52 protein-coding genes, 3 tRNA genes and 2 pseudogenes (1 of these 57 only partly in view) are annotated in these 56,985 nt (G+C 69.3%); 30 read left to right on the plus strand and 27 right to left on the minus strand.

Annotated features, from left to right (window positions below):
- Positions 1-269 precede the first annotated feature (269 nt).
- From NZH93_RS34860 to rpmH, 5 genes are read right to left on the minus strand one after another with little or no spacing between them, the layout of a single operon-like run.
- A complete protein-coding gene (locus tag NZH93_RS34860) occupies positions 270-815 on the minus strand; it encodes a Jag family protein (protein ID WP_259627551.1) in 546 nt (181 codons plus the stop codon).
- 29 nt (positions 816-844) lie between these two features.
- Complete coding sequence (gene yidC, locus NZH93_RS34865; protein ID WP_259627552.1) at positions 845-1,918, minus strand: membrane protein insertase YidC; 1,074 nt, start codon at positions 1,916-1,918, stop codon at positions 845-847.
- Positions 1,919-1,922: 4 nt separating this feature from the next.
- A complete protein-coding gene (gene yidD / locus NZH93_RS34870; RefSeq protein ID WP_259627553.1) occupies positions 1,923-2,204 on the minus strand; it encodes a membrane protein insertion efficiency factor YidD in 282 nt (93 codons plus the stop codon).
- On the minus strand, positions 2,201-2,575 hold the full coding sequence (gene rnpA, locus NZH93_RS34875; RefSeq protein ID WP_259627554.1) for a ribonuclease P protein component: 375 nt from the start codon (positions 2,573-2,575) through the stop codon (positions 2,201-2,203). The genes yidD and rnpA overlap by 4 nt, the downstream gene beginning before the upstream one ends.
- 13 nt (positions 2,576-2,588) lie before the next feature.
- Positions 2,589-2,732 (minus strand): 50S ribosomal protein L34, encoded by a 144-nt coding sequence (gene rpmH, locus NZH93_RS34880; RefSeq protein ID WP_106184999.1) that lies wholly within the window; start codon positions 2,730-2,732, stop codon positions 2,589-2,591.
- A 476-nt stretch (positions 2,733-3,208) separates the two neighbouring features.
- Here rpmH and dnaA point away from each other — a divergent pair, with 476 nt between their 5' ends.
- From dnaA to NZH93_RS34935, 11 genes and pseudogenes are all read left to right on the plus strand, one after another.
- Positions 3,209-4,867, plus strand: a complete 1,659-nt coding sequence (gene dnaA, locus NZH93_RS34885) for a chromosomal replication initiator protein DnaA (RefSeq protein ID WP_259627555.1) — start codon at positions 3,209-3,211, stop codon at positions 4,865-4,867.
- Between the two features lie 848 nt (positions 4,868-5,715).
- Complete coding sequence (dnaN, locus tag NZH93_RS34890; protein ID WP_259627556.1) at positions 5,716-6,855, plus strand: DNA polymerase III subunit beta; 1,140 nt, start codon at positions 5,716-5,718, stop codon at positions 6,853-6,855.
- A gap of 27 nt (positions 6,856-6,882) precedes the next feature.
- Positions 6,883-7,800: pseudogene (gnd, locus tag NZH93_RS34895) on the plus strand (phosphogluconate dehydrogenase (NAD(+)-dependent, decarboxylating)); the annotation flags it as partial.
- Between the two features lie 9 nt (positions 7,801-7,809).
- Positions 7,810-8,961 (plus strand): DNA replication/repair protein RecF, encoded by a 1,152-nt coding sequence (recF, locus tag NZH93_RS34900; RefSeq protein WP_259627558.1) that lies wholly within the window; start codon positions 7,810-7,812, stop codon positions 8,959-8,961.
- A 142-nt stretch (positions 8,962-9,103) separates the two neighbouring features.
- Positions 9,104-9,601, plus strand: coding sequence for a DciA family protein (locus NZH93_RS34905; protein WP_259627559.1), 498 nt, complete (start codon positions 9,104-9,106; stop codon positions 9,599-9,601).
- Positions 9,602-9,839: 238 nt separating this feature from the next.
- A complete protein-coding gene (gene gyrB / locus NZH93_RS34910; protein WP_259627560.1) occupies positions 9,840-11,807 on the plus strand; it encodes a DNA topoisomerase (ATP-hydrolyzing) subunit B in 1,968 nt (655 codons plus the stop codon).
- 53 nt (positions 11,808-11,860) lie between these two features.
- Positions 11,861-14,371: a DNA gyrase subunit A gene (gene gyrA, locus NZH93_RS34915; protein ID WP_259627561.1), complete on the plus strand. Its 2,511-nt coding sequence runs from the start codon at positions 11,861-11,863 to the stop codon at positions 14,369-14,371.
- 470 nt (positions 14,372-14,841) lie between these two features.
- Positions 14,842-15,531, plus strand: a complete 690-nt coding sequence (locus NZH93_RS34920; protein ID WP_276024670.1) for a DUF3566 domain-containing protein — start codon at positions 14,842-14,844, stop codon at positions 15,529-15,531.
- A gap of 66 nt (positions 15,532-15,597) precedes the next feature.
- Positions 15,598-15,671 (plus strand) — tRNA-Ile (locus NZH93_RS34925).
- 148 nt (positions 15,672-15,819) lie between these two features.
- Positions 15,820-15,936: pseudogene (locus NZH93_RS34930) on the plus strand (DLW-39 family protein); the annotation flags it as partial.
- Positions 15,937-15,977: 41 nt separating this feature from the next.
- A tRNA-Ala gene (locus NZH93_RS34935) sits at positions 15,978-16,050 on the plus strand.
- A gap of 80 nt (positions 16,051-16,130) precedes the next feature.
- On the opposite strand, the gene NZH93_RS34940 is transcribed toward NZH93_RS34935, so the two are convergent.
- Positions 16,131-16,550 carry a DoxX family protein gene (locus tag NZH93_RS34940; RefSeq protein WP_259627562.1) on the minus strand — a complete coding sequence of 140 codons (420 nt, stop codon included), beginning with the start codon at positions 16,548-16,550 and terminating at the stop codon, positions 16,131-16,133.
- Positions 16,551-16,680: 130 nt separating this feature from the next.
- Here NZH93_RS34940 and NZH93_RS34945 point away from each other — a divergent pair, with 130 nt between their 5' ends.
- Positions 16,681-17,223, plus strand: a complete 543-nt coding sequence (locus NZH93_RS34945) for a DUF2020 domain-containing protein (RefSeq protein WP_308214272.1) — start codon at positions 16,681-16,683, stop codon at positions 17,221-17,223.
- Between the two features lie 883 nt (positions 17,224-18,106).
- Here the strand turns inward: NZH93_RS34945 and NZH93_RS34950 are convergent.
- Positions 18,107-18,844 (minus strand): hypothetical protein, encoded by a 738-nt coding sequence (locus NZH93_RS34950; RefSeq protein WP_259627564.1) that lies wholly within the window; start codon positions 18,842-18,844, stop codon positions 18,107-18,109.
- Between the two features lie 63 nt (positions 18,845-18,907).
- Between NZH93_RS34950 and NZH93_RS34955 the strand changes: the two genes are divergently transcribed.
- Both NZH93_RS34955 and NZH93_RS34960 read left to right on the plus strand, forming a co-directional pair.
- Positions 18,908-19,456 carry a peptidylprolyl isomerase gene (locus NZH93_RS34955; protein WP_259627565.1) on the plus strand — a complete coding sequence of 183 codons (549 nt, stop codon included), beginning with the start codon at positions 18,908-18,910 and terminating at the stop codon, positions 19,454-19,456.
- Positions 19,457-19,534: 78 nt separating this feature from the next.
- Positions 19,535-20,353, plus strand: coding sequence for a rhomboid family intramembrane serine protease (locus tag NZH93_RS34960; protein ID WP_259627566.1), 819 nt, complete (start codon positions 19,535-19,537; stop codon positions 20,351-20,353).
- Here the strand turns inward: NZH93_RS34960 and NZH93_RS34965 are convergent.
- Both NZH93_RS34965 and crgA read right to left on the minus strand, forming a co-directional pair.
- Positions 20,350-20,784, minus strand: coding sequence for a PH domain-containing protein (locus tag NZH93_RS34965; RefSeq protein WP_259627567.1), 435 nt, complete (start codon positions 20,782-20,784; stop codon positions 20,350-20,352). The two genes, NZH93_RS34960 and NZH93_RS34965, sit on opposite strands and share 4 nt — an antisense overlap.
- A gap of 237 nt (positions 20,785-21,021) precedes the next feature.
- Entirely contained in the window at positions 21,022-21,288 is a 267-nt protein-coding gene (gene crgA / locus NZH93_RS34970; protein WP_259627568.1) for a cell division protein CrgA, read from the minus strand.
- A gap of 359 nt (positions 21,289-21,647) precedes the next feature.
- Here crgA and NZH93_RS34975 point away from each other — a divergent pair, with 359 nt between their 5' ends.
- Both NZH93_RS34975 and NZH93_RS34980 read left to right on the plus strand, forming a co-directional pair.
- Positions 21,648-22,535: a class E sortase gene (locus NZH93_RS34975; RefSeq protein WP_372506964.1), complete on the plus strand. Its 888-nt coding sequence runs from the start codon at positions 21,648-21,650 to the stop codon at positions 22,533-22,535.
- Entirely contained in the window at positions 22,535-22,693 is a 159-nt protein-coding gene (locus tag NZH93_RS34980; protein ID WP_259627569.1) for a hypothetical protein, read from the plus strand. The genes NZH93_RS34975 and NZH93_RS34980 overlap by 1 nt, the downstream gene beginning before the upstream one ends.
- A 55-nt stretch (positions 22,694-22,748) precedes the next feature.
- Here the strand turns inward: NZH93_RS34980 and NZH93_RS34985 are convergent, their stop codons facing one another.
- Positions 22,749-24,092 carry an FAD-dependent oxidoreductase gene (locus NZH93_RS34985; protein ID WP_259627570.1) on the minus strand — a complete coding sequence of 448 codons (1,344 nt, stop codon included), beginning with the start codon at positions 24,090-24,092 and terminating at the stop codon, positions 22,749-22,751.
- 65 nt (positions 24,093-24,157) lie between these two features.
- Here NZH93_RS34985 and NZH93_RS34990 point away from each other — a divergent pair, with 65 nt between their 5' ends.
- Positions 24,158-24,802, plus strand: a complete 645-nt coding sequence (locus NZH93_RS34990) for an aminodeoxychorismate/anthranilate synthase component II (protein WP_259627571.1) — start codon at positions 24,158-24,160, stop codon at positions 24,800-24,802.
- A 108-nt stretch (positions 24,803-24,910) separates the two neighbouring features.
- Here the strand turns inward: NZH93_RS34990 and pknB are convergent, their stop codons facing one another.
- From pknB to NZH93_RS35025, 7 genes are all read right to left on the minus strand, one after another.
- Positions 24,911-26,899, minus strand: a complete 1,989-nt coding sequence (gene pknB / locus NZH93_RS34995; RefSeq protein WP_259627572.1) for a Stk1 family PASTA domain-containing Ser/Thr kinase — start codon at positions 26,897-26,899, stop codon at positions 24,911-24,913.
- 86 nt (positions 26,900-26,985) lie between these two features.
- Complete coding sequence (locus tag NZH93_RS35000) at positions 26,986-28,431, minus strand: protein kinase domain-containing protein (RefSeq protein WP_259627573.1); 1,446 nt, start codon at positions 28,429-28,431, stop codon at positions 26,986-26,988.
- The gene (locus NZH93_RS35005) at positions 28,431-29,906 is read right to left on the minus strand and encodes a peptidoglycan D,D-transpeptidase FtsI family protein (protein WP_259627574.1); all 1,476 of its coding nucleotides are present in this window, start codon (positions 29,904-29,906) and stop codon (positions 28,431-28,433) included. The genes NZH93_RS35000 and NZH93_RS35005 overlap by 1 nt, the downstream gene beginning before the upstream one ends.
- Positions 29,903-31,366: an FtsW/RodA/SpoVE family cell cycle protein gene (locus tag NZH93_RS35010; RefSeq protein ID WP_259627575.1), complete on the minus strand. Its 1,464-nt coding sequence runs from the start codon at positions 31,364-31,366 to the stop codon at positions 29,903-29,905. The genes NZH93_RS35005 and NZH93_RS35010 overlap by 4 nt, the downstream gene beginning before the upstream one ends.
- A gap of 3 nt (positions 31,367-31,369) precedes the next feature.
- Positions 31,370-32,776, minus strand: coding sequence for a PP2C family protein-serine/threonine phosphatase (locus NZH93_RS35015; RefSeq protein ID WP_259627576.1), 1,407 nt, complete (start codon positions 32,774-32,776; stop codon positions 31,370-31,372).
- Positions 32,773-33,234, minus strand: coding sequence for an FHA domain-containing protein FhaB/FipA (locus NZH93_RS35020; protein ID WP_259627577.1), 462 nt, complete (start codon positions 33,232-33,234; stop codon positions 32,773-32,775). The genes NZH93_RS35015 and NZH93_RS35020 overlap by 4 nt, the downstream gene beginning before the upstream one ends.
- Positions 33,235-33,285: 51 nt before the next feature.
- Positions 33,286-34,482: an FHA domain-containing protein gene (locus NZH93_RS35025; RefSeq protein ID WP_308214273.1), complete on the minus strand. Its 1,197-nt coding sequence runs from the start codon at positions 34,480-34,482 to the stop codon at positions 33,286-33,288.
- A 117-nt stretch (positions 34,483-34,599) separates the two neighbouring features.
- On the opposite strand from NZH93_RS35025, the gene NZH93_RS35030 reads away from it, so the two are divergent.
- From NZH93_RS35030 to NZH93_RS35040, 3 genes are all read left to right on the plus strand, one after another.
- Positions 34,600-34,682: transfer RNA gene (locus NZH93_RS35030), tRNA-Leu, on the plus strand.
- A gap of 1,054 nt (positions 34,683-35,736) precedes the next feature.
- Positions 35,737-36,354 carry a hypothetical protein gene (locus tag NZH93_RS35035; protein WP_259627578.1) on the plus strand — a complete coding sequence of 206 codons (618 nt, stop codon included), beginning with the start codon at positions 35,737-35,739 and terminating at the stop codon, positions 36,352-36,354.
- A 14-nt stretch (positions 36,355-36,368) separates the two neighbouring features.
- Positions 36,369-36,998 carry an NAD(P)H-binding protein gene (locus NZH93_RS35040; protein ID WP_259627579.1) on the plus strand — a complete coding sequence of 210 codons (630 nt, stop codon included), beginning with the start codon at positions 36,369-36,371 and terminating at the stop codon, positions 36,996-36,998.
- Here the strand turns inward: NZH93_RS35040 and NZH93_RS35045 are convergent.
- Complete coding sequence (locus NZH93_RS35045; protein WP_259627580.1) at positions 36,995-38,299, minus strand: D-arabinono-1,4-lactone oxidase; 1,305 nt, start codon at positions 38,297-38,299, stop codon at positions 36,995-36,997. The two genes, NZH93_RS35040 and NZH93_RS35045, sit on opposite strands and share 4 nt — an antisense overlap.
- Positions 38,300-38,387: 88 nt before the next feature.
- Between NZH93_RS35045 and NZH93_RS35050 the strand changes: the two genes are divergently transcribed.
- Positions 38,388-39,575: an amino acid deaminase/aldolase gene (locus NZH93_RS35050; RefSeq protein WP_259627581.1), complete on the plus strand. Its 1,188-nt coding sequence runs from the start codon at positions 38,388-38,390 to the stop codon at positions 39,573-39,575.
- 535 nt (positions 39,576-40,110) lie between these two features.
- Here the strand turns inward: NZH93_RS35050 and NZH93_RS35055 are convergent.
- Positions 40,111-40,758, minus strand: coding sequence for a TetR/AcrR family transcriptional regulator (locus NZH93_RS35055; protein ID WP_259627582.1), 648 nt, complete (start codon positions 40,756-40,758; stop codon positions 40,111-40,113).
- A gap of 104 nt (positions 40,759-40,862) precedes the next feature.
- On the opposite strand from NZH93_RS35055, the gene NZH93_RS35060 reads away from it, so the two are divergent.
- From NZH93_RS35060 to NZH93_RS35070, 3 genes are read left to right on the plus strand one after another with little or no spacing between them, the layout of a single operon-like run.
- A complete protein-coding gene (locus tag NZH93_RS35060; protein WP_259627583.1) occupies positions 40,863-42,131 on the plus strand; it encodes a GH1 family beta-glucosidase in 1,269 nt (422 codons plus the stop codon).
- Positions 42,109-43,344: an MFS transporter gene (locus NZH93_RS35065; protein WP_259627584.1), complete on the plus strand. Its 1,236-nt coding sequence runs from the start codon at positions 42,109-42,111 to the stop codon at positions 43,342-43,344. The genes NZH93_RS35060 and NZH93_RS35065 overlap by 23 nt, the downstream gene beginning before the upstream one ends.
- Positions 43,345-43,360: 16 nt before the next feature.
- Positions 43,361-44,152, plus strand: coding sequence for an SDR family NAD(P)-dependent oxidoreductase (locus NZH93_RS35070; protein WP_259627585.1), 792 nt, complete (start codon positions 43,361-43,363; stop codon positions 44,150-44,152).
- A gap of 248 nt (positions 44,153-44,400) precedes the next feature.
- Here the strand turns inward: NZH93_RS35070 and NZH93_RS35075 are convergent, their stop codons facing one another.
- Complete coding sequence (locus NZH93_RS35075) at positions 44,401-44,760, minus strand: hypothetical protein (RefSeq protein WP_106185032.1); 360 nt, start codon at positions 44,758-44,760, stop codon at positions 44,401-44,403.
- A 13-nt stretch (positions 44,761-44,773) separates the two neighbouring features.
- A complete protein-coding gene (locus NZH93_RS35080; RefSeq protein ID WP_259627586.1) occupies positions 44,774-45,100 on the minus strand; it encodes a hypothetical protein in 327 nt (108 codons plus the stop codon).
- Positions 45,101-45,324: 224 nt separating this feature from the next.
- On the opposite strand from NZH93_RS35080, the gene NZH93_RS35085 reads away from it, so the two are divergent.
- The 3 genes from NZH93_RS35085 (at position 45,325) to NZH93_RS35095 (ending at position 48,059) form a co-directional block, all read left to right on the plus strand.
- Positions 45,325-46,698: an NsdA family TPR-like regulatory protein gene (locus tag NZH93_RS35085; protein ID WP_308214275.1), complete on the plus strand. Its 1,374-nt coding sequence runs from the start codon at positions 45,325-45,327 to the stop codon at positions 46,696-46,698.
- Between the two features lie 14 nt (positions 46,699-46,712).
- Positions 46,713-47,630 (plus strand): phosphotransferase enzyme family protein, encoded by a 918-nt coding sequence (locus NZH93_RS35090; protein ID WP_259627710.1) that lies wholly within the window; start codon positions 46,713-46,715, stop codon positions 47,628-47,630.
- 129 nt (positions 47,631-47,759) lie between these two features.
- Positions 47,760-48,059: a hypothetical protein gene (locus NZH93_RS35095; protein WP_259627587.1), complete on the plus strand. Its 300-nt coding sequence runs from the start codon at positions 47,760-47,762 to the stop codon at positions 48,057-48,059.
- A gap of 108 nt (positions 48,060-48,167) precedes the next feature.
- On the opposite strand, the gene NZH93_RS35100 is transcribed toward NZH93_RS35095, so the two are convergent.
- Genes NZH93_RS35100 through NZH93_RS35115 form a run of 4 tightly spaced genes read right to left on the minus strand, consistent with a single transcriptional unit; the run spans position 48,168 to position 51,095 of the window.
- Positions 48,168-49,187, minus strand: a complete 1,020-nt coding sequence (locus tag NZH93_RS35100; RefSeq protein WP_259627588.1) for a CopD family protein — start codon at positions 49,185-49,187, stop codon at positions 48,168-48,170.
- Positions 49,184-49,753, minus strand: a complete 570-nt coding sequence (locus NZH93_RS35105; RefSeq protein WP_259627589.1) for a copper resistance CopC family protein — start codon at positions 49,751-49,753, stop codon at positions 49,184-49,186. The genes NZH93_RS35100 and NZH93_RS35105 overlap by 4 nt, the downstream gene beginning before the upstream one ends.
- Positions 49,750-50,496, minus strand: a complete 747-nt coding sequence (locus NZH93_RS35110) for a YcnI family copper-binding membrane protein (protein WP_308214276.1) — start codon at positions 50,494-50,496, stop codon at positions 49,750-49,752. Before NZH93_RS35110 ends, NZH93_RS35105 begins: the two co-directional genes overlap by 4 nt.
- A 53-nt stretch (positions 50,497-50,549) precedes the next feature.
- The gene (locus NZH93_RS35115) at positions 50,550-51,095 is read right to left on the minus strand and encodes a hypothetical protein (protein WP_259627591.1); all 546 of its coding nucleotides are present in this window, start codon (positions 51,093-51,095) and stop codon (positions 50,550-50,552) included.
- A gap of 81 nt (positions 51,096-51,176) precedes the next feature.
- Here NZH93_RS35115 and NZH93_RS35120 point away from each other — a divergent pair, with 81 nt between their 5' ends.
- Entirely contained in the window at positions 51,177-52,886 is a 1,710-nt protein-coding gene (locus NZH93_RS35120) for a BCCT family transporter (protein WP_276024661.1), read from the plus strand.
- A 39-nt stretch (positions 52,887-52,925) separates the two neighbouring features.
- Here the strand turns inward: NZH93_RS35120 and NZH93_RS35125 are convergent, their stop codons facing one another.
- Positions 52,926-53,363, minus strand: coding sequence for a DUF6474 family protein (locus NZH93_RS35125; protein ID WP_259627593.1), 438 nt, complete (start codon positions 53,361-53,363; stop codon positions 52,926-52,928).
- Between the two features lie 117 nt (positions 53,364-53,480).
- Here NZH93_RS35125 and NZH93_RS35130 point away from each other — a divergent pair, with 117 nt between their 5' ends.
- Positions 53,481-55,124, plus strand: coding sequence for a TM0106 family RecB-like putative nuclease (locus NZH93_RS35130; RefSeq protein ID WP_259627594.1), 1,644 nt, complete (start codon positions 53,481-53,483; stop codon positions 55,122-55,124).
- A 19-nt stretch (positions 55,125-55,143) separates the two neighbouring features.
- On the opposite strand, the gene NZH93_RS35135 is transcribed toward NZH93_RS35130, so the two are convergent.
- Positions 55,144-55,902 (minus strand): SDR family NAD(P)-dependent oxidoreductase, encoded by a 759-nt coding sequence (locus NZH93_RS35135; protein ID WP_259627595.1) that lies wholly within the window; start codon positions 55,900-55,902, stop codon positions 55,144-55,146.
- A gap of 307 nt (positions 55,903-56,209) precedes the next feature.
- On the opposite strand from NZH93_RS35135, the gene NZH93_RS35140 reads away from it, so the two are divergent.
- On the plus strand, positions 56,210-56,985 hold the 5' portion of the coding sequence (locus tag NZH93_RS35140) for a gamma-glutamyltransferase family protein (protein WP_259627596.1). 1,015 nt of this gene lie beyond the right edge of the window; only the first 776 of its 1,791 coding nucleotides appear in the window; its start codon is at positions 56,210-56,212; its stop codon lies off the right edge, out of view.

Below are 56,985 nucleotides of genomic sequence, written 5' to 3' on the forward strand. Positions count from 1 at the left end.
CACTCGCGGGCTGCGCCCGCTTGTTCGCGTGCGTCGTCCGAACCAAGAGGCGTGTTCGAGGGAAGCGGGCGGGGGAGGAGTTCCGGAGGGTCGGCGGTGGAGGCGTGCTGGCCGTTGTCGACTGCGGAGTGGTGCACGTCGTCTGGCGGCTCAGCGTTGGGGCGGTGGTGGTGGATGGATGCGGGGGAGTTGTTCCACGTGAAACGTGGCAAACAAAAAGCGCGGCCCGCTCCACAGGGGAGCGGGCCGCGCTGGGGTCTGGCGGGGTATCAAGCCTGCGGCAGGATCACCACTCGGCGCTGGGGTTCTTCGCCCTCGCTTTCGCTGTGGACGCCTGCGACGGCGGCTACGGCGTCGTGGACGACCTTGCGCTCGAACGGCGTCATCGGGTGCAGGCGGATGCGTTCGCCCGACGACAGCACCTTCTCGGCCGTGGTGCGGCCGAGGTCCGCCAGCTCGGCACGGCGGCCCGCGCGCCAGCCCGCCACGTCCAGCATGAGCCTGCTGCGCACGCCGGTCTCCTGCTGCACCGCGAGTCGAGTCAGCTCCTGCAACGACTCGAGCACGGTGCCGCGGGTGCCGACGAGCTTCTCCAGGTCCTCGCCGCCGTCGATGCTGACGATCGCCCGACCGGCTTCGACGTCCAGGTCGATGTCGCCGTCGTAGTCGAGCAGGTCGAGCAGGCGCTCCAGGTAGTCACCCGCGATGTCGCCCTCCTGGACGAGCAGGTCTTCCGAACTGCCACGCGTCTTCGGCTCCGCCTCGACGGCGTCCTCCGCCGCGTCCACCTCGGCCGCCTGCAACGTCTCCGACACGATGTCTCCTCTCCAGGGCAAGCGCCCGGTCAACGACGCTTCTTGTTGCCCTGCTTCTTGCCAGGGGATCGGCCTGTGATCAGGCCGGGGATCTCGGTGTTGGCCGACGCGCTGCTGCCGTTGCTCTCAGGGGTCAGGTCCGCCGCGGTGGGCGGGGTGTCCTGGGCGCGGGTGGCGGGTCGTTTGCCCTTGGCGGTGCCCATGGCCCGCGCGTTGCCGGTGCGGACGCCGGGGGTGGGCTTCTGGCCTGCGCGCGGGGCGTTCGGCTTCGCGCCGGGCTTGGGCGCGAGGTCCTTGCGCTGGCTGATCGCCTCGACCTTCTTGGCTTCTTCCTCGCGGTCGATGCGCCGGTACACGAAGTGCTGCTGCGCGAGCGTCCAGCCGTTGTTGCTCAGCCAGTACAGCAGGATCGCGATGGGGAAGAAGAGGCCACCGACGAGCACGCCGAGCGGGAAGATGTAGAGCGTCAGCTTGTTCATGATCGCGGTCTGCGGGTTGTCGATCGCCGACTGCGTCTGCCTGGCGACCGAGTGGCGCGCGGTGAAGTGGGTCGCGATGCTGGCGATGATCATCAGCGGGATGGCGACGATGATGACCGCGCTGCGCTGGGTGCTGAACGCCGCGAGCTGGTCGGCGGGCATCGTGATGAACGTCGACAGGTTCGCGCCGAAGAGCTTCGCCTGGACGAAGGACTCGACGCCCTTGGCGTCGAAGAAGTAGACCTCGCCCCAGCCGGGCTTGAACGAGCGCAGCACGTGGAACAGACCGATGAACACCGGGATCTGGACCAGCATGGGGAGGCAGCCGCCGAGCGGGTTGACCCCGTGCTCGGACTGGAGCTTCTGCATCTCGGCCGCTTGGCGCTGGCGGTCGTTGGGGTACTTCTTCTTGATCTTCTGCATCTCCGGCGCGAACTCCTGCATCTTCCGCATGGAGCGCACCTGGCCGACGAACGGCTTGAAGAGCAGGGCTCGGAGGGTGAAGACGAGGAAGACCACGGACAGAGCCCACGCGAGTCCGCTGGATTCGCCGAGGACGTGGCCGAAAACCCAGTGCCAACACCAGAGGATGAAGGACACCGGGTAGTAGATGAAGTTGAGCACTGAGCTACTCCTCGGCGGATGTGTCGGGGACCTGTTCCTGGCGAGGTCTCCTCGGTGGAACGGGGTCCAGGCCTCCAGGGTGCCAGGGTCCGCAGCGGGCCAGCCGGCGAAGGGTCAGCCAGGTACCGCGCAGCGCACCGTGGACGGTCAACGCTTCGACCGCGTAGGCACTGCAACTCGGGTAGAAGCGGCAGCTCGGCGGTAGGAACGGCGAGATGAACCGCTGGTAGAGCCGCACCGGCAGGATGAGCACGCGCGCGAGGGGACTCGACTGCGTGGTGGTCATCGCAACAGCCTGCGCAGGGCGGCGTCGAAGTCGGCCGCGAGCTCGGCGCTGGACGCCTCGGCTGAGGCGGGCAGCGCGCGCACGACGAGCGAGGTGCCCGCGGGCAGCCGCGCCAGCCTGTCGCGGACGACGTGGCGCAGCTTGCGGCTCACCCGGTGGCGGACCACCGAGTTGCCCACGGCCTTGCTCACGACGAAGCCCACCTTGGACATGTCCAAGGTGGGCCGCGCCGAGGATTCAGTAGATGTCTGCTGCCCTGACGACCGCACCAGGGCGTGCACGACCAGCCGGGGCCGTCCTGCACGGCGGCCTCGGCGAACCACCAGGCCGAAGTCCTGGCTGCGGGTCAGCCGGGCGGCCGCGGGGAGCACGGCGCTGCTGTTATCAGGCGGACAGGCGGTCGCGGCCCTTGGTGCGCCGCGCTGCGAGGATGGCCCGGCCGGCGCGGGTGCGCATGCGCAGCCGGAAGCCGTGCGTCTTGGCGCGGCGGCGGTTGTTGGGCTGGAAGGTGCGCTTACCCTTGCTCACGGCTGGATCTCCCGGTGCTGACTACCAAGCAGGTCTGTGGGCGTCCCCAGCCGATCAACAATCCGGCGCCGTCCGGCACCTGGGCAGGACGGTCGCGGCAAGAGCGCGCCAAACGCACCCGTCGCTCGCGGGAGACTTCACCGAGGGTACGCAGGCGGGGGCCCTGTTCTCAAATCGGGGTGGCGCTGAACACGCCCCGCGACACACCGGCGACACGGCGGTGCTTGCCCGCCACCCCACCTTGTGGCACGGCGCGAGCCTTGTTAGCGTGCACCCTCCCGCGGATTTCGAGGCGCACCTGGATGTCGCCGAAACTGCCCCCACGGTGCGCTGAATCGCCGTCGGGATCCGCCGCGTCCCGACGCACCTTCGTGCACAGTTGTGGATAACTCTGTGGATGCCTCTATTCTCCGAGTCCACACCGTGAAGCGGGTAGCTCCACGGGGGGAGCACGTCGAGGGGAGGGGAGCGCGCAGGTGTCCAACCACCAGACCGATCTCGGTCTCGTGTGGGAGCAGGTGGTCGCGGAACTGGCCGCCAGCACCCTGTCCCCGCAGCAGCGAGCTTGGATGCGGGTGACCAGGCCGATCGGTCTGCTCGACGGGACCGCGCTGCTGGCCGCGCCGAGCGACTTCGCCAAGGAAGCCATCGAGCGCGCGCTGCGCGAACCCATCACCGCCGCCCTGTCCCGCCGCCTCGGCCGGGCCGTGTCGCTGGCCGTGAAGGTCGACTCACCCGAACCGGTGAACACCCCGACGACTCCCATCCCGGTCGCGCACGGCGTGCCCGGCGGCAACGGGATCAGCCAGCCGATCGGTCTGCTCGACCAGTCGATGCCCGGCCAGTTGCCGAACCACCTGCCCGGTCCGATGCCCGCGCAGCCGATGCCCGGCCAGCCCGTGCCGGGTCCGGGGCAGCAGTTGTCGATGCCGACCGGCGAGGACGGCGACGGCGAGTCCGACAGCGACGAGGTCGACGAGGAGCGCGAGGCCCGTGAGGCGCTCGCGACCGTCCACGAGATCTGGCCGACGTTCAGCGGCAGCGCCCCGGTCAGCGGCACGCCGTTCACCCGGCCCGCGAACCCGCCGACGTCGCAGACCCGGCTGAACGAGAAGTACAACTTCGACACGTTCGTCATCGGCGCCTCGAACCGGTTCGCCCACGCGGCCGCGGTCGCGGTGGCCGAGGCGCCCGCCCGCGCCTACAACCCGCTGTTCATCTGGGGCGAGTCCGGGCTCGGCAAGACGCACCTGCTCCACGCGGTCGGCCACTACGCGCAGCGCCTGTTCCCCGGCATGCGCGTGCGGTACGTGTCGACCGAGGAGTTCACCAACGACTTCATCAACTCCCTGCGCGACGACCGCAAGGTCGCGTTCCAGCGCCGCTACCGGGACATCGACGTGCTCCTCGTCGACGACATCCAGTTCCTGGAGGGCAAGGAGGGCACGCAGGAGGAGTTCTTCCACACCTTCAACACGCTGCACAACTCGAACAAGCAGATCGTCGTGTCCTCGGACCGGCCGCCCAAGCGGCTGGAAACCCTGGAGGACCGGCTGCGGACGCGCTTCGAGTGGGGTCTGATCACGGACATCCAGCCGCCCGAGCTGGAGACCCGGATCGCGATCCTCCGCAAGAAGGCGGCGCAGGACCGGTTGGCGGCGCCCGCCGAGGTGCTGGAGTTCATCGCGGCCCGGATCGAGCGGAACATCCGCGAGCTCGAAGGCGCGCTGATCCGGGTGACGGCGTTCGCGTCGCTCAACCGGCAGCCGGTCGACGTGCAGTTGGCCGAGATCGTCCTGCGGGACCTGATCCCGGACTCGCACGCGCCCGAGGTGACCGCGCCGACGATCATGGCGGTCACGGCGGAGTACTTCGGCGTGACGATCGACGACCTGTGCGGCAAGGGCAAGACGAAAGCGCTTGCGAACGCCCGGCAGATCTCCATGTACCTGTGCCGCGAGCTGACGGACCTGTCGCTGCCGAAGATCGGCCAGACGTTCGGCGGTCGCGACCACACGACCGTCATGCACGCGGACAAGAAGATCCGCAAGGAGATGGCCGAGCGCCGCCGGATCTACGACCAGGTCCAGGAGCTCACCTCCCGGATCAAGCAGCGCTCCCGGCACACCGTCTAGTACGGCCGACGACGAAGCGGGCGGGATCACCTCACGGAGGTGGTCCCGCCCGCTTCGTTCCGTGGGACCCTTGCCCCGCCCTCCCGGTCGCGCGCGGCGTCCTTTCCGACGACGCCCCCGACTCCCGGCGAGCACCCGATCAGAAACCCAGCGCCCGTCGAACGGCCCCCGCGCGCCCTCGTCGGACTTTTCCCAGAGCCCCCGCGCCGCGACTCCGGACCCCCGAGAACGGGTGGGTCGGGCGGCGCCCGAGGGTCGGGACGTCGCCACTTTTCTCGTTGACCGCCGGTCACGACCTGTGGACAACCTCAGAAATGTTGTCCGAACGGGGGAGTTTTGGGCTCCGAACCCTGTGCAGCACCCGGGTACAACTGCACCCACACCCGGGGATGCACCCGGGGACAAGTCGGCTTGCCTGTGGACCAAACGGAGCAGTCCCGGAGTTGTCCCCGGGGGCGCCGAGTTGTCCCCGGGTGGGACCCCCCAGTTGCCCACAGGTTGGAAGGGGCGCTGACCTGCGAGGACACGCGTTGTCCACACAATCCACAACCCTTACTGTTACTGCTGTTGTTCTCTCTTGAAGAGAAGAACAAAAGAAAAACAGGGGGTGGCGAAACCCGGGGACAAGCGGCCGGACGGCCCTCCCGCGCTCCCCGCCCCGAGATGACGTGAGGGCTCCGGACGCTCTACGGTGGAGCAACCACGCCAGGAGGTTGGAGCCCGAGCTCGACCCACCTGAGGCGAACGCGGTCCGCTTCCCAGCGGTTCACCCCCACAGCTCACAACGCATCGCCACGTTGGACCGACCGTCGCCCCGGTCGGTCGTGCCGACTTGAGGAAGGACGCTCATGAAGATCCGCGTCGAGCGCGACGGCCTGGCCGACGCCGTCGCCTGGGTCGCGCGCAGCCTGCCGTCCAGGCCGCCCGTTCCGGTGCTCGGTGGAGTCCTGCTCGACGCCGGTTCCCCGGACGGCGCGCCGGGGGACTCGCTCACCGTCTCGGGCTTCGACTACGAGGTCTCGGCGACGGTCGGCGTCCCGGCCACGATCGCGGACGGCGGCAAGACCCTCGTCTCCGGTCGTCTCCTCGCGGACATCACCAAGGCGCTGCCGAACCACCCGGTCGAGATCTCCGTCGACGGCTCCCGGATGACGATCACCTGTGGCAGCGCCAAGTTCAGCCTCCCGACGATGCCGGTCGAGGACTACCCCGCGCTGCCGAACATGCCGCAGCTCGCCGGCGAGCTGGCCGGTGAGGTCTTCAGCGAGGCCGTCGCCCAGGTCGCCGTCGCGGCGGGCAAGGACGACACGCTGCCGATGCTGACCGGTGTCCGCCTGGAGATCGGCGAGGGCAAGTTCACCCTCGTCGCCACGGACCGGTTCCGGCTGGCGATGCGCGAGTTCGCGTGGGAGCCGAACGAGACCCTGAGCGAGACCGCCGTGCTCGTCCCGGCGCGCACGCTCGCCGACGCGGCCAAGACCCTCGGCGGTTCGGGCAACAAGGTCGAGCTGTCGCTCGCGGCGAACGACGGGCTCCTCGGCCTCTCGGGCAACGGCAGGCGCACGACGACCCGGCTGCTCGACGCGGACTTCCCGAAGTACCGCCAACTCCTCCCCAGCGAGCACTCCGCCGCCGCGATCATCGAGGTGGACTCCCTCGTCCAGGCGATCAAGCGCGTCTCGCTCGTCGCGGAGCGGGGCACCCAGGTCCGGCTGGAGTTCGTCGACGGCGGCCTGCGCCTGTCGGCGGGCGGCGACGACGAGGGCAGCGCCGAGGAAGAGCTCCCGGTCGAGTACACCGGCGAGCCGGTCACGATCGCGTTCAACCCCACGTACCTCCTGGAGGGCGTGCACGCCGTGCGCACGGCCAAGGCCCACCTGTCCTTCACGACCCCCAGCAGGCCCGCCCTGTTGAAGCCGGTCGATGATGAGGGCGGCGTGGCGCCGGGCTACCTGTACCTGCTGATGCCCGTTCGCCTGCCCGGCTAAACGTCAACTCGAAACAGGGGAGTCAGCACCGTGCAGCTCGGACTTGTGGGCCTCGGCAAGATGGGCTTCAACATGCGCGAGCGGATTCGCCGCGCGGGCCACGAGGTTGTCGGTTACGACCGCAACCCCGAGGTCACCGACGCGAGTTCGCTCGCCGACCTGGTCGACAAGCTGGAAGCCCCCCGCGTCGTGTGGGTGATGGTCCCGGCGGGCGACATCACCCGGCAGACGATCGCGGACCTCGGTGAGCTGCTGGCCCCCGGCGACCTCGTGATCGACGGCGGCAACTCCCGCTACACCGACGACAAGGTGAACGCGGAACTGTTGGCGGGCAAGGAGATCGGCTACCTCGACACGGGCGTGTCCGGTGGCGTGTGGGGTCTCGACAACGGGTACGGCCTGATGGTCGGCGGCGCGGCCGAGGACGTCGAGAAGGCCATGCCGATCTTCGACGCGCTGCGCCCCGAAGGTCCCCGCGAAGAGGGTTTCGCGCACGCCGGTCAGGTCGGCGCGGGCCACTTCGCGAAGATGATCCACAACGGCATCGAGTACGGCCTGATGCAGGCGTACGCCGAGGGCTTCGAGCTGCTGGAGGCCTCCAAGCTCGTGGAGAACGTGCCCGCGACCATCAAGGCGTGGCAGCGCGGCACCGTCGTCCGGTCCTGGCTGCTCGACCTCCTGGTCCGCGCGCTCGATTCGGACCCCGAGCTGGACGACCTGCGCGGCCACGTCGAGGACTCCGGCGAGGGCCGGTGGACCGTCGAGGAGGCGATCAACCTCGCGGTGCCCGCGCCGGTGATCTCCGCCGCGCTGTTCGCCCGGTTCGCGTCGCGCCAGGACGACTCGCCCGCCATGCGCGCGGTCGCCTCGCTGCGCAACCAGTTCGGTGGTCACGCCGTGCAAGCCGCCGGACCGACGTCCGGCAGCGGTAGCACGCAGAGCTGACGCCCGCCGTTGTACGTCAGGCACCTCCAGGTCAGCGACTTCCGCTCGTGGGAGCGCGCCGACCTGGCGTTCGAGCCGGGGGTCAGCGTGCTGGTCGGGCCGAACGGCCAGGGCAAGACGAACCTGGTCGAGGCGCTCGGCTACGTGGCCACGCTCGGGTCGCACCGGGTGGCCACCGACGTGCCGCTGATCCGGCACGGCAGTCCCCGCGCGGTGGTGCGGGCCGCGGTCGTCAACGACGGCCGCGAACTGCTGGTGGAACTGGAGATCACGCCGGGCAAGGCGAACCGGGCGCGGATCAACCGCGGCCCGGTTCCCCGTCCGCGGGACGTGCTGGGGATCCTGCGCACCGTGCTGTTCGCGCCGGAGGACCTGGCGCTGGTGCGCGGCGATCCCGGTGAACGTCGCCGGTTCCTCGACGAGATGCTCGTGGCGCGCGCGCCCCGGTACGCCGGGGTGCGCAGCGACTACGAGCGGGTGCTCAAGCAGCGCGGCGCCCTGCTGAAGACGGCGGGGGCGGCGAAGCGGGCCGGGCGGTCCGGTGACCTCAGCACCCTGGACGTGTGGGACGGGCACCTGGCGAAGCACGGGGCGGAACTGCTCGCCGCGCGGCTCGACCTCGTCGCGGACATCGCGCCGCACGTGGCCGCGTCGTACGCGGAGGTCGCCCCGGAGTCGCGGCCCGCGAAGATCCGGTACCGGTCGAGCCTCGGCGAGTCGCAGCCCGAGGGCTTCGGCGTGCCGGGCGGGCCGCGGGCCGACCGGGGCCAGTTGGAGGACGCGATGCTCGTCGAGCTGTACCGCGTCCGCTCGCAGGAGGTCGACCGGGGTGTCTGCCTGGTCGGTCCGCACCGCGACGAGCTGGAGCTGGCGCTCGGCGAGCTGCCCGCGAAGGGGTACGCCAGTCACGGGGAGTCATGGTCGTTCGCACTGGCCCTGCGGCTCGGGGGGTACGAGCTGCTGCGTGTCGACGGCACCGAACCGGTGCTCGTGCTGGACGATGTGTTCGCCGAACTCGACCGCGGCCGACGGCGGCAGCTCGCGAAGGTCGCGGCGGGTGCGGAGCAGGTCCTGATCACCGCGGCCGTCGCCGAGGACGTGCCGGAGGAGCTCGCGGGCGCTCGGTTTGAGGTTCGCCATGGGGAGGTGCACAGTGTCTGACGATGTCCCTCGAACGGGTGTGACAAGTCGCACAACTGGGGACAACCCTGTGGATGGTGTGGATAACTCGCCACAAATTGCGGACATATCCACAGGCGATGTCACTCCACAGGGTGTTCTATCCCCAGCGGACGGTGAAATCTTGCGGGGCCCCGACCTCGCGCGGGCCGCGCTGGAGGCCGCGCGGGCGTCGGCGAAGAGCCGTGCCAAGCAGCCGGGCCGTCGCGGGGCGGGTGGCGCGAACCGGTCGAAGCGTCGCCGCTGGTCGGGCGCGGGCCCGGACGACCGCGACCCCCAGCCGCTGGGCAGGCTGGCCTCGCGCGTCGCCACCGAGCACGGGTGGGCCGAGCGGCTCGCGGGCGGCAACGTCTTCGGCAAGTGGGCCAAGCTGGTCGGCGAGGACGTGGCCGAGCACGCGAAGCCGATCACGCTGAGCGACGGCGAGCTGACGGTGCAGGCGGACTCCACGGCGTGGGCGACGCAGCTCAGGCTGTTGCAGCGCGAACTCATCAAGCGCATCGCCGCCGGGGTGGGTGACGGCGTGGTGAAGAAGCTGAAGGTGCAGGGTCCCCAGGCTCCCAACTGGCGATTCGGCCCCAGGCACGCTCCAGGACGCGGCCCACGTGATACCTACGGCTGACGCGCGATAATCGTTCAGCGGCGATCCTGTGGCGCACTGAGCGCTCACCAGCCGATTTGACCACCTGGGTCAGCCGATCCAACCCGACCGGGTCGACTTGAGAGCCTCTGAGGGCAAATCAGGGGTGTCCTTGGTGCATCCTGGTCGCACCCGACCGGTAGAATAATCGGTGAGCATGACCATCAGCGTCGCCGCTCGGCGACGTCCTGTCGCTTCATGTCGAGGAGACACCAGGCCCGTGGCAGACAAGAATGAGTACGGCGCGTCCTCAATCAGCGTCCTCGAGGGCCTGGAGGCGGTTCGCAAGCGCCCCGGCATGTACATCGGGTCGACCGGCGAGCGCGGTCTGCACCACCTGATCCAGGAGGTCGTGGACAACTCCGTCGACGAGGCGATGGCGGGTCACGCCACCTTCGTCGACGTGACGCTGCTGGCCAACGGCGGTGTGCGGGTGATCGACGACGGCCGTGGCATCCCGGTCGACATCCACCCGGTGGAGAAGGTCCCGACCCTCGAGGTCGTGATGACCAAGCTGCACGCGGGCGGCAAGTTCAACAGCGACTCCTACGCCGTCTCCGGTGGTCTGCACGGCGTCGGCATCTCGGTCGTGAACGCGCTGTCCACCGCCGTCGACGTCGAGGTGAAGCGCCAAGGTTTCACGTGGAACCAGCGCTACGAGGGCACCAAGCCCGCGCACCCGTTGACCAAGGGCGCTCCGGTGACGGAGACCGGCACGATCATCACGTTCTGGGCCGACCCGACGATCTTCGAGACGACCACCTACAACCTGGAGACGATCTCCCGCCGCCTCCAGGAGATGGCGTTCCTCAACAAGGGCCTCACGATCGTCCTGCGCGACGAGCGGGTCGTCGAGTCGGACGCCGAAGCCGACGCCGAGGGTCACGTCGCGCGGGTCAAGGAGCGCACGTTCCACTACCCGAACGGCCTCGAGGACTTCGTCAAGCACATCAACCACACGCGCGAAGAGGTCCACAAGAAGGTCATCGCCTTCGACGCCAAGGGTGACGGCATCGAGGTCGAGGTCGCGATGCAGTGGAACACCGGCTACACGGCGTCGGTGTACACGTTCGCCAACACGATCAACACCCACGAGGGCGGCACGCACGAGGAGGGCTTCCGCGCCGCGCTGACCCGAGTGGTCAACGAGTACGCGCGCGACAAGAAGCTGCTCAAGGAGAAGGACACCAACCTCACCGGTGACGACATCCGCGAGGGTCTCGCCGCGATCATCTCGGTGAAGTTGCAGGAGCCCCAGTTCGAGGGGCAGACGAAGACCAAGCTGGGCAACAGCGAGGCCAAGTCGTTCGTGCAGAAGTCGACCAACGAGCACCTGGCCGACTGGTTCGAGCGGCACCCCAACGAGGCGCGCACGATCGTGACGAAGGCGGTCTCGTCCGCGCAGGCCCGGATGGCGGCCCGCAAGGCGCGCGAACTGGTCCGCCGCAAGGGCGCGCTGGACATCGGCGGCCTGCCCGGCAAGCTGAAGGACTGCCGCTCCACCAACCCGGAGGAGTGCGAGCTCTACATCGTGGAGGGCGACTCCGCGGGCGGCTCGGCGAAGGAGGGCCGGGACTCCATGTTCCAGGCGATCCTGCCGATCCGCGGCAAGATCATCAACGTGGAGAAGGCCCGCATCGACCGGGTCCTCAAGAACAACGAGGTGCAGAGCCTCATCACCGCGCTCGGCACCGGCATCCACGACGAGTTCGACATCTCGAAGCTGCGCTACCACAAGGTCGTGCTGATGGCGGACGCCGACGTGGACGGCCAGCACATCCGGACGCTGCTCCTCACCCTGCTGTTCCGCTTCATGCGGCCGCTGATCGAGCACGGCCACGTGTACTTCGCGCAGCCGCCGCTGTACAAGATCAAGTGGCAGCGCATCGACCCGGAGTTCGCCTACTCCGACCGCGAGCGCGACGGGCTGATCGAAGAAGGCCTGAAGGCGGGCAAGAAGCTCGGCAAGGACGACAACATCCAGCGGTACAAGGGTCTCGGCGAGATGAACGCCTCCGAACTGTGGGAAACCACGATGGACCCGGCGCACCGCCTGCTCATGCAGGTGACCATGGACGACGCCGCGACGGCGGACGAGCTGTTCAGCGTGCTGATGGGCGAGGACGTGGAAGCGCGCCGCTCCTTCATCACCCGCAACGCGAAGGACGTCCGCTTCCTGGACGTGTGACGCCGCCCGTCCACCTGTAGACCTGCTCGCCTGGCGAAGAGGAAAGAAGAACCTTGACCGAGACGACCTTGCCTCCGGGGCCCGACCACGACCGCACCGAGATGGTCGACATCCAGCAGGAGATGCAGCGCTCCTACATCGACTACGCGATGAGCGTCATCGTCGGTCGCGCGCTGCCGGACGTCCGCGACGGGCTCAAGCCCGTGCACGTCCGGGTGCTCTACTCGATGTTCGACTCCGGTTTCCGGCCGGACCGCGGCTACAACAAGTGCGCGCGCGTCGTCGGCGACGTGATGGGCAACTACCACCCGCACGGCGACTCGTCGATCTACGACGCGCTCGTGCGGCTGGCCCAGCCGTGGGCGATGCGCTACCCGCTGATCGACCCCCAGGGCAACTTCGGCTCGCTGGGCAACGACCCCGCGGCCGCCATGCGCTACACGGAGTGCCGCCTCACGCCGTTGGCCATGCAGATGCTGGCCGACATCGAAGAGGACACGGTCGACTTCCGGCCGAACTACGACGGCCGGATCGAAGAGCCGAAGGTCCTGCCCGCGCGCATCCCCAACCTGCTGATCAACGGCAGTTCGGGCATCGCGGTCGGCATGGCGACGAACATCCCGCCGCACAACCTGCGCGAGGTCGCGTCGGGCGTGGTGTGGGCGCTGGACAACTGGGAGGCCTCCGACGAGGAGACCCTCGAAGCGATGATCGAGCGGATCAAGGGGCCGGACTTCCCGACCTACGGCCTGATCCTCGGCAACTCGGGCATCGAGGACGCGTACCGCACGGGCCGCGGCTCGGTGAAGATGCGCGCCGTCATCGAGGTCGACGAGGACGCCAAGGGCCGCACGATCCTGGTCGTCACCGAGCTGCCCTACCAGGTGAACCCGGACAACCTGGTCGAGAACATCGCGGCGCTCGTGCGCGACCAGAAGCTGACCGGCATCGCGAACATCGCGGACGAGTCGAACAACCGCCGCGGCATGCGCATCGTGATCACGATCAAGCGCGACGCCGTCGCGAAGGTCGTGCTGAACAACCTCTACAAGCACACCCAGCTCCAGTACTCGTTCGGCGTGAACATGCTGTCGCTGGTCGACCAGGTGCCGCGCACGCTGCGGCTCGACCAGATGATCCGCCAGTACGTGAAGCACCAGATCGAGGTCATCGTCCGGCGGACGCGGTTCCGCCTGCGCAAGGCCGAGGAACGCGCGCACATCCTGCGCGGCCTGGTCAAGGCGTTGGACATGCTCGACGAGGTCATCGCGTTGATCCGCCGGTCGTCGACCCCGGACATCGCGCGCACCGGCCTGATCGAGCTGCTCGCCGTGGACGAGGTCCAGGCGAACGCGATCCTGGAGATGCAGCTCCGCCGCCTGGCCGCCCTGGAGCGCCAGAAGATCATCGACCAGTTGGCCGAGATCGAGCTGGAGATCGCGGACCTCCAGGACATCCTGGCCAAGCCGGAGCGCCAGCGCGCGATCGTGCGCGACGAGCTGACGGCGATCGTCGACAAGCACGGCGACGACCGGCGCACGCAGATCATCCCGTTCGACGGCGACGTGTCGATGGAAGACCTGATCGCGGTCGAGGACGTGGTCGTCACGATCACCCGGACCGGCTACGCGAAGCGCACCAAGACCGACCTGTACCGGGCGCAGAAGCGCGGCGGCAAGGGCGTCCAGGGCGCGCAGCTCAAGCAGGACGACATCGTGGCGCACTTCTTCGTGTGCTCCACGCACGACTGGATCCTGTTCTTCACGAACAAGGGCCGGGTGTACCGGGCGAAGGCGTACGAGCTGCCCGAGGCCAACCGCAACGCCCGCGGCCAGCACGTGGCGAACCTCCTGGCGTTCCAGCCGGAGGAGGAGATCGCCCAGGTCATCCAGATCAAGAACTACGAGGTGGCGCCGTACCTGGTGCTCGCCACGAAGACCGGTCTGGTCAAGAAGTCCAAGTTGTCCGACTTCGACTCCAACCGATCGGGTGGTCTGATCGGCATCAACCTCCGCGACGACGACGAGCTGGTCGGTGCCGTCCTGTGCTCCGCGGAGGACGACCTGCTGCTGGTCTCCACCGACGGCCAGTCGATCCGCTTCCACGCGACCGACGAAGCACTGCGCCCGATGGGTCGTGCCACGTCAGGCGTGTTGGGCATGCGCTTCAACGGCGGTGACGAGCTGCTGTCGATGGGCGTGGTCGAAGAGGGCAAGTTCGTTTTGGTGGCCACCGACGGTGGGTACTCGAAGCGGACGCCCCTGGAGGACTACCCGGTCCAGGGACGTGGCGGGAAGGGTGTGCTGACCATCCAGCACGACCGCCGACGTGGGAGGCTTGTCGGAGCGCTCATCGTCGACGTCGACGACGAGCTCTACGCGATCACCTCTACCGGCGGGGTCATCAGGACCAGCGCCAAGGAGGTTCGCAAGGCGGGGCGGCAGACCAAGGGGGTCCGGCTGATGAACCTAGGCGAAGGCACCACTTTGATCGCCGTCGCAGGCAACGCCGATGAGCCTTCCGACGTCCCCATTGATGGGGACGAGGCTGAGCCCGCCAACTAACGCGGACGAGAGGTTGAGGACTGCTCGTGACTTCATCCGAGAACCCGGAGAATCGGGACGCGGACAAGACGGCGGTGATCACCAAACCTGTTTTGCAGGGTGGTGCTGACCAGGGGTCGAAGGCGAAGGGCGCCGACAAGGGCGCCCCTTCGAACGGTGCGGAGAAGTCGGCCGCCCCGAAGGTGGCCGCGCAGGCCGAGCCTTCGAAGGTCCCCGACGGTGCGACCGTCGAGATCTCGAAGTCGCAGGCCAAGGCGGCCGTGGCGGCTCCGGCGCCCGCGTCCGCCAAAGCCGCGGAGCAGTCCACGGCGGAGCCGACTGCGAAGGTGCAGTCGGCGCCCGTCGTGCCGCCGTCGAAGCCTGCCGCGCCGCCGGTGAAGCCCACCGCGCCCGCGTCGAAGCCTGCCGCGCCCGCGGTGAAGCCTGCGGCGCCCGCGTCGAAGCCCGTCGTCCCGACGAAGGCCGAACCCCTGCCGGAGGTGCCTGCCGAGCGCCCCGAGGGGCTCGACTTGGTCGCGGCGGCGCCGCCGCCCTGGCAGCGGGTGACCAGCGACGCGAAGTACGCCGAGGCGCAAACGGTTGGCTACCCGACGAGCGAGGCCGTGACCCCGGTCGAACCCGCGCCCGCCGAGCAGCCCGCCTACCCGGCGCAGGACCCGGACACGGTCGCCGTCGCGCGGCCGGTTCCGCCGGGTTCGGCGGCGGCGCAGGCCGCGGGCAGCCGCACGTCGGTGAACCTGGGCACGTCCAGCGCCCGTCCAGGAGCGGCGGCGCCCAGCGCCAGGCGTCCCGGTCGCGGTCCGCGCCGGGCGAGCCTCCAGGTGAAGCGCGTCGACCCGTGGTCGGTGCTGAAGCTCGCGCTGGTGCTCAGCGTGGCGCTGTTCTTCGTGTGGCTGGTGGCGATCGGCGTTCTCTACGGCGTGCTGAACGGCATGGGCGTCTGGGACAAGATCAACAACACGGCGCAGGACCTGCTGTCCGGCAGCGAGCAGTCGGGCGACCCGCTCATCAGCGCGGGTCGGGTGTTCGGCGTCGCGGCCATCATCGGCGCGGTGAACATCGTCCTCTTCACCGCGTTGGCCACGGTCAGCGCGTTCGTCTACAACGTTTCGGCGGATCTCGCGGGTGGCTTGGAGCTCACGCTCTCCGAGCGTGAATGATCAAGGCACCCCCGATTTGGGGCAGCGGCAGGCGGTACGGTAATCTTCCTGTCGTTGCACCAATCAGGGCCTATAGCTCAGACGGTTAGAGCACTTCGCTGATAACGAAGGGGTCGGAGGTTCGAGTCCTCCTAGGCCCACGATCGATTAGGTGAACGGTGCGGGCGTTCTTCGCCCGCCTTCACCGATTCGTTATAACATTGGGGATTGAACCCCCAAACCCCCGCCAGGGGGCACGCCCCCTGGACCCCCGGTGGTCGACCATCGGGTCATCGAACGGGAGCTTCCATGAAGAAGATCATCGCTCTGGTTGCGGTCGCAGGCGCCGTGTTGCTGTTCGTCAAGCGCAACAAGGCCGCCAAGGCTGACGCCGACCTCTGGCGCGAGGCCACCGCACCCACCGACTGAACCTTGTGAGGGCGGGCGCTCGTCTACCGCCCCCGAGAGGGGACGTAGCTCAATTGGCAGAGCACCGCCTTTGCAAGGCGGGGGTTAGGGGTTCGATTCCCCTCGTCTCCACCGAAGTAGTCCCGAACAAGCCCCTTCTCGCCGCGCTGCGAGCAGGGGCTTGTTCGTTGTCGGCGGGATCTCATCCCCGCTCAGGCGTTTTGCAGCTCCGGCGCTACTTGCCGCCGAGACGCCAGCACCTTGTCCAAAGCCCAGGCCCCAGGCCCGGTGAAGACGAGGAGCAGGAACACCCAGGAGTACATCGCCGCCAGTTCTCCGGTGTTCTCGATCGGCATCAACGCCTTCGGCTGGTGCACCGTGAAGTAGGCGTAGGCCATCGAACCCGAAGCGATCAAAGCGGCGATCCTGGTCCCGAGACCAACCATGATCAGCACCCCAGCCACGATCTCGATCACACCGCTCGGCCCGCTGGGCCACGTGGTGATCGACACCGGGGGTTTGGTGGTGAGGAACCCGAACAGCTTCTGGGCTCCGTGGCACGCGAAAAGCAGTCCCACCACGATCCTGAACAGTGCCAGTGCGTGGTCTCGACCGCGGTCGATAATGCTCATTCGTTGTCCTCACTAGCAGGGCGGCCGGCAGGGTAAGGACAAGCTAACGCCGATGACGTTGCGTGACTAGGTCCGCAACTTATCGATCATCGACAGCAAACTGATTGGATTCAGCAAGGTGAATCGTCTTGTGTCGTACGCAGTACCTTCCCTGCTGCTGATCGGAGTATTGGCTGGTTGCGGCACGGAGCAGCCGAGTGCAACATCAACTACGGGGAGCAAGACCAGCGCCGCGCAAGCTGCCACCACTGCGCCAAAAGAGGCGCCAGGGGCACCCCAGCCGGTTACTGACGGTGAATGCCCCTATCTTTCGACAGGGGAGGTCCAGGAGTCCAACGGACAGTTGGTGCGCAAGGTCCGGCTGTCGGAGGACAAGCCCAACCCGGCGTGCTTCTTCTACGCGAACTCGACGGACGTCCAACTCAGCGTCTGGGTCTACGAGGGCGACGCCAAGATCGCCAAGGCGATCGTCGACCGCGCCGCCCCGATCGCCGGGTCGAGCCCGGCGACCGCGCCGGAAGGCTGGAACGGCGGCTCGCTGACCTCGGACACCGGCGCCGTCTACGCCGTCGCGAAGGGCGCGAACGCGGTTGTTGTCACCAGCAACCAGCAGCAGACGATCAAGGCCCGCCGCATCACCGAGACCGTGGTGACGAACCTCGGGCTGGGCTGAGCGGGGAGACCGCTGGGCGCGCTGGAGCGGAGGTCCCCCGTCGGTCAGGGCCCCCGACGCACACGCTACGGCGGGGGTCCGACAGTTCTTGAAGGTCTGGGCGGGCTGTGGATAACTCGTTCGGGTGGTGTTCCAACGGGCGTACGGCGTCTCGACACGCCCGGATGGGAACGGCGTGAAGATGCCACTGATGGGTATTCGTCGTGGTGGGGCCTGACGCGTACGGCCATGTGGGCGAGCGGGGGGTTCGGGGTACCGCACGGTGGGTGGGGCGTGGCGGTTCCGGGTCGCGTTTCACGGGTGCGCGGAGCCGTAGGTGGCGGTCTGGTCGGGCACGCGGACGGTGGGAAGCGGGCAGTGGCGTTCAGGCTCCCTGGGAGGGAGTGCGCTGGAGCCCGGCCGGTCGACGTCCGCGTGCTCGTAGGACGGGGCTCGGGCGAGAGGTGGGGTCGCTGCCGTCGAACGCGCTTGACCTGGGCGTGATGGAGGTTCGACGGGTCGGGCTGGCCGGTCGTACTTCAGTTGGCGGTGCTCGGGCTTGACCTGGGCGCGGTGGAGGTTAGACGCCTCGGGCTGGCCGGGTCGTACTTCATCTTGGTGGTGCTCGCGCTTGACCTGGGCGTGGTGGGTTTCAGGACGAGCGCGCGCGGCCGTTCCCGAGCGTCCTCGCCACGCCCAGTTCCCCCGCGACCTCCGCGCGGTCGGGGCCCGTCGGTCGTCCTTCACGTCGCCACGGCGCGCGTGGTGGTGCTTGGTGCGGCGAGCCGCTGCGGATGGTGCCTGACCTGGGCGTCCGGTGGTTGCGCACGTGATCGGTACCCGGACACACCGAAGCCCCGACGCCGACTGATCGGTGTCGAGGCTGGGCGGCGTGGGTCGGGGGTCAGGCCTTGCGGTCTGCCACCTGGCCGTTGCGTGCGTGGTCCGCGTCGGTGCCGCGCGGGGTGGTGTCGGTCGGGCTTGGCGGCGGGGTCGGGACCGGGGTGGTGGTTGCCGGGGTGGGCGGTGTCGTGGTGGTCGTGGGCTCCTCGTGGAGGTGGACCTCCTCGGGGCGCTTGGTGAGCGCCACGTACCCGGCCACCGCGCCCGCGGTGAGGATGCCGAGGATCCACGGCCAGCGGCGGTGGCTCTTCGGCGTTTCGCGGGCGAAGTCCTTGCGGGCCTGCTTGGCGGCCTTGCGGACGTCCTTGGCGCGCACCTTCGCGTCCTTGCGGGCGCGGACCGCGGCCTTGGCGACGTCCTTGCGGATGACCTCGGCCTTGCCCATCAGGTCGGCGCGGGTCTGGCCGCCGCGCTTCGCGAGCTGCTTGCGCTGCTTGGCCAGCTTCTTCCTGGTCCGACGGGTCGACTTCTCGACCTCCTCGGCCTTCGTGGCCAGCACGTCCGCCGTCTCCGCGAAGATGCCGCGGAGCTGGTCGGCCGTCACGCCGCGCTCGGCGAGCTTGGTCTCGGCCTTCCCGGCAAGCTGGACCGCCGTTTCCGCTCCGACGTGCCCGGCGCGGACCGCGCCGCGGCGCGCCGCGCGCAAACCGGTTCCGACGGCCTTCCCGACCGACTCACCGGCTTTGGTCATGGCCTGCACCTCGTCCATATCGCGCTCCAGTAGCTGTCGGTCAGTCATGCACTAGGCATACCCATCCTGCCCGTTCCTGAACATCCGCGCCCGGGATGGCACGATGGTGTGGTGGCTGACAGCAACGAATCCTTCGTCGGGACCAAGGTGACGGCGACTCTGCGCACCTCGCAGGGCGACATCCGCATCAACCTCTTCCCCGACCACGCCCCCAAGACGGTGGCCAACTTCGTCGGATTGGCCGAAGGGACGAAGCAGTACTCGAAGCCCAACGCCAAGGGCGAAGCTTCGGGCCCCTTCTACGACGGCTCGATCTTCCACCGCGTCATCGCGGGCTTCATGCTCCAGGGCGGTGACCCCACCGGCACCGGCCGCGGCGGTCCCGGCTACCAGTTCGGGGACGAGTTCCACCCCGAGCTCCAGTTCACGAAGCCGTACCTGCTGGCGATGGCGAACGCCGGGCCGAACACCAACGGCTCCCAGTTCTTCATCACCGTGGGCCCGACGACGTGGCTCAACTTCAAGCACACCATCTTCGGCGAGGTGGCCGACACCGAGTCGCAGCAGGTGGTGGACAAGATCGGCGCCGCGCCGACCCTGGCGGGCGACAAGCCCGCCACCGACGTGGTGATCAACTCCGTGGCCATCGAGCGGTACTGACCCGTTCCGGTGAGCAACTCGGCAGTTCCTCCGCCGCCTGGTGAGCCGATCGGTGCGCAGCCGGAAATCCCGGTCTGCGTGAGGCATCCCGATCGGCAGACCAGGCTGCGCTGCGTGCGGTGCGAACGTCCGGCGTGCCCGGAGTGCCTCCGCGACGCGTCGGTCGGCTACCAGTGCGTCGACTGCGTCCGCGAGTCGCAGGGGTCGGTCCGCCGTCCCCGCACCTTCGTGGGCGCCGAGGTCGGTACGCGTCCGCTGGTGATGCCGGTCCTGATCGTCGTCAACGTGCTCATGTTCGTGCTCACCGCCGTCCAGGCGCAGAGCGCGCTGAACAACCAGCGCTCCGAGGTGTTCGAGGCGCTGGTGCTCTGGCCGCAGGGCGTCGCCCTGTTCGGCGAGTGGTGGAGGCTGCTCGGAGCGGGCTTCCTGCACTACGGACCGACGCACATCGTGTTCAACATGCTCGCGCTGTACGTGCTGGGCCGGGACCTGGAACCCGCGTTCGGGCGGGTCCGGTTCCTGGCGCTCTACCTGGTGTCCATGTTCGGCGGCAACGTCGCGGTGTTCCTGTTCGGCTCGCCGAACGCGTTGACCGCGGGCGCCTCGACGGCCGTGTACGGCCTGATGGGCGCGATGCTGGTCGCGGTGCTGAAGCTCAAGCTCAACCCCGGCACCGCGCTGGCCGTCATCGGCCTGAACGTGGTCCTCAGCTTCACGTTGCCCGGCATCTCGCTGGTCGGCCACCTCGGTGGCCTCGCCGTCGGCGCCGGTCTGGCCGCGGGCCTGATCTACGCGCCGCGGGAACGCCGCGAGCTGTGGCAGGGCGGCCTGGTCGCGGCCACGACGCTGGTGCTGATCGGCCTGGTGCTCGTGGGCTCGACCCAGATCGGGCTCTAGGGCCGCAACGCGTGCAGGACCTCGGCGACGTCCCTCGGGTCGGCGCCGAGGTCCAGCCACGTCAGCACGACCAGGTGCTCGTCCTCGCCGCGCTCCCAGTCCAGTTCGAGGCTGTGCGACTCGCGGCCGAGCCTGCGCGTCACGACGGGCCGGACCTTCACCTCGTGCCACGGGAAGTCGTGCACCCCGGTCAACGTCCGCACGTGCAGGCCGGAGTCGTCCACACGCAGCCGCGGCCGCACCACCGCCCCGTAGGTGCCGAGCGCGGCGCCCAGGACGGCCGCCACACCCATCAGCAGCCGGGCGGTGTTCTCCCCCGCCAGCAGGGCCGCGAGGAGCGCGACGGCGGCCAATCCCCAGGCCAGCGCGACGACGCCGGGTAGCGGGGCCCAGCTCCGGGTGGTCGGCTCGGCCGACGGAAGTGGTGTCACGGGGTCGAGTGTCCCGCACGGGCGGTAGATCTCCCGTACGGAACCTGTGGACAACTGGAGCCCGCTACCGGGGGCTTGTGCAAAATGGCGCAAAGTTGTCCACAGGGGTTGTCCCCAATGGGGATTACTTTTGGACCTGCGGTCACCAGGACGGGTGATGACGCCCGGTGAGCGCCGGACGCGCACCGGCCCGGACCGAGGTGGTCCGGGCCGGGTGGGGACGCGTGGTCGAAGTGGTCAGCGCCACTTCATGGTCATCAGCAGGCCCACGATCATCAGCGCGAAGCCGATGCCGAAGTTCCAGGACCCCAGGTCCATCATCACCGGGATCTTGTCACCGGCGATGTAGTTGACCACCAGCCAAGCGAGGCCGAGCAGCATCACACCCAGCATGACGGCGATGTAGAGGGGGTGCGAAGGCCCGGCTGCCTTGACCTTCACCGGCGTGCGGCGATCGGTAGGCGCGGTGTAAACGGCCTTCTTTCGGACCTTGGACTTCGGCATTCTGTCCTCGCCTGGTGTATTGCCTCCAGTGGCGCGAGTTTACGTCCACTGCTGGAGGAACACGTTAACGTAACCGAGCAGGTCCGCGAAGTGCTCTGCGGATCGGCGTCTTTCGCATTCACCTCGGCTCGGGAGGTTTCTCGGTGAGCTACGACCCGCCACCGCCGCCAGGCGGCCGTCCGGGCCAGCCGCCACACGCGCCCCGCCCCAGGCCATACCCGGCCTCTCAGGAGCCCTTTCGTGGCAGGCCCGTCCCTGGTCAGCGCCCTGTGGCGCCCGTTGGTGCCGGTCGGCGCCCGATGCGGCCACCACCCCGCCCACGCCCGGTGGAAGCGGCGACGGAGGTCCTCCCCAGGGTTGTGCACAAGCACGAGGACGTGCTCCCCAAGACCGAGCCTGAAACGGTCAAGATCCCGCGTCCGGCACCGCCGGACGGAGTCGCCCGCAAGGCCGTTCGGGGCTTCGGCGAGCTGATGATCACGGCCGGTCTGGTCATCCTGCTGTTCGTGGTCTACGAGGTGTACGTCACCGACCTCATCTCGGCGGGCAAGCAGGACGAGGCGACGACCGCGCTCGACGACCAGTGGAACGAGTCGAACACCGTCGCCCCGGTCGACCCCCAGCGCCAGGTCCAGTACGACCTGATCGAGGGCAAGGCCTTCGCCAAGATGTACATCCCGGTGTTCGGGCCGGACTACCACTTCTCGATCGTCGAGGGCACCACCGACAAGCACCTGGAGGTCGGGCCGGGCCACTACGTCGGCACCGCGCTGCCCGGCAACCCCGGCAACTTCGCCGTGGCCGGTCACCGCGTCGGCAAGGGAGCCCCGTTCAACGACCTCGACCTGCTGTCGTCGTGCGACGCGATCGTGGTCGAGACGCAGACCACGTGGGTCGTCTACCGGATGCTGCCGACCTCCGGCGAGGAAGCCGGGTGGGCCGAGGGCAAGGCGAAGAACCCGAAGTGCGCGAAGGTCGCGCCGCTCAAGGACTCGTCGAACCCCGCGAGCGGCCCGTACTCGAAGACCGTCGGCCAGGAGATCGTGACGCCGCAGCAGGGCGAGGTGATCAGCCCGGTGCCGCACTTCGCCGGTGAGCTGCCCGTCGCCGAGCAGGCCGCGCTGATGACCCTGACCACGTGCCACCCGCGGTTCTCCGACAAGCAGCGGCTGATCGTGCACGCCGTGCTGACGATGAGCTACCCGAAGGCCAACGGTTTCGTGCCGCCAGAGCTGAAGGAGCAGTGATGTACGGCTGGATCTGGCGGCACCTGCCGGGCCCGACGCCGGTCCGCGTGGTCGAGGCGCTCGTCCTGGCGCTCGGGATCATCGCGCTGCTGATGTTCGTGGTGTTCCCGTGGGCCGAGCCGCTGCTGCCGTTCAACAACGTCACGACCCCGTCGTAGAAACGCCGAGGGGCCTTCCGCAACCGCGGAAGGCCCCTCGGAACGCTTCGGGCGCTCAGCCGCGCGACACCGACACCATCGTGTGCCGGTCGACGACCTTGATCCGCTCCCGGCTCTCGGCCCGACCGAGCTCGCGCTCGTGCTCGTCGAGCTGCCGCCAGCCGTCGAACGTGGTGTAGCGGATCCCGCGCTGGTCGAGGAACCGCACGACCGCGTCGGGCTCCGGCCGCGCTGCCGCGGCCAGCAGCGGCGCGTCGGCCAGCAGGCTCGTCACGGTCTCCAGCGCGTCGCCCTTGGTGTGCCCGATCAGGCCGACCGGCCCGCGCTTGATCCACCCCGTCACGTAGACGCCGGGCAGCGCCTGCTCGTCCATGTCCAGCACGCGGCCCGCCTGGTGCGGCACGGTCCCGGTGGTGTGGTCGAACGGCAGTTCGGCGAGGTGCGTGCTCAGGTACCCGACGGCCCGGTACACGGCCTGGACCGGCCAGTCGGTGAACTCGCCGGTGCCGCGGACGCCGCCGTCACCGGTCAGCTCCATCGTCTCCGTGCGCAGCCCGGTGACCTCGCCGTCGCCGAGCACCTCCACCGGCGACTGGAGGAAGTGCAGGTGCAGCCTGCGGGGCCGGGAGCCCTGGTCGCGGATCGCCCACTCCTGGAGCGTCTTCACGACCATCTCGACCTGCTTGTTCGACCGGATCAGCGCCATGCTGGCGGCGCAGAACTCGATGCCCTCGGGGTGGACGACCACCTCGACGTTCGGCGAGTGGTCGAGTTCGCGCAGCTCGAGCGGGGTGAACTTCGCCTGGGCGGGGCCGCGTCGGCCGAACACGTGGACGTCGGTGACAGGGCTGGACTTGAGGCCCTGGTAGACGTTGTCGGGGATGTCGGTGGTGAGCAGCTCGTCCGCGGTCTTCGCGAGGACGCGGGCGACGTCGATGGCGACGTTGCCGACGCCGAGGACGGCGACGCTGGACGCGGTGAGCGGCCAGGTGCGGGAGACCTCGGGGTGGCCGTCGTACCAGGAGACGAAGTCGGCGGCGCCGAAGCTGCCCTGCTGGTCGATGCCGGGGATGTCCAGCTCGCGGTCCTTCTCGGCGCCGGTGGAGAAGATCACCGCGTCGTAGAACTCGCGCAGGTCGCCCAGCTTCAGGTCGACGCCGTACTCGACGTTGCCGAAGAGCCGGATCTGCGGGCGGTCGAGCACCCGGTGCAGCGCGCTGACGATGCCCTTGATGCGCGGGTGGTCGGGGGCGACGCCGTAGCGGATCAGTCCGTAGGGGGCGGGGAGCCGCTCGAAGAGGTCGATGCTGACCTCGGTGTCGGACTTCGTCAGGGTGTCGGCGGCGTAGATGCCCGCCGGGCCGGCGCCGACGATCGCAACTCGCAGAGAACGGCTCATGAGCATAGTTTAGGTGAGCCTAACCTCACTTCTAACGAGAGCATTGTCACGGCTACGCTGTGGGAATGCGCGTGCTCGTGGTCGACAACTACGACAGCTTCGTCTACAACCTGGTCCAGTACCTGGCCCAGCTCGGTGTGGAGTGCGTCGTCCGGCGCAACGACGAGGTGGACCTCGCCGAGATCGACACCGTCGGCGGAGTCCTCGTCAGCCCTGGTCCGAGCACCCCCGACAAGGCGGGTGCGAGCATGGACGTGATCCGGCACTGCGCCGCGAACGGCGTCCCGGTGCTCGGCGTCTGCCTGGGTCACCAGGCCATCGGCGCGGTGTGGGGCGGCACCGTCGACCTCGCCCCCGAACTGCTCCACGGGAAGACCAGTGTGGTGCACCACACGGGGAAAGGCGTGCTCAAGGGCGTGCCGAACCCGTTCACGGCCACCCGCTACCACTCGCTGACCGTGCTCCCGGACACGATCCCCGCCGAGTTCGAGGTGACGGCCAAGACCGACACCGGGATCGTCATGGGCATCCGGCACCGCGAACTCCCGGTCGAGGGCGTCCAGTTCCACCCGGAGTCCGTGCTCACCGAGGGCGGCCACCGGATGCTGGCGAACTGGCTCGCCGCGTGCGGCCACGAGGTGCCCGAGTCGACCGTCGCCACCCTGGAGAACGGGATGCGCACCCTCGCCTCCGCCGCCCGCCAGGCCTAGCCGGCCCTGACCCCGTTCACGGAGAAGGCCCCCTCGACACTCGTCGAGGGGGCCTTCTCCGTCTGGGATGTGGGCCGCGAAAGCCCAATCCCTTGCGGTAGTCCGAACCTAGCTGGACGGTCCGCCGACCTTGAACTCGGCGACGGAGATGCCGACCCGCTGGTTCTTGACGATCGGAGCGCCCGCCTTCGGGTCCTGCCCCTGGATCTTGTTGTTCTTGCTGATGTCCGTGGTGGCCGGCTTGTCCGTGACGACCAGTTCGCCGTTCCAGCCGCTCTGGTTGAGCTTGTTCTTGGCCTGAGCCTCCGTCATGCCCGTGAGGTCGGGCATGACGATCTGGTTGCCCTTCGACACCGTCAACGTGACCGTCGACCCCTTGGCCACCCGGCCGGGGTTGGGGGTCTGGCCCACGACCTGGCCCTGGTCCTGGTCGCTGTCGGCTTCCTTCGTCGTCACCTTGAACCCGGCCTGCTGCAACGTCGAGGTCGCGTCGCCGACCGACTGCCCGGTCACGTCGGCGAGCTGCACGGTGTCCGGTCCCTTGCCGAGCAGGACCGTGACCACGGCGCCCTTCGCGGCCTTCACCCCCGCCTGGGGGTTCTGCTGGGCCACCTTGCCGACCTTGGCGTTGTCCTCGACCTCGACGGTCTCCTGGCCCTGGACGAAGCCCCAGCCGTCGGCGCTCAGCTTCGCCTGCGCCTCCTGCGGCGTCATGCCCGCCACGTCCGGGACGGCGATCTGGTCCGGGCTGGTGCCGTAGGTCAGGGTGATCTCGGTCAGCTTCGGCACCGAGGTGCCAGGGGCCGGGTCGATCGCGAAGACCTTGTCGATGTCGTCGGCGGTGCAGCGCGGGGCCGCGCCGTTCTCGCCGGGCTGGCACGGCACCGGGTCGATCTTGTACCTGAGGCCGACCTCGTCGAGGCTCGCCTTCGCGGCGGCCAGGGTCTTGCCCGTCACGCCGGGCACCGGGACCTTGTCCGAGCCCGCGCTGGTGTTGTCGCCGAGCAGGCTCGACGTGATCCACGCGGCGAGCGCGATCACGGCGATGCACAGCAGCACGACCAGGGTGACCATGGTCGCCTTCTTGCGCTTCGCCCGGCGCTCGGCGTCCTCCTCGGCCAGCGGGTCGTACTCGTTCTGCTCGTCGCGCAGCGCCGACGGGCGGTGCCTGCCGGACGAGACGACCTCGGTGCGCGGCGTCTGGTTGAGGACCGCGGTGCGGTCCTCCGGTGTCATCACGGCGGGCGCCGACGGGCGCTGGCCGGACAGCACGCGCACCAGGTCCGCGCGCATCTCGGCGGCCGACTGGTACCGGTTCGCGGGACCCTTCGCCATGGCCTTCAGCACGATGGCGTCCAGCGCGGGCGTCACGTTCGGGTTCAGCGACGACGGCGACTTCGGGTCTTCCCGCACGTGCTGGTAGGCCACGGCCACGGGGGAGTCGCCGGTGAACGGCGGCTCGCCGGTGAGCAGCTCGAACAGCACGCAGCCCGACGCGTACACGTCGGAACGGCCGTCGACCGCCTCGCCGCGCGCCTGCTCGGGGGAGAGGTACTGCGCGGTGCCGATGACGGCCGCGGTCTGGGTCACGGCGGCCTGGCCGTCGTGGACGGCGCGGGCGATGCCGAAGTCCATCACCTTCACCGCGCCGGAGCGGGTGATCATGACGTTGGCGGGCTTCACGTCGCGGTGCACGATGCCGTGCCGGTGGCTGAAGTCCAGCGCGGCCGACACGTCCGCCATGACCTCCATGGCGCGCTTGCCCGACAGCGGGCCCTGCGTCTTCACCATGTCGCGCAGCGTCCGGCCGTCGACGTACTCCATGACGATGTACGGCAGCGGGCCGTACTCCGTCTGCGTCTCGCCGGTGTCGTAGACCGCCACGATCGCGGGGTGGTTCAGCGCCGCCGAGTTCTGGGCCTCCCGGCGGAAGCGCTCCTGGAAGGTCTTGTCGCGGGCGAGGTCGGCTCGAAGCACCTTGATCGCCACGTCACGGCCGAGACGAACGTCGCGGCCCTTGTGGACCTCCGACATACCGCCGTAGCCGAGGGTCTCACCCAGTTCGTAGCGGTTGGAGAGCAGTCGCGGAGTGCTCATCAGTGCGTCGTCCCGCTCCTCGTCAACGGTCTAACCATCGTGTCTAGCAGTTCGGTTTCGTGCTCGCCCAGCCTGGCGCGTTCCGGTCATCCAGGCACACAGGTCACCCTCACCCGTGAGCCGATCGCAACCTCACCCACCGGCGACACGTCGGAAACCATGCACCGGCCCTGGTCCCGAGGCTGCCCGCCCTGGTTCGTCTGCGACTCGGGTTGCAGCCCCCTGCTCGCCAACTTCTCCGTCACCTGGTTCACCGGCAGGTCCAGGTAGTCCGACTTCTCGATCCGGACCAGCGGCGTGCCGGGGAGCTTGTCCGCGGAACTCAGGTCCCCGGCCGCGCTGGGCTGGGACTCCTGCACAGGACGGGCTCCCGTGGTGCTCTGACTCGATCCGGCGTCTCCACCGTCCTTCAACACCGCGCGCAGCACGAAGACCCCTAGCACGATCAGCGCGACGACCAGGAGACCGACCATAACCCACAAAACGGCCCTCGCTCTCCCCTGAGGCCGCGGCGGATTCGGCAACGGACGGAAAGTACCCGTGTGCGGAGTGTTGTGTTGGATGGGGTGTTGACCCGACTGCATGACCTGCTGCACGGGCGGGAACCCCGGCTGCGACGACGGGTGCGACATCTGGAGACCGGGGTGCGTCATCACCGGTCCCGTGGCCATGGCCAGCCCGGACGGGGTCGGCAGCGGCCTGCCCGACCGCACCGCGGCGACCGCTTCGGCGAACTCGCCACCGTTGCGGTAGCGCTTCCTCGGGTCCTTGACCAGCGTGGCCTCGATCAGCGCGCGCGGACCCCCCGGCACGTCCGGCGGCAGCGGCGGCGCGATGTCGCGGATGTGCATCATCGCGACCGTGACCGCGTTCTCCGACCGGAACGGCCGGTGCCCGGTCAGGCACTCGTAGCCGCACACGGCCAGCGCGTACACGTCGCTCGCGGGTTCGGCGTCGTGGCCGAGCGCCTGCTCCGGCGCGATGTAGTGGGCGGTGCCCATCACCATGCCGTTGCGGGTCACCGGAGCGGCGTCGGCCGCCTTCGCGATGCCGAAGTCGGTGATCTTCACCTTGCCGGTGGGGGTGACCAGGATGTTGCCCGGCTTCACGTCCCGGTGCACCAGCCCGCGCTCGTGCGCGGCCTGCAACGCCGTCCCGGCCTGCTGGAGCACGTCCAGCGTGCGGTCGACGGTGAGCCTGCCGCGCGCGATGATCGCGGCCAGCGGCTCGCCCTCGACCAGTTCCATCACCAGGTAGGCCGTGTCCTCCGGCCCGTCCGGCATGGACGCGGTCTCGCCGTAGTCGTGCACCGCGGCGATGCCGGGGTGGTTCAGCGACGCGGTCGTCCGCGCCTCGATGCGGAAGCGCGTGAGGAACTCGGCGTCCCCGCTGAGGTCGGCCTTGAGCACCTTGACCGCGACGTTGCGGTCGAGCCTGGTGTCCTCGGCCTCCCAGACCTCGCCCATGCCGCCGACGGCGATCCGCCTGCTGAGGCGGTACCGCTCGGCGAGGAGCTGGCCGGTGATGAGCATCAGCGGCCAGCCAGGTAGGCGCCGATGACCGCCCTGCCGACGGGAGCGGCGACCTTGCCACCGGTGGCGCCCAGACCGCGGTCGCCACCGTTCTCGACGATCACCGCGACCGCGATGGTCGGCTTCTCCGCGGGCGCGAACGCGATGTACCAGGCGTGCGGCGGCACCGCGGCCGGGTCGACGCCGTGCTCGGCGGTACCGGTCTTCGACGCGATGTTCACGCCGCTCAGCCTGCCCTCGCCGCCGGTGTTCGTCTCCGACTTGAGCATCATGTCGCGCAGGGTGTTGGCGGTGTTCGCGCTGACCGCGGACTCCGCCTCGTCCGGCTTGGTCTCCTCGATGACCTCGAGGTCCGGTGCGATCAGCTTCTGCACCAGGTACGGCTTCATCCGCACACCGCCGTTGGCGATGGTCGCGGCGATGACCGCGTTCTCCATCGGGGTCATCTCGACGACGCGCTGGCCGATGCCACTCTGGAAGAGCGCCGCCTTGTCCGGCACCGGGCCGTAGGTGGACTGCGCCACCGTCAGCGGCATCGTCAGGCTGTTGTCGTTCATGCCGAACTTCTCGGCCTGCTTGGTCAGCTTCGCGTCGCCGAGTTCACCGGCCAGCTCGGCGAACGCCGTGTTGCACGACCTCGCGAGCGCCTCCTCCAGCGTCGCGGTCTCGCCGCCGCCGCAGGGCGTCCCGTTGAAGTTGGGGAGCTGCGTGTTGGTGTTCGGCAGCGTGATCGACCCGGCCGCGGTGAGCGGCGTGTCCTTGGTCTTGCCCTCTTCCAGCGCCGCCGCCGACACGACGACCTTCCAGGTCGAGCCGGGCGGGTAGGTCGCCCGCACCGCGCGGTTCATGGTCGGCTGGTCGCCGTCCTCGGCGGTGTACTCCTTCCACGCCGTCTCCTGCTCGTCGCCGTCGTGGCTGGCGAGCCGGTTCGGGTCGTAGGACGGGGTGCTCACCATCCCGAGGATGGCCCCGGTCTGGGGGTTGAGCGCGACCACCGAACCGGTGAAACCGCGGTTGGTCATCTCGTCGTACGCGGCCTGCTGGACCTTGGGGTCGACGGTGAGCTGGATGCTCGCGCCCTTGGGGTCGCGACCGGTGATCACGTCGGACAGCCTGCGCGCGAACAGCCGGTCGTCGGAGCCGTTGAGCAGGTCGTCCTCGACCCGCTCGATGCCGCCGCTGCCGTAGATCAGCGAGTAGTAGCCGGTGACCGGCGCGTACGCCGGGCCGTTCGTGTAGACGCGCTGGTACTTGAACGAGTCGCCGGTGCCCTTGACGTTCGCGAGGGGGGTGCCGTCGCTCGCGATGATCTGGCCGCGTTCCCGCGAGTACTCGTTCAGCAGCACGCGCTGGCGGTTGTGGTCGTCCTTGCGGTAGTCGTCGGCCTTGATCACCTGCACGTACGTCGCGTTGCCCATGAGCAGCAGGATCATCACCATCATGGCGATGCCGACGCGGCGGAGCGGTGTGTTCATTTCGGACGCTCCACCATGACAGTGAACTGGTCGGCGATGGCGGGCTGCTGCGGCTTCGGCTTCGGCGTGACCTTCGGGCCGCGCGCGGCGTCGGAGATGCGCAGCAGCAGCGCGACGAGGACGTAGTTGGCCAGCAGCGAAGAGCCGCCGTAGGACAGGAACGGTGCGGTGATGCCGGTCATCGGGATCAGCTTGGTGACACCGCCGACGACGATGAAGACCTGGAAGCACAGCGCGAAGCTGAGCCCGCCGCCGAGGAGCTTGCCGAAGCTGTCCCGGACGGCGATCGAGCTGCGCAGGCCGCGCAGCGCGAACACCGCGTAGATCAGCAGCATCGCGGACAGGCCGACGAAGCCGAGCTCCTCGCCGATCGCGGACGTGATGAAGTCCGTGTTCGCCTCGGGGATCAGGTCCGGCCTGCCCGCGCCGAGCCCGGCGCCGAAAATGCCGCCGGTGCCGAGGCCGAACAGCGACTGGGCGATCTGGTAGCCGCCGCCCGCGTCGTTGTAGGTCGCCAGCGGGTCGACCCAGTTCGCCACGCGCTGCTGCACGTGGTTGAACAGCTTCCACGCCACGATCGCGCCCGCGGAGAACAGGACGAGGCCGATCACCACCCACGCCGCGCGCTCGGTGGCCACGTAGAGCAGCACCAGCACGATGCCGAAGAACAGCAGCGAACTGCCGAGGTCCTTCTGCAGCACCATGATGCTCACGCCGACCGCCCACGCGGCGACCAGCGGACCGAGGTCGCGGGCCCGCGGCAGGTCGAGACCGAGGAACCGCCTGCCCGCCGCCGTGAACAGGTCGCGCTTGGACACCAGGAAGGCCGCGAAGAAGACCATCAGCAGGATCTTCGCGAACTCACCCGGCTGGATCGAGAACGCGCCGAACGTCAGCCAGATCTTCGCGCCGTTGATCTCCGGCGCGATGAAGCTCGGCAGGATGCCGGGCAGGATCAGCGCGACCAGGCCGACCAGACCCGCGGTGTAGCCGTACTTGGCCAGCGTCCGGTGGTCCTTCACGAACTTCAGCACCAGGCAGAACAGGACCAGCGCGACCGCCGTCCACAGCACCTGCTTCGGCGCCTTCGCGGAGTACAGCTCGCCCTGGATGACCTTGCCCTCGAACGCCAGGTCGATCCGGTGGATCATCACCAGGCCCAGGCCGTTGAGCAGCGCGACGCACGGCAGGATCACCGCGTCCGCGTACGGGGCCCACTTCCGAACCGCGAGGTGCGCCACCGCGAACAACGCCATGTAGGCCAGGCCGTAGTAGACGATCTGCATCGTCAGTGCCTGCTCCTGGTTCGCCTCCACCAGGATCAGGGCAGCCGTCACCAGGGCCGAGGCGAACCCGAGCATGACGAGTTCGGTACCCCGCCTCGTGGGCGGCCTCAAGCCTGGCGACGTGCTGGTCGCCGCGGAGAGCGGCGCCTCCCCGGTGGGGACCGGCGAACCCATCGACTACTGGCCCTTCCGTCGGCAGTCCGTGCCCGGCGTCTGCGTGGGGGTCTGCAACGGGGTGACTTCCGAGCTGGTCGTCGCCTGGGACGTCTCGGTGGTCGTCGTCGCCCCCGACGGCGGCACGGTGGTGGTGGTCGTCGGCGTCACCGAGGTCGACGGCTTGGAGGCGTCGGCGCACGGCGGCAGCACCTGCTCCGTGCGGAGCTTGCGGATGCCTTCCCTGGCTTCCTCCAGGCCGCCCTTCGTGATGCCGTTGCGCACGACGTCACGCGAGGAGACCCGGAGGTCGTTGATCGTGATCGGCTCGCACGCGGCTTCGGAGCCGGGCGGGCACGACCCCTCGGCGACCGCGTGCAGCGAGAGGCCGAGGAAGCTGCCGCTGACGCCGCGGAAGATCGACACCTGGCCGTCGTCCGTGGCGCCGATGTAGTACTGGCGCATCACCCACCACCGGGTGCCCAGACCCGCCGCCGCGACCAGCAGCAGCAGGAAGAACACCAGCAGGACCGCCTTGACCTTGCGTCGCCGCTTGATCTTGGGGTCCGGAGGGGGCGGGGGAGCCTCGGCGCGCACCGGGATCGGCCGCGGACCGGTGATCGAACTCGCCCGCGAGGCGGGGGAGTCCGGTGGCGGCGGGTCGGCGCTGCCGTCACCGGCGGCACCGCCGATGATCGGCGCGTCGTCGCCGAAGTCGATGTCGGCCACGTCGGCGACGATGACCGTCACGTTGTCCGGCCCACCGCCCTTGAGCGCCAACTCGATCATCCGGTCGGCGCACGCCTGCGGATCGGGGATCCGGATCGCCTCGTCGAGCGTCTCCAGGCTGACCACACCGGAGAGGCCGTCCGAGCAGAGCAGGTAGCGGTCGCCCGGACGCGCTTCGCGGACCATGAGGCGTGGTTCCACCTCGTGGCCGGTCAGCGCGCGCAGCAGCAGTGACCGCTGCGGGTGCGTGGCCGCTTCCTCCTCGGTGATCCGGCCTTCGTCGATCAACGACTGGACGAACGTGTCGTCGTGCGTGATCTGCGAGAACGAACCGTTTCGCATCATGTAGGCACGCGAGTCGCCGATGTGGGCCATCCCCAGCCTGCTCCCGGCGAACAGGACGGCGGTGAGCGTCGTGCCCATGCCGTCCAGGTCCGGGTCGCTGGCGACGAGTTCGGAGATGGCGCCGTTGCCCGCGATGACCGCTTCGCGCAACTGGCCGAGCAGGTCGTCGCTCGGCTCGTCGTCGTCCAGCGGGGCCAAGGCGGCGATCACGACTTTGCTCGCGACTTCACCGGCAGCATGGCCACCCATGCCGTCGGCGAGTGCGAGCAGGCGGGGGCCCGCGTACACGGAGTCCTGGTTGTTGTTGCGCACCAGGCCCCGGTCGCTGCGGGCCGCATATCGGAGGACGAGGGTCATGAGCGCAGCTCGATCACCGTTTTGCCGATTCGGATCGGAGAGCCGAGCGGGACCCGGAGGGGTGCCGTGACCTTCGCCCGGTCTAGGTAGGTGCCGTTCGTGGAACCGAGATCTTCCACGTACCAGTCAGTGCCGCGCAGCGAGATGCGCGCGTGCCGGGTCGACGCGAAGTCGTCGTCCAGCACGAGCGTCGAATCGTCTGCGCGGCCGATCAGGATCGGCCTGCCGTCAAGGGAGATCCGGGTACCCGTCAGCGCCCCGTGAGTGACCACGAGTTGCCGGGGGGCCTTGTTCCCCTTGGCGGCCTTTTCCGCGTTTCTTCGGAAGCCGGGGACTGAGACCCGCAACCCCGAGGCAGCGTAGAGATCGGAGCGGACCACCCGAAGTGCGGCCAGCACGAACAACCACAGCAGGACGAGGAAACCTGCTCTGGTCAGCTGCATCACCAGCTCTGGCACCGGTTGTAACCGCTCCTGCCTTGAGTGCTGTCACCGACGCCCGTATCGACCTCAGCCTTGCGTGCGGAACACCAGTGAGGAGTGGCCGATGCGGACGACATCGCCTTCCGCGAGCTGCCAAGTCTGCACTGGAGTGCCGTTCACTGTCGTGCCGTTGGTCGAACCGAGATCCGCGAGCATTGCACTCTGCCCATCCCACGTGATCTCCAGGTGCCTCCTGGAGACTCCTGTGTCGGGTAGGCGGAAGTCTGCTTCCTGCCCGCGACCGACCACGTTGCCCCCCTGTTTCAGGGGATACGTGCGGTTCGAGCCGTCGTCCAGGTGCAGCGTGGCGTTCAGCGTGCGGGGTCCGGACTGCACGGCCGGGGGCGCGTAGCCCGCCGCCGGGTCCTGGTAACCGCCCTGCTGCCCGTAGCCGCCCTGCTGGCCGTAACCCTGGTCGTAGCCCTGTTGGCCGTAACCCTGGTCGTAGCCCTGGGGCTGCTGCCCGTAGCCCTGGTCGTACCCGCCGGGGGCGGGCTGCTGGCCGTAACCCTGGTCGTAGCCCTGGGGCTGCTGGCCGTAACCCTGGTCGTAGCCACCGGGGGCGGGCTGCTGCCCGTAACCCTGGTCGTAGCCCTGCGCGGGCTGCTGGCCGTAGCCCTGGTCGTAACCCTGCTGGCCGTAGCCCTGGTCATAACCCTGCTGCGGCGGTTGTTGGCCGTAGCCCTGGTCGTAACCGGGCTGTGGCGGCTGTTGGCCGTAACCGCCCTGCCCATAGGGGTCGTGGCCGGGCTGGCCCTGTCCTTGTCCGTAGCCGGGAGGCTGGCTCATGGATCGGTCTCCTGCGGTGCGAGGTGGTGCTGACCGTCGGCTGGCAACTTTCACATCGGGGTCGACGGACGAGCTGGTTCGGAACTGTCCGGTGTGCAGCGCGTCGGAGCGCTCCAGGGAGACTACGACGTCACCATAGGTATCCCACCCAAACTCGGCCAGGTGCTCCCCGAGGGAGTCCCCGAGGAGTTGGGTGATGCGTAGTTCATCCTGCCCGTCACCGGCAAGCCGATCGTGGTCCTGCGGGCCGAGCAGGACCACATAGTGGTTCGGCGCGAGGAGTCTGCCACCCGCGAGCTCGCGGATGTTGCTCTCGGCCTCACGCTGAAGCGCCTGCGCTACTTCCTGCGGCACGACGTTTCCGCCGAACACGCGCGCAAAGGTATTTCCGACCATGCCTTCGAGACGGCGCTCGAAGCGCTGTACGAGGCCCACGGCAACACCCTCCGACTCGGTTGACTCCGACCCCGATCGTATCCGGGCTGACGTGGTGGGACACGGGCCAATTGGTAACCCGTCCAGAGGGCGTGCTAGTGTTCACCACGTCGCTCCGGGCGAGTGGCGGAATGGCAGACGCGCACGGTTCAGGTCCGTGTGTCCGAAAGGACGTGGGGGTTCAACTCCCCCCTCGCCCATCCTTACCCAGAAGGCCCTTGACCGCAGAGTACGCGGTCAAGGGCCTTCTGGCATTCACGACCGACCCGCTCCACCGACCGCCACCAGCGATCTTCGACCTGGCCCGCCCGGTGATCGCCGGGAGCGGTCGGCCCCGCGGACGGCGGGAGTGGCCCGTGACGGTGATTGGTCTGTCCTGGTTGGGCCATTCGCGAGCGCCGCCACCACTGCGGACGGCCGCCAGTTCGTTGATCGTCCGCCCCGCCGTTGATTCGGTTCCGGCATGGGTGATCTCAGTCACCCGGTCGAGTGACGGAGGACATGTGCGGGTCGTCACGGTCGTCGAATCCGGGGCGGAACGCCGGGGTCGACCGAACCCCCAAGTCGGTACGGGGTCCCGGAGATGTACTCGACCGGCTCGCGACCGCTGGGGTGAACCGGCTCGCGCCACGAGGTCGTCACCGCGCGGTGACGACTCCCCGCGACCCGCGTTCCCGCTGGTTCCGGGCGTCGACGGGCGCGGGGGCGGTCGAGGGACCTGGTGGGCGAACGACACGGTCCGCGCCGACCTTCTCCCGACCGCCGGGCAGGCCGCTGTGGGGCCCGTGGAGGCCCCAGGAGTCGAGGGGGGACCCGCCGAGCTGGTCGTCGGCCCGACCGGCGCTGTGGACGCGCTGGTCGCGCGGTCGGCGCCGCGGTGGGGGACAGGACCGTTCCGGTCGTCTGACCAGTGGTTCTCGGGTCGTCCGGTCGATTTGGCGCGCTGAACGGTCGACAAGCGGTCGGGCGGCCGTCCGGGCGCCCCTCGACGAGCGGAATCCCGGAGGCGATCCACGCCTACTGTCAGCTCGCCTTTCGGCCCGACCGCCCACACCGGCATCACCCGGACGGCGGCACCGTCGGGCTGAACTCCCCGAGGGTGCTATCTACCGGTCACCGACCGCTCGACGCCGCCGATCGCAGGGCCCCTTTCGGCCTGGAGGCACGGCCCGGTCCTCCTGCTACCAATTATCCAGAGCACGAGTCGAAACACGGCGGAACTTCCCGACCGTGATTCCCGAGGGAGGCCCTGGCGTGAGCAGCACACCAGCACGGATCGCGGTACCCGGTGACACACGGGCGCCGTCGGCCACTGCTGTTCCGGTTCCCGAACTCCCCGGCACCACCGAGGAGCTCGCCGCGTCCGCGGCCATCCGATTGGGGTGGCACGGGGTCGTGCTGCCCGAGATGGTCCTGATGGGTCGCCGAGTCGTGGTGGTCGCCGAGCTGATGGCCGACGCCCACGCCGAGCGCGTGTGCGTCGGAGCGGGCCCCGAAGCGGACCGCACCACGGTGTCCACCTGGGTGTGGCCCGAGATGGAGGGCCGGGTCCCCCCGTCCGCCGTCAAGATCGTCGGCGTCCTCGCCGTGGCCCGCCACTGGCGCACCGCGCTCGCGTCCGCCGTCCCGTTCGCCCGCTACGGCAACGCCGCGGTCGTCCTGCCCACGTCGGTCGCCTTCACCCACGACTACCTGACCAACTGCCTGCCCCGCGTGCGCCGCTACGGCGTCTCGGTCCTGATGGCCGACGCCGAGTCGAACGTCACCACGGACGTCACCGGCCGCAACGAGTACGTGCCGGTCGAGGACACCGCGACCACGCGCTGGGTGAATGAACTCGTCTACGAGCAGGTGCTCGCAACCGCTTCCTGACCTACCGTCGGAGCATGCGAGTAGTGATTGCCGGCGGCCACGGGAAGATCGCGTTGGAGTTGGAGCGGCTCATCGCCGCCAGAGGGGATTCGGCCACCGCGCTGGTGCGCAACCCCGACCACTTCAGCGACGTGTGGACGGCTGGAGCGGTACCTGTTCATTGTGATCTCGAAGCGGCCGACGTCGCCGCCGTGGCGGAGTACCTGACCGGTGCGGGCGCCGCGGTGTTCGCCGCTGGTGCGGGGCCCGGAAGCGGGCCGGACCGCAAGGGGACCGTTGACCGGGACGCGGCAGCGCTGTTCGCCGCAGCCGCCGAGCAGGCGGGTGTGCGGCGCTTCGTGCAGATCAGCTCGACGGGCATCGACAAGGCCGACGACCCGTCGGTGTCGCCCGAGTTCGCCGTCTACCTGAAGGCGAAGGGCGCGGCCGAAGAGGACTTGCGGGCGCGGGATCTCGACTGGACGATCCTGCGCCCCGGAGCGCTGACGGACGACCCCGCCACCGGCCGCGTCGAACTGGCCGAGAAGGTGATCAGGGGCTCGATCCCCCGCGCCGACGTCGCCGCCGTCGTGCTCGCCCTGATCGACAGGCCGGAGACGGTCGGCAAGACCCTCGAGGTGATCAGCGGGGACGCGCCGATCTAGGCGCCCAGCACCCGGTCAAGGTACGGGTTCGTGAAGACGTGCTCGGGGTCGACCTCGTCCCGCACGCGGCGGAAGTCGTCGAAGTGCGGGTAGCGCTCGCGCAGCACCTCGGCCCCGAGCGTGTGCATCTTGCCCCAGTGCGGCCTGCCGCCGACCGAGGCCGCGATGCGCTCGAACACGTCGAAGTACTCGCGGTAGGGCATCCCGAGGAACTGGTGCACCGCGATGTAGGCCGAGTCCCGGCCGGACGCGGTGGACAGCCAGATGTCGTCGCCCTGCGCGGTGCGGACCTCGACCGGCACGATCACGCCGTGGTCGAGCTTCCGCACCGCGGCCCGCAGTTCCCGGACCACCTCGTGCAGCGCTTCGCGCGGCACCGCGTACTCGGACTCGACGAACCGGACCCGCCGGGGTGACACGAAGACCCGGTGCGACTGGTCGCTGTAGACCCGCTCCGACAACGCCGCCGCGCACAGCTTGTTCAACGGCCGAGCGGTCGCCGGGACCGCCCGCGCGAGCCGGGCCACCACACCGAACACGGTGTTCTCCATGACCTCGTACTCGTAGAACTGCCGCAGCTTCGACAGCGGCTTCGCCTCGTGGTCGGCGGGGACCCGGTTGTTGCGCTTCACCAGGACGCCGTCGCCGTGCAGGAACCAGTGGAACTCGACGTGGTCCTCGACCGCGGTCAGGTCGTCGAACTCCGCGAGGATCCAGTCGAGGTGACCGGTGGTCTCGCGGGCGTGCAGCACGAACGCGGGCACGCACTTCAGGGTGATGGTGCTGATCACGCCGAGCGCGCCGAGGCCGAGCCGGGCGGCGTTGAACAGGTCGGGGTTCTCGCTCGCCGAGCACGAGGTGACCGAGCCGTCGGCCAGCACGAGTTCGAGCGACTCGACCTGGGCGGACAGCCCGCCGAGCTTCGCGCCGGTCCCGTGGGTCCCGGTCGAGATGGCACCGGAAATCGTCTGCGCGTCGATGTCGCCGAGGTTCGCCATCGCCAGCCCGAGCCGTTCGAGACCCGCGTTCAACTGCCGCACGGTGGTGCCCGACCGCACTTTGACCAGGCCGGATTCGCCGTCGGCTGAGATGATCCCGGTCCACGCGTTCAGATCGAGCGCGACACCGGGAGCGACCGCGATCTCGGAGAACGAGTGTCCGCTGCCGCGGGGGCGAACCGACCTCCCGTCAGCCCGAGCGGAGGTGATCGCGTGAGCGATGGCGTCGGTGCTGGCCGGGTGCTCGACCCGGTGCGGCGAGGCGGACGCGGTGCCCGCCCAGTTGGTCCACTGGGCCCTCATGCACGCCCCTCCTCGGACTGTGACGAACGATACGAACCGTAGGTGAAAGCTATTCACATTTCAAGGCTTGAGGACGTACCGTAAAGCCATGCAGCGCCGAACCCGCCTCGACACGGCAACGAAGGACTTCGATCCTCCGTTCGCGATCGTCGACCTGGACGCGTTCGACCACAACGCGGCCGACCTGGTCCGCCGCGCGAGCGGCAAACCGATCCGGGTGGCCAGCAAGTCGGTCCGCGTCCGCGACCTGCTGGAACGCGTCCTGGCGAAGCCCGGCTACGCCGGCGTCATGTGCTACTCGCTCCCCGAGGCGCTCTGGCTGTCGAGCCACGACCTCAGCGAAGACCTGCTGGTCGCGTACCCCACCGTCGACCACGGCGCGCTGCGCACGCTGGCCAGGGACGAAACCGCACTGAGCCGGGTAACCCTGGTGGTCGACTCCCTCGCCCACCTGGACCTGATCGACGCCGCACTCGGCGCCCACCACCCCACCATCCGCATCTGCCTGGAACTGGACGTCTCCTGGCGCCCCCTACCCGGCTTGCACGTGGGTTCCCGCAGGTCACCGATCCACAGCGCCCGAGACGCGGGCCAACTCGCCCGCAAGATCTCCGGCCGCACGGGCTTCACCCTCGTGGGCGTCATGGCCTACGAAGGCCAAATCGCGGGCTTGGGCGACAACCCCCCAGGCCAACCCTTCCGCGGAGCAGCGGTCCGCTGGATGCAAAAACGAAGCGCAGCGGAACTCATCGAACGCCGCAGCGCAGCGGTAGCAGCGGTCAGAACAGTCGTGGACCTGGAATTCGTCAACGGCGGCGGCACAGGCAGCCTGGAAGTAACCGGCTCCGACCCGTCGGTAACAGAACTTGCAGCAGGCTCAGGCCTGGTAGGCCCAACCCTCTTCGACGCCTACCGAACCTTCCACCCGGAACCAGCGTTCCTCTACGCCCTCTCAGTAGTCCGCCGCCCGGCAAAGAACACCGCGACATTGTTCGCAGGCGGCTACATCGCCTCAGGCACAGCCACCCAGGACCGCCAACCAAGCCCCTACCTACCAGCGGGCTTGGCAACACTCTCACTGGAAGGCGCAGGAGAGGTCCAAACCCCAGTCGTGGGCAAAGCGGCGGACTCACTAAGACTGGGCGACAGGGTGTGGATGCGTCACGCAAAAGCAGGCGAACTAGCAGAGCGCTTCACCCACGTACACCTCCTGGCAGGCAACGACGTGGAACGCACCATCCCCACCTACAGAGGCGAAGGCCAAAGCTTCGGCTAACACCCTGACCTGCGGACAGTGGTCCAGTTCACCCTGTGGACAACAGGAGGACGTCTATCCCTAGTGGTCAACCCGACCACCACCCACTAGGGCTAGACCAAGCCTCAAAGCCTGTGGACAACCCCTGTGGACAGCCTGTGGACAACTAGACACACAGCCCACCTCTTTCGGCCCCCCCCGGCCGCCCCCCCCCCGCACCGAACGCAACCGCAACCCTTCCTCGCCCTTGGGCCCCCGGCCGCACCTCGCACCGAACGCGACCGCAGCCCCCCGCCTGCCTTTCGGGCCCCCGGCCGCCACCCGCCCCGAACGCCCCCGCAGCCTCCCCGCCCTTGGGCCCCCGGCCGCCCCCCGCATCCAACGGCACCGCAACTTTCCGTCCCTCAACCCACCCCACCCCCCAACCGCACCCCGATTTTCCGCGCACATCGTGACTCCTTCGCTTTGTCAAGGCATCTTTCCCGCCTTGACAAAGCGAAGGAGTCATCGAGACACTCACGCGATCGGGGTGTGCTTGGGCTCTGAACCCAAGCCCCTACTTGGGCAACCGCGTGGACAAATACCCGCGAATCAACGACTTGGCCTCATCCAGCACCCTCTGCTCCCCGTTCGGATCAATCCGGAACGCCAGATCCAGCACCCCGTCCGCAGCCTGAACAGCCACAGCGATCGGCAACTGGAGCTCGTCCAACGGGATCCCGAACTTCGCCGCGATCAACTCCACCATCCGATCGGAGATGACCGCGTTGTTGTCCCGCTTGTCGTCCAGCAACCGCATGTCCACCGCGTCACCGAAGCGGACCTTGCTGAACGCGGGCACGTCCCGGTGCATCCCGACGTAGGCGTCGAAGATCGTGTCCACGGCGTCCCACCAGTGCTCCAGCGGTGTCGACCCGAACCGCGCCGTGATCGTCTCCATGAACTTGTCGAGGTTGCGCATGGTGAGTGCTTGCACCACCGCGCGCTTGTCGGGGAAGAACTGGTAGAGAGAGCCGACGGCAACTCCCGCGCGTTCGGCGATGAGTGTTGTCGTCACCCCGTCGTAGCCGACTTCCTCGATCAGCGAGGCACACGCTTCGAGCATCCGCTCGACGCGTTTGGCGCTCCGTTGCTGCACCGGTTGACGGCGCAGCGGGGTGGAACTGGTCACGGCGACTCCATGCGACGACGTTGGGACTCCCATAGTGCCTGCTCGACGCGTTTCGCACTTCCCTGTGAAGCGCAACACGCTTACTATCCGAATCTGTTTCACGTTCTGGACCAGGAAAAACCACCCGGAGGCGTTGCATGACGTTGCCTGACGAGTTCCTGTGGGGTGTGTCCACCTCCGCCTTCCAGATCGAGGGTGCGTTCACCGAGGACGGCCGTGGACGTTCAGTGTGGGACGAGTTCTCGCCCGTTGTCGATGACGACACGGCCGAGATCGCGTGCGACCACTACCACCGGTACGCGGACGACATCACCCTGATGAAGGACCTCGGCGTCGGCGCCTACCGGTTCTCCATCGCCTGGCCACGCGTGCAACCGACCGGGAAGGGCCCCGCGAACAGCGCGGGCCTCGACTTCTACGACCGGTTGGTCGACGGTCTCGTCGAGGCCGGGATCGACCCGGTCGCGACCCTCTACCACTGGGACACGCCGCAGGTCCTCGAGGACGAGGGCGGCTGGCTGGGCCGGGACATCACCGGAAGGTTCGCCGAGTACGCGGCGCTCGTCGCCGATCGGCTCGCCGATCGGGTGAAACTCTGGATTCCGATCAACGAACCCGTCGTCGTCACGCTTTCGGGTTACGCGATCGGCGAACACGCGCCGGGGAAGTCGCTCCTGTTCGGCTCGCTGCCCGCCGCCCACCACCTGAACCTGGCGCACGGCCTGGCGGTCGAAGCGCTGCGGGCGAACGGCGCGAACGCGGTCGGCACGGCGAACAACCACTCGCCCGCGTGGCCCGCCACCGATTCCCCCGAGGACCGGTTCGCCGCCGGGTTCTACGACACCATCCACAACTGGCTGTTCGCCGACCCGCAGCTCACCGGCGCCTACCCCGAGGAGGCCGCGCCGTTCCTGCCGATCGTCGACGGCGACCTGGAGAAGATCGCCGCACCGCTCGACTTCTACGGCGTCAACTACTACAACCCGACCCGGCTCAAGGCGACCACCGAGGGCGAGCCGCTGCCGTTCGAGCGGATCGACATCGACGAGTACCCGAAGACCTCCTTCGGCTGGCCGGTCGTGCCGGAAGGCCTGACCGAGATGCTGACGACGCTCAAGGACCGCTACGGCGACCGCCTGCCCCCGGTGTACATCACCGAATCCGGGTGCAGCTATCCGGAGGACCTCGCCGACCAGGCCCGGATCGACTACCTCGACAGCCACCTCAGCGCGGCGCGCGCGGCGGGCGTCCGCGGGTACTTCGTGTGGTCGATCATGGACAACTTCGAGTGGGACTCGGGCTACTCCCAGCGCTTCGGCCTGGTGCACGTGGACTACAAGACGCAGGAACGGACCCCGCGCGACTCGTACCGCTGGTACCGCGATGTCATCGCAGGCGACAACTGAGGCGCTCGGCGAACCGGTCGTCCCGGTTCGCCGGAGCTGGATGACGTGGCTGTTCCTCGCGAACCTCGGGCTGTGGCTCGGCATCTACGCGCCCATCCAGGTGCTGCTCCCGCAGCAGGCCGAACTGTTCGACCAGGCCAACAAGGAACTGGTGTTCGGCCTGGTCACGGGAGCGGGCGCCATCGCGGCGCTGCTCGCGAACCCGGTCATCGGCCTGCTGTCGGACCGCACCACGTCGAGGTTCGGCCGCCGCCACCCGTGGACGCTCGCGGGTGCGCTGATCGGCGCGTCCGGACTCGTCGTGCTGGCCAACGCGCCGAGCATCACCGTGATGACGATCGGCTGGTGCCTCGTCCAGGCGGGCCTGAACGGGATGCTGGCCAGCCTCACCTCGGTGGTGCCGGACCAGGTCCCGGTTGGCCAGCGGGCAACGGTCGGCGGTCTGGTCGGGATCAGCCAGATGCTGGGCACGGTGCTCGGCGCGGTCGTCGTGACGCTGCTGGTGACCGGTCTGATGAATGGCTACCTGGCGTGCGCGGCGATCGTGGTGGTCGGCGCGCTGCTGTTCGTAGTGATCACGCCGGACGTCCGGCTGCCGAAGGTGTTGCGGCCGTCGTTCGTGCTGCGCGAGATGTGGATCTCGCCGAAGGCGCACCCCGACTTCACCTGGGCGTGGGGCTGCCACTTCATGATCAACCTCGGTAACGCGTTCGGCACGCTCTACCTGCTGTTCTTCCTCGCCGACGTGGTCCACTACCCGTCGCCCGAAGACGGGCTCCTCATCCTGATGGGTCTGTACGGCGCCGCGCTCGTCGTCGGCGCGGTCGTGTTCGGCTCCATGTCGGACCGCACCGGCAAGCGCAAGCCGTTCGTCTACCTCGCGGTCGCGGTCATGGCCGCCGCCGCCCTGCTGCTCGTCGTCTGGCAGACGTGGACCGCGGCCCTGATCGCCGCCCCGCTGCTGGGCGTCGGGTTCGGCGTCTACATGGCCGTGGCGCTCGCGCTGCTCACGCAGGTGCTGCCCGCCGCGGCGGACCGGGCGAAGGACCTGGGCGTGGTCAACATCGCGAACGCGCTGCCGCAGGTCGTCGCCCCGCTGCTGACCACGGTCGTGCTCGCCAACCTCGGCGGCTACCGCGGGCTGTTCGCCGTGTCGGCGCTCGCCACCCTCCTCGCCGGGTTCCTGGTGAGCCGAGTCAGGTCCGTTTCCTAGGTGCTGGAGGTAGTTCGTGCGGTTGGACGGCAAGACGGTGCTGATCACCGGGGCTTCCCAGGGGATCGGCGCGGCGACCGCTGAACTCGTCGCCACCAGGGGTGCGCTGGTGATACTTGTGGCCCGCAGCGCTCAAGGGCTCTCCGAACACGCCGAACGGATTGCCGCGACAGGTGGGCGTGCCGTCGTCCGCGCCGCTGATCTCGCGGACAGCGCCCAGATCGTCGCGCTGGCAGAACGCGTTCTCGGCGAGTTCGGGCCGCCGGACGTCCTGGTCAACAACGCGGGCGTCGGCCGGTGGCTGTTCCTGGACGAGACCGACCAGGACGAGCTCACCGGGATGGCCGCGGTGCCGTACCTGGCGGCGGCCCGGCTGACCCGCGAACTGCTGCCCGCCATGCGAGAACGCGGAACCGGCCGGATCGTGGTGGTGAACTCGCCGATCTCGCGGATGCCCATCCCCGGCGCGACCGGCTACACGTCGGCGCGGTTCGCGTTGCGCGGGTTGACCGCGGCCCTCCGGTTGGACCTGCGCGGCACCGGGATCGGGATCAGCGAAGTGATCCCGAGCAAGGTGAACAGCCAGTACTGGGTCAACAACCCCGGCGCCGAGGACCGGATGCCGAGCATCTCGAAGCTGATCCCCGACGTGACCTCGGAACAGGTCGCCGCCGCCATCGCCTCGGTGATCGAGAAGGACCGCGCGGAACTCGTGTTCCCCTGGCAGCTCAAGGCTTTTGAGGTCGGATCACGCTTGTTCCCCGGACTGACGCACTACCTCGCCTGGAAGACCGGCACCCATCGCTGAACAGTGAAATCGGCCCCGATGCACGCGCGGGAGGTGCGCACATCGGGGCCGAGGTGGAGTCCGCGGACCGGCATCGGTCGGGGAGGAAGGTGCACAACACCAGTCCGCGGAAGTCTTGTCATTCAGTTGGAGAAGCTGGCCGGCGATCCGTTCGTCGCGGTCGGGGGGTCGCACGTCCCGGATCGCCGGCCAGTAGGCGGTGGCCCAGCCGTGTCGTGTCGGGGGAACGACACGGCCGGGGCCGCCCGTTAGTGGGCTCTGACCACCGCGCGGCGAGACCTGGTGACAGGAGGGGTCACCGGGGCTGCGCGCAGGTGGCGAGCCGGGCGCGGGGCCAAACCGCCCGCGACCAGGTGTTCGTACGCGGCGCGCCACACCGAACAAGGAGACTTCTGCTGCCGCCACCGACTGGAGCACTCAGGGCAGTTGCCCTTCTCGTCCGGCTCGTGTGCGGCCAGCAGCGCTCGCCATCCCTCGGTCAGCCGGGGGAGTTCGGATCGAGCCACCGAGAGCAGGGACGGGGCGTCGGCTTGACTGGCCAGCTCTGTGAGCAGGTCCAGTCGCTCCCACACCGCGTTGCGGAGGACTTGTCCAAGGATCTCGTCCATCGAAACGTCACCGTCACCTTTCCGCCTGCTCGGCGGCTTCGCGTAGCGCAGCCCTGAGCTGTACGAGTTGGTCAGCCGAGAGCACCGCGGTCTCACCGGGAGGGCCGACCAGGACCACGCGGTCCTCGTCCACCACAACGGTGAGGCAGCGCTCACGGTCGACCACGTCGCTGCAACGAATCCGCCACCAACGACGTTGCCCAGTCGAACCGCGCCATCCGGAGCCAAGGTCGTTCGACTCCTGGACAGTCAGGGAAGACGAAGAGGACACCGTCGTGGGAACGGCAGGCTCTGCCGAGCCACCACGTGTGGTGGTCACCGCCCGCTCGATCAGATCCACTGGGTGTTCCTCTCCGTGCTCACTCGCTTACCGGAACTTAGATTGCGATGATTCATCCCGGATCGGGACGTCAAAACGCTGGCCGGTGGAAGTGCCACGATGAGCGGTCAGTGGAGTTCGGTAGAGCCGATCAGCTCCGCCGATCGGTACTTCTCGCAGTTGGGGGAGTGCCCCTACTCTGCCGTTGACGCCCAAAGGACTGTGAGGCGGCGAAATTGAACACCATGAGTTCGCAAGGTGCTCCGGTGAGTTCCGAGGTCTGGGACCAGCAGGAGATGCGGGACGCGCTTGCTCGGCGGGAGATCAGCTCGGTGTACCGGCTGCTCCGCCGCCACGGTGTGTCGCAGCGCCAGATCGCGGCGCTGACGGGCCAGTCGCAGTCCGAGGTCTCGGAGATCCTCAAGGGTCGTCAGGTCATGGCCTACGACGTCCTGACGCGGATCGCCATGGGCCTGGGCGTACCCAGGGGGTACATGGGCCTCGCTTACGACGAGGCAACGGCAGTACGGGTGGCCGCGACCGCGGACTCACCCAATTCTGAGGAGGACGAGTCGGTGAAGCGTCGGAAGTTCCTCGCGCACGCCGCCGCCGTGACAGTCGGCGCGGCCGTGCTCGGTACGGACTCCGGGTCGTGGGTTTCGAACCCCACACAGACTCCGGCCCCTGGACGTATCGGGATGACCGACGTCCGCCAGGTGGAAGCGGCCACGCGCGCCCTGCGAGCGCTGGACTACCAGTACGGCGGCGGCTCCTGTCGCGACGCAGTGGTGGCCCAGTTGTCGTGGGGCCAGCAGATGCTGGGCGCGAACGCGACGGACCTGGTGCGGGAGCGGCTCTTCGTGGCTCTCGCCGACCTGCACAACCTGGCCGGGTGGACGTCGTTCGACACCGGTCTCATGGACTCCGCCCGCAACCACTTCGGGCAGGCGCTCGACCTCGCGAAGCAGGGTCGCAACGAGGCGCTGGTGGCGAACATCCTCTACCGCATGGGTCGGGTGTACCTGCACCAGGACGCCCCGGACGACGCGCTCAAGGTGTTCCAGCTCGGCCAGTTGGCGGCGCAGAACTCCGGTTCCGAACTGGCCGTCGGCATCCTCTGCGCGAACGAGGCGTGGGCCTACGCGAAGATGGGTTCGGACGACCAGGCCATCAAGCTGCTCGGTCGCGCCCGTGACGAGTTCGCCAGGGCGAACGTCGGCGAAGCGCCCGCGTGGGCCAAGTTCTTCACCGAGATCGACCTGTCGTCGATGATCGGCACGGTGCACACGGAGCTGGCCCAGACGGTGGACGTGAAGTACACGCGGACCGCGATCCCCGCGCTGTCCAAGGCGGTCAACGGGTTCGGCGAGGACATGACCCGCAACCGGTCGTTCAACCTGACCTCGTTGTCGATCAACCACCTCATCGAGGGCGACGTCGACCACGGCGCGAAGGTCGGCCGCCAGGCCGTCGACCTGTCCGAGGGCTTGAAGTCCATCCGCACCAAGGACCGCATGAAGCCCTTGCTGCGCGAGGCCGACAAGCGCCGCAACAACCCCGATGCCCGTGAGCTGGCGGACCGCCTTGCCAAGTTCACCGGCAGCGATACCGCGGCGTGAGACCGGTCTCCCTCATGTCCTCGGCGGTCACCCTCGACGGTCGGTTCACCAGGGAGAAGCTGGCTGACGCGCTGCGGAGGCTGTGCGCCGAGCACGGTCTGGACCACCGCGGCGCGCGGCTCCTGAAGTTCACCAGCAATGCCGTTTTCGAGCTCCCCGCCGAGCGGGCGGTGGTGCGGATCGTCGGCTCGACGCGGCTGCGGCACCGCGCGGCCAAGGTCGTCCGGGTCGCCACCTGGCTGGCCGAGCACGACGTTCCCGCCGTCCGCCTGCTGACCGGTTTCCCGCTGCCGGTGGTCGTGGGCGACCACCTCGCGACCCTCTGGCACCACGTCCCCGGCACAGCTCAACCGGCCCGCGCCCTCGACGGCCGAGACCTCGCTCGGGTGCTGCGGAGGCTGCACGAGCTGCCCGCTCCGCCGTTCGAACTGCCCGAATGGGCACCGCTCGACGACGTTCGGCGTCGACTCGCCGATGCGGAAGAACTGTCCGGTTCGGACCGCTCCTTCCTGGAGGAACGCTGCGCTTCGCTCGACGAACGGCTCGCCGGGCTGCGGCCCGCCCTGCCGACGGGCGTCCTGCACGGCGACGCGCACCTCGGCAACCTGATCGCGAGCCCGTCCGGCCCGGTGCTGTGCGACTTCGACTCGACGGCGACCGGCCCGCGCGAGTGGGACCTGAGTTCGCTGCCCGTCGGTGTGGCGAGGTTCGGCCACTCGCCAAGGTGGCAGCGGCAGCTCGTCCGCGGCTACCGCTTCGACGTGACCAGGTGGGACGGGTTCCCCGTGCTCCGCGACCTGCGTGAGCTGAAACTCACCACGAGTGCGCTGCCGATCTTGCGCAGCCACCCCGGCGTGCGGGTTGAGCTGCGGCGACGCCTCACCGCGCTGCGCCGCGGCGATACCACGTCCAGGTGGTCGCCCTACCGCTGAGAACCTGTCTGTTGGGCCACGAACCGGTAACGCCCGCCCGTCGGTTTCCGACGTTGGCAGGGAAGGGCGCATTTTTGCGGCGCCCCGGAGTACCCGGTGCGGTTCTGATGGCGAGGTAGGTAGCCACCGATGCGTGAGATCGTGACTCGGATGGGGATGAGGCGGTGGCGTGCGCGTCGTGCGCTGAGGTCCGCCCGTTTGCTCGACGAGGTCGTCGACACGCAGTTGCCGCTGCTCGCCGCGTTCAGCGAGGAGCGCCGCCGCCGTTCGGCCGACTACCTGGCCGAACTGGTGAAGCTCGCCCAGGACTACCGGTACTTCGCGGACGGCTGGATCGACGCCAAGGAGCTCGACCGGCGTGGGCAGTTGGCGATCGAGCAGCTCAGCAGGCTGCGTGAGGACCCGACCGCGCGACTGATCAACGACTGACCCCGGAATCGCAGCTCAGCGCGCCAGGGTTACCGCTTGGCGAGTGTGATCATCCAGTTGGCCCCTGTTCACCTGCTGTTTCTCGGATGACCCTCGAGTCCCGCCTGGTCAGGCGACCGGGGCGCTCGCGAGGACCACGGCAAGGCCGAACGCGACGCCCATGGTGGTCAGTTCGACGGCCGCCCAGGCGAGGACGGCGGTCGGCTGGTGCTTGGCGATGTGCGGCAGGAGCCGCCACCGGATGTTGGCCCCGAGCAGCGCCAACGCCCCCGCGCACACGGCCTTGCCGATCAGCAGCAGGCCGTACGACGTGGTGAACAGCGATCCCGGCAGCGAGACGACCGGGTTGAGGCCGAGTTCCAGCAGGCCGTTGAACAGGCCCGTCGCGGTCACCAGCGCCAGGCTGAGCGTGGCGAGCTTGGAGAACTTCGGCAGCGCCTCGGCCAGCAGGCCCTTGCGGTGGGCGACCAGCGCGATCAGGGCGCCGAGACCACCGGTCCACGCCGCGGCGCCGAGGACGTGCAGTTCCATCGAGATCATCGAGTAGTCGTGGAACTGCCAGTTCGACGCGTGCCCGGTGACCGGGAGCGGCAGCAGGCCGAACATGGCGATCAGGATGCGCAGCTCGGCGGGCACGCTCTCGCCCCTGCGGGCGGCCAGCGAGCCGACCCACACGTAGGCCATCGCGCACACCGCGCTGAACAGCAGGCCCTGACCAGCGGCGACGCGCTGCACGTAGTCGACGACGCTGCTGATCGTGAGCGGCTGGCCCGGACGGACCTGGTAGGCCCGGATGACGATGGACAGCAGAGCGGTGAGCACCCAGACCGCAGCGGCGACCACCGCGGCGGGCCGGGCGATACGCAGCACCGGTTCGGTGACCGTCGGCCTGCTGAAGCCGAGCAGCTTCGGCAGCAGGCTCAGCCCGACGACGACGGTCGCGGACAGGTCGAGCAGCACCCGCACGAGCGGGTGGAGGAACTGGACCACCGGTCCCGCCTCGGCGATCCCGACCACGGTCGTCGTGGTCGAGAGCGCCAGGCCGAGCAGCACGCCCGCCACCCCGCCCGCGACGAGGCCGCCGAGCACGGAGTACCTGGTGGGAGAGGTGGTCCAGTCCGTCCTCACTGGTGCTGGTCCTCCTTGACGCCGCCGCGCAGCGCGAGGAACACACCGCCGCCGAGCAGCACCACGGCTCCCACGATCCACACCCAGATCGGCACGCCACCACCGGTTTCGGTGGTGCTGCCCTCCGCGGGCGTGGTCGCCGGGTTGGCCGCCACCTCGTCGGCCGGGGCGGGCGTTCCCGTTCCCGCCTTGGTGAGGGTGAACTTCAGCGAGTCCGCCACGGGGTGGCCGTCGGCCGAGAGGATCCGGTAGCTGACGGTGTACTCGCCCGCCGGGCCGAGCGGTCGCAGCGCCAGGGACACGACGTTGTCCTTGACGGTCGGTTCGCCGACACCCTCCCAGTGGCCGCCGTCCGGGCTGGTCACCGAGATCGCGTTGAGGCCGGGGCCGCCGTTGACCGGCTGGTCGAACGTCAGCGAGACGGTCGAGGGTCCGGCCTCGACCGACGAGCCCGCCAGCGGGTCGCTGCCGACCAGCACGTTGTGCGCCAGCGCCGGGCCCGCGAAGCCGAGCATCATCCCGCCCGCGACGAGACCTGCCAGGAGCAAGGAGAACCCGCGCCTCATGCCGCGGGCTTCCCGCTGCCACGACGGGAGCGCAGGACGGCGCCCGCGCCGAAGCCGAGTCCGAGCGCGCCGACCACGAGGCCCGCGCCGCCCAGGTAGCGGGCGGTGGTGTCCGTGCCCGCGGCGGCGGTCGTGGTCTCGGAGTGCTCGTCGCTGCCCGCGGCGGTGGCGGAGGCGTTGTGCGCGTCCGCGCCACCGGCCTTGGCGACCAGGTTCAGCACGGGGGCGGGCTTCGCGGGCTCGGCGGCGCCCTCGGCGGCGGGGGGAGCGTCCCACGCGACGACCTCGCCGCTGCTGTAGGTCTGCGTGGTCGGCAGCAGCAGGCGGTCGGTGTCCTCCGGCAGCGGGCCGACGGACAGGTCGAACTCGTTGAACTGGCCGGGCTCGATCTGCACGCCCGCGTCCGCGGTCCAGGTCACGGTGCTGGGGGCCTCGGTGACCTCCTTGCCGTGGCTGGTGATCGGCTTGGGCAGCTTGGCCTTGACGACCTCGACCTTCCAGCCGGGCACGGGCTTGCTGCTGACCGAGGCCAGCGGGTACTCGGGGGGCAGGGTGAGCTGGAGCTTCACCGTGCCCGCGTCGGGGCGCTCGTTCGGGACCCGGATGGTCACCTTGGTGTAGCCGCCCTTGGTGGCGGGGCTGGGGGTGGAGGCCGTCACGTGGGCGGACGCGAGCCCCGCGGTGCTGAGGGCGATCACGCCCGCGGCGGAGAGGACGGCCGCGCCGCGGGCCAGCGTGCGCACGCCAAATCGATTTGTCGACATGTTGAGGTAGCTCCTGGGATAGACCGGAGTGTCTAGGGGACTCGGTTGACCAGGACTACGGGCGGCCCGCGGCGGCCGTTCACGATTCGCAGGAGCAGTTCGATGAGCTGAGGACCACCGGCGGCGCGGATCGCGGTGGACCGGGGACCGGGGACCGGGCCGGGAGCCCACGTCCTCGGCAGCAGCCGGGACACCGCGTCGACCAGCGAGACCAGCGCGGAGTCGGCCTTGGCCAGCAGCAGGCCGGTGGCCAGCGCCGCCAGGACGTGCGCGGTCGTCATCTGCACCGGGTCGAACCCGAGGCCCGCGGCGGGCGCCCGGTGGTGGTGCACGAGGTCGAGCAGTTCGTGCTGGGCGAACTGGGCCACCCCGAGTGCCGCGAGGATCGTCAGCGGGCCCCGGTGGCGATCGGCCAGCGCGGTCGCCGCACCGGCGACGAGCAGCACCAGCGGCAGCACGGGCGCGAACCCGGACAGGCTCCCACCCGCCGCGCCGTGGGCGGCGACGCTCAGTGCCGCGGACGTGACAGCCAGCAGCAGACCGCGAACGACGCGGGTACTGGCGGGCTTGGGGGTCACTCCATGAGAGTAGGAGAACGACCCGGACGGGCGTAAGTCGCCATGTTTGAGCATTCGGAGCAGCGGGTACCGGCTATCCGGATGCAGTCTCGCAACAGGATCAGGACAGGGCTCAGGAGGCCACGTGTGACCACGCCGCTCGAACGACCCCTTCCCGGCGAGCCGTCTGCCGAACGCGCAGATCGGCCTGCTCGCACCGACAAGGTGGTGTTCGGTGTTGCCGCCGCCATCACCCTCTGCTTCGTCGCCTGGGGCGTCCTCGCCACGGATTCCCTGGCTTCGGCGTCCAAAACCTCATTGACGTGGATCATCGGAAATCTCGGCTGGGCGTTCGTGCTGTCCGCGTCCGGCTTCGTGGTGTTCGCGCTGTGGCTGGCGTTCAGCCGCTACGGCCGGATCCCGCTCGGCCAGGACGACGAGCAGCCGGAGTTCAGGACCATCTCGTGGGTCGCGATGATGTTCAGCGCGGGCATGGGCATCGGGCTGATGTTCTACGGCGTGAACGAGCCGCTGACGCACTTCGTGAAACCGCCGCCGGGCACCGTCGAGGGCGGATCCGACCAGGCGGTGCAGACCGCGATGGCGACCACGATGTTCCACTGGACGCTGCACCCGTGGGCGATCTACGCCGTCGTCGGGCTGGCCATCGCGTACGGCAGCTTCCGCCGCGGTCGCAGCCAGTTGATCAGCGCGGCGTTCGCGCCGCTGCTGGGGACGAAGCGGACGAACGGCCCGGCGGGTCGGGCGATCGACGTGCTGGCGATCTTCGCCACGCTGTTCGGGTCGGCCGCGTCGCTCGGGCTCGGCGCGTTGCAGATCGGCAGCGGCCTGGAGGTCGCGGGCTGGGCCGGTGAGGTCGGCAACGGGATCCTGGTCGGCATCATCGCCGTCCTGACGGCCGCGTTCGTCGCGTCGGCCGTGTCCGGGGTGTCGAAGGGCATCCAGTGGCTGTCCAACATCAACATGGTGCTGGCCGTGGTGCTCGCCGCGTTCATCTTCGTGGTCGGCCCGACGGTGTTCATCCTCAACCTCGTGCCGACGGCGCTCGGCGACTACATCCGCGAGATGGCCGACATGGCGGGCCGCACGGCCGCGTCCGGCGGTGACGCGACGGAGGCCTGGCTGTCCGGTTGGACGATCTTCTACTGGGCCTGGTGGATCTCGTGGACGCCGTTCGTCGGCATGTTCATCGCCCGGATCAGCCGCGGCCGCACCATCCGCCAGTTCGTGGCGGGCGTGATCCTGGTGCCCAGCGGCGTCAGCGTGGTGTGGTTCGCGATCCTCGGCGGCACGGCGATCTTCACCCAGCGGTCCGGCGTGGACCTCGCGGGCCAGGCCACACCCGAGGGGCAGTTGTTCGCGCTGCTGGACAACTTCCCGCTCGCGGCCGTCGCCGGTGTCGTCGTGATGCTGCTCGTGGCGATCTTCTTCGTCTCGGGCGCGGACGCCGCGTCGATCGTGATGGGCACGCTGTCCCAGAGGGGTTCGATCACGCCCAACAAGCGCGTGGTCGTGTTCTGGGGTGTGCTGACCGGCGCGGTGGCGGCGGTGATGCTGCTGGTCGGCGGCTCGAACGCGCTGACCGGGTTGCAGAACCTGACGATCATCGCCGCGCTGCCGTTCCTGGTGATCATGATCGGGCTGTGCGTGTCGCTGGCGAAGGACCTGCGCAGCGACCCGCTGATCAGGCGGGAGGAGCGGGTCGCGGAGGCGATGGAGAAGGCGACCGCCGAACTCGGTCCGGAAGAAGCCGCGCTCCGAGCCGTCGAACAGGTGACGGCGAAGCGCTGACCTGACGAGGTGCCGCCCCGGACGCCGGGGCGGCACCGCTCAGGAGACGCCCAGTCGGCGCAGCAGCTCGTTCTCCAGGACGTCCAGGTCCGCGCCCACCGCGCGGTGCGCCGCCTTGCGCCGGGGCGTCGGCATGCGCTCGGCCGCCCGGACGGCCGCCGCCAGCTTCACCAGCCGCGACTCGGTCTCGGTGACGTAGTCCGCGTCCTTCGCCCGCAGCTCGTCCAGCGCCTGCGCGAAGCCCGCGATGCGCGCGTGCAGGCGCGCGCCCTTGCCGGTGTACTTGGTCAGGTCCTCGACGCCCACCCCGAGCCTGCGGGCGCGGTAGTGGTCGTACCGGTCGCTGACCAGGCCCGCCGCCTTCGCGGCGAACGGCGCGAGCACCGGGATGAGGACGGGACCGACGACCTTGGCCACGCCAAGCAGGTTCTTCGCCTTGGCGGGCGTGAGCCGGGGACCGAGTGCTTTGCGTGCCATGGTGGCGCCACCTCCTACCCGGAACAGTAGAGCCGAGACCCGCCCGCCGCACAAAAGATCCACAGGAGTGCGCAGGTTGCGCGCACGTCCTGGCGGGGCGCGGCATACCCTTCACCGGTGACTTCCCAGGTGCAGCTAGACGCCGGCGTGGTCACTCGTTGTCGGCGGCGGGTGCACCTGGAGAACGATCCGGCGATGCGCGACGTCGCCAGGTCCCCGGTGGACCCGGCGGGTGAGCAGCGCAAGGCCGACGCGGTCGAACACCGTCGCCAGGTGGCGTCGACGCTGGCCAAGGTGTTCGGGTCCGAACTCATGGAGATCCCGCACGGGCCGGAGATCAGCACGGCCGACCGGGAACGGGTGACGCTCGCGGCGATGCGCATGGGCACCCCGTACATCTGGGGCGCCGCGCTGCCGCGCGACCCCACCGGTGGCCGCCGCGGCGGCATCGACCTGCTGGTCAAGGACACCACCGGCTACGTGCCGGTGCTGGTCGTCCGGCACAAGACCAGCGACCCCGGCCAGGGCGCCCGCACGTCACCGCTGTCGCACCCGCAGCCGAACGGCGCCCGCGTCGACCCGGTGCGCAAGGTCCGGCCGCAGCCGCGCGACCAGCTCAGGCTGGCGCACGCGCAGCGCCAGCTCCAGGCCGCCGGGTTCGCCAAGCACGGCCGCGCGATGGGCGGCGTGATCGGCATGGACGCGGACGCCGTGGTGTGGCACGACCTGGAGGCGCCGACCTGGCCCGGCGGGCGGACGGCGCTGTCCGAGTACGACGCGCGGTTCTCCGACCGGCTCGCCGTGGCGGGCGCGGCCAACCGCGGTGACGAGCCGTTGGCGAAGCCGTCGCGGATCGTCGAGTGCAAGTCGTGCCCGTGGTGGCCCGTCTGCGACGACGAGCTGAAGGCGACCCGCGACGTGAGCCTGGTCGCCCGCGGCGAGGACGCCGTGGCGCTGCGCAAGGCCGGGGTGTCGACGGTGGACCAGCTCGCCGAGCAGCAGGTCGGCGGCACGCCCCTGCTCCAGCTCGTGGGGATGCCGTTCGACGACGCGGTGGTGCTGGCGCGGGCGTGGCTGCGGGACCTCACGGTCGTGCGCCGGTCGGAGACCTTCGCGGTCCCGAGGGCGGACGTCGAGGTGGACGTCGACATGGAGAGCTTCGGCGACCTGGGCGCGTACATGTGGGGCTGCTGGCTGTCCGGCGAGAACGTCGACGAGGAGCCCGGCTACCGCGCGTTCGCCACGTGGGACCCGGTGCCCAGCGACGACGAGGCGCGCTCGTTCGCGGAGTTCTGGACCTGGCTCACGGCGGTCCGGCTGCGGGCCCGTGCGCGCGGGCTGAGCTTCCGCGCGTACTGCTACAACGAGTTGGCGGAGAACCGCTGGCTGCTGGGGTCGGCGGAGCGGTTCAAGGGGATGCCGGGCATCCCGCCGATCGCGCAGGTCCGCGAGTTCATCAAGTCGGACGCCTGGGTGGACCTGTTCGGCATCGTGCGCGAGGAGTTCCTGTGCGCGCACGGCAAGGGCCTCAAGACGATCGCCCCGGTCGCGGGCTTCACCTGGCGCGACCCGGAGGCGGGCGGCGAGAACTCGATGCGCTGGTACCGCGACGCCGTGGGCATGGACGGCCTGCCGCCCAACGACGCGCAGCGGCAGCGGCTGGTCGAGTACAACGAGGACGACGTCCGCGCCACGCACGCGCTGCGCAACTGGATGTCGTCCGAGGACATCAAGCGGCTGCCGTTCGCGGGCGACCTGTGAGGCCGCCCGCGGCCGGTGGCTAGCGGGGCGCCATGCGGAGGGCGCCGTCCATGCGGATGACCTCGCCGTTCAGGTAGTCGTGCTCCACGATCGTCAGCGCGAGCTGCGCGTACTCCGCGGGCAGGGCCAGGCGCTTGGGGAACGGGACGCCGGAGGCGAGGCCTGCGCGGAACTCGTCGGAGACGGTCGCGAGCATCGGGGTGTCCACGATGCCGGGCGCGATGGTCATGACGCGGATGCCGACGGACGACAGGTCGCGGGCGGCGGGCAGGGTCATGCCGACCACGGCCGCCTTGGACGACGCGTAGGCGACCTGGCCGATCTGGCCGTCGTAGGCGGCGATGGACGCGGTGTTGATGACGATCCCGCGCTGCCCCTCGTCCAGCGGCTCGGTCTTGCCGATGGCCGCCGCGGCCAGCCGGAGCACGTTGAACGTGCCGACGAGGTTGATCTCGACGACCTTGCGGTACAGGTCGAGGTCGTGGGGGCCGGTCTTGCCGACGGTCCTGCTCGACGGGCCGATGCCCGCGCAGTTGACGACGATCCTCAGCGGGAAGCCGGAGCCCGCGGCGGTGTCCACCGCGGCCTGGACCTCCTCGGGGGAGGTCACGTCGGCGGGCAGGTACGTCACGCCCTCGACGGGTTCGGCCTTCTCGATGCCCGACGGCAGGTCGAGCGCGAACACCCGCGCGCCCTTCGCCGCCAGAGCGCGCGCGGTCGCCCCACCGAGGCCCGACGCACCACCTGTCACGATCGCCGCGGTACCCGTGATCTGCATGCGGCCCAGGTTAACGCTCGTTCAGCGCCAGCCCTTGCCCCGGTGGTCGGAGAAGTGCAGCAGTGCGACCAAGGGCACAGCGGCCAGTGCCGCGAGTCCGACGAACAGGCCGAGGATGACCAGCAATTCCATGTGGTGAACAGTGCTCCCCTGGGTGCTCCCTCCGCGTCGTCCGGCAGAGGGGTTGTCTGCGTGCACTCAGGGGATACCCGGTGTCACGCTCCGCTACACCTCGGTGAGCGACATTTTTGCGGCCCATTCGTTAGCGGGGGTAACCAGAATCGTCGGCACCGCGTAAGTTGGCCCCGTGTTCACCACCCGGCCGGAACTCGTCGGCACCCACGGCATGGTCGCGTCCACCCACTGGCTCGCGTCGTCGGCAGGAATGGCCGTGCTGGAGGCGGGCGGCAACGCGTTCGACGCCGCCGTCGCGGCGGGCTTCGTGCTCCAGGTCGTCGAGCCGCACCTGAACGGGCCCGGCGGCGAGGTGCCGATCGTCTTCTCGTCGGTCAACGAGACCGCGCCCCGCGTGCTGTGCGGCCAGGGGGTCGCCCCGGCGGGCGCGACCATCGACCACTACACCGGCCTCGGCCTGGACCTGGTGCCCGGCAGCGGGCTGCTCGCGGCCACCGTGCCCGGCTCGTGGGACGGCTGGCTGACGCTGCTCCGCGACTACGGCACCAAGTCGCTGCGGGAGGTCCTCGACTACGCGATCGGCTACGCCCGCGACGGGTTCCCGGTGCTGGAGCGGGTGTCGTTCACCATCTCCAGGGTCTCCGACCTGTTCCGGGACCACTGGCCGACGTCGGCCGCGCAGTGGATGCCCGGCGGGCAGGTTCCCGAGCCGGGCTCGCGGTTCCGCAACCCGAAGCTCGCCGAGACGTGGGAGTGGCTGCTGGCCGCCGGTGAGGCCGCGGGCGGCGACCGGGAGGCGCAGATCGAAGCTGCTCGCCGCGCTTGGTCGCAGGGTTTCGTGGCCGCGCAGATCGACGACTTCTGCCGCACGGCGTTCCGCGACGACTCCGGCCGCGACCACGCGGGTGTGCTGACCGGCGCGGACATGGCCGGGTGGGAGGCGACCTA

It is taken from the genome of Umezawaea endophytica, assembly GCF_025061645.1.
GTDB lineage: Bacteria > Actinomycetota > Actinomycetes > Mycobacteriales > Pseudonocardiaceae > Umezawaea > Umezawaea endophytica.

Excerpts from the sequence above, each read along its gene's own strand:
- yidD (WP_259627553.1), bottom strand. The coding sequence starts at position 2,204 with ATGACCACCACGCAGTCGAGTCCCCTCGCGCGCGTGCTCATCCTGCCG.
- NZH93_RS34990 (WP_259627571.1), top strand. The coding sequence starts at position 24,158 with ATGCGCGTGCTCGTGGTCGACAACTACGACAGCTTCGTCTACAACCTG.
- pknB (WP_259627572.1), bottom strand. The coding sequence starts at position 26,899 with ATGAGCACTCCGCGACTGCTCTCCAACCGCTACGAACTGGGTGAGACC.
- NZH93_RS35135 (WP_259627595.1), bottom strand. The coding sequence starts at position 55,902 with ATGCAGATCACGGGTACCGCGGCGATCGTGACAGGTGGTGCGTCGGGC.
- NZH93_RS35075 (WP_106185032.1), bottom strand. The coding sequence starts at position 44,760 with ATGGACGAGATCCTTGGACAAGTCCTCCGCAACGCGGTGTGGGAGCGA.
- NZH93_RS35105 (WP_259627589.1), bottom strand. The coding sequence starts at position 49,753 with ATGAGGCGCGGGTTCTCCTTGCTCCTGGCAGGTCTCGTCGCGGGCGGG.
- NZH93_RS34950 (WP_259627564.1), bottom strand. The coding sequence starts at position 18,844 with ATGACTGACCGACAGCTACTGGAGCGCGATATGGACGAGGTGCAGGCC.
- NZH93_RS35120 (WP_276024661.1), top strand. The coding sequence starts at position 51,177 with ATGCAGTCTCGCAACAGGATCAGGACAGGGCTCAGGAGGCCACGTGTG.
- NZH93_RS35090 (WP_259627710.1), top strand. The coding sequence starts at position 46,713 with ATGTCCTCGGCGGTCACCCTCGACGGTCGGTTCACCAGGGAGAAGCTG.
- NZH93_RS35065 (WP_259627584.1), top strand. The coding sequence starts at position 42,109 with ATGTCATCGCAGGCGACAACTGAGGCGCTCGGCGAACCGGTCGTCCCG.
- dnaN (WP_259627556.1), top strand. The coding sequence starts at position 5,716 with ATGAAGATCCGCGTCGAGCGCGACGGCCTGGCCGACGCCGTCGCCTGG.
- NZH93_RS35005 (WP_259627574.1), bottom strand. The coding sequence starts at position 29,906 with ATGAACACACCGCTCCGCCGCGTCGGCATCGCCATGATGGTGATGATC.
- NZH93_RS35000 (WP_259627573.1), bottom strand. The coding sequence starts at position 28,431 with ATGCTCATCACCGGCCAGCTCCTCGCCGAGCGGTACCGCCTCAGCAGG.
- NZH93_RS34985 (WP_259627570.1), bottom strand. The coding sequence starts at position 24,092 with ATGAGCCGTTCTCTGCGAGTTGCGATCGTCGGCGCCGGCCCGGCGGGC.
- NZH93_RS35055 (WP_259627582.1), bottom strand. The coding sequence starts at position 40,758 with ATGGGAGTCCCAACGTCGTCGCATGGAGTCGCCGTGACCAGTTCCACC.
- NZH93_RS35125 (WP_259627593.1), bottom strand. The coding sequence starts at position 53,363 with ATGGCACGCAAAGCACTCGGTCCCCGGCTCACGCCCGCCAAGGCGAAG.
- NZH93_RS35015 (WP_259627576.1), bottom strand. The coding sequence starts at position 32,776 with ATGACCCTCGTCCTCCGATATGCGGCCCGCAGCGACCGGGGCCTGGTG.
- NZH93_RS35010 (WP_259627575.1), bottom strand. The coding sequence starts at position 31,366 with ATGGGTTCGCCGGTCCCCACCGGGGAGGCGCCGCTCTCCGCGGCGACC.
- NZH93_RS34940 (WP_259627562.1), bottom strand. The coding sequence starts at position 16,550 with ATGAGCATTATCGACCGCGGTCGAGACCACGCACTGGCACTGTTCAGG.
- NZH93_RS35050 (WP_259627581.1), top strand. The coding sequence starts at position 38,388 with ATGCAGCGCCGAACCCGCCTCGACACGGCAACGAAGGACTTCGATCCT.
- NZH93_RS35040 (WP_259627579.1), top strand. The coding sequence starts at position 36,369 with ATGCGAGTAGTGATTGCCGGCGGCCACGGGAAGATCGCGTTGGAGTTG.
- NZH93_RS35085 (WP_308214275.1), top strand. The coding sequence starts at position 45,325 with ATGAGTTCGCAAGGTGCTCCGGTGAGTTCCGAGGTCTGGGACCAGCAG.
- crgA (WP_259627568.1), bottom strand. The coding sequence starts at position 21,288 with ATGCCGAAGTCCAAGGTCCGAAAGAAGGCCGTTTACACCGCGCCTACC.
- NZH93_RS35095 (WP_259627587.1), top strand. The coding sequence starts at position 47,760 with ATGCGTGAGATCGTGACTCGGATGGGGATGAGGCGGTGGCGTGCGCGT.
- NZH93_RS35060 (WP_259627583.1), top strand. The coding sequence starts at position 40,863 with ATGACGTTGCCTGACGAGTTCCTGTGGGGTGTGTCCACCTCCGCCTTC.
- NZH93_RS35045 (WP_259627580.1), bottom strand. The coding sequence starts at position 38,299 with ATGAGGGCCCAGTGGACCAACTGGGCGGGCACCGCGTCCGCCTCGCCG.
- NZH93_RS34980 (WP_259627569.1), top strand. The coding sequence starts at position 22,535 with ATGTACGGCTGGATCTGGCGGCACCTGCCGGGCCCGACGCCGGTCCGC.